Here is a 57,671-nt window from a genome sequence, read left to right as displayed (position 1 = left end):
ATTGACGCAATCCTGATCGATACCACCATGACCAGCCGGGGCGGGTTCGCTGAGTTCAGGAAGTTGCGCTGGGTCAGTTATCTTGGTCACGCAGCAGGAGACGTGCTCAGCGATCAAACACTTCCCGCCGGTGTCATCGTTACCCACCTCAAGGATCAACAATTGGCTGACAGTCTGAAGTTGTCGGCGCTCCAGTCCGTTCTTTCGCATCAGCAGCGGATTCTCGATTATAGAGCCCGGCGGCATCGCGCGAATGGTCGCGCATCAGGACCAAGCAGCCCTCAGATTTTTCTGTTGTTGTGCTCGGCATGGGTTTCATCGGCGTCCAGATTGCCACCATGCTCAAGGAGCATGGCTTTTCGGTCTCGACATGGAGCCGCTCGAACAGGTCCGTGCTCGGGATCGCAAGCCATACGACAGCAGCCAAGCTTGACGAGCTCCTCTCAAGGGCCGATTTCGTGTTGTCCATATTGCCGGAAATGCCCTCGACACGGCAATTGTTCGACGCCTCGAAGTTTAAGCTGTTCAGGCAAGACTGCGCATTCGCGAACAGTGCAGTCAACCAGGACGATCTCCTTCAGGCGATCGCGAGGGGGCGGCTACACTCCGCCTATCTTAATGTCTTCGAGACCGAGCCCCTGCCTTGGTTCAGTCCGCTTTGGTCTAATCAGAAGGTCGTTATAACGCCGCACGCCGGCGGCGGCCTCGGAACCAGCGAGGACAGCCTCGTCCAGGTGCCATCAATTATGGGCGTTTCCTCAGGAACGAGCCCCTGGAAAACACGGTGAGCAACGAGCGCGGGTACTGACCAGCAGCCTGTTCGGACCTTCTGGCCGACGTCGGCCGCACCCGCATCAACAACGCACCGCGGTGGTACGTCAAACCACGCTGCTTTGCGAGGCTCAGCACAGCTGCGATGAAGGCCTCTCAGGTATGGGAAGCTATCGCTGAGCGGTATGCCAGCCGCATCGCGATTTGGCCCGGGACCAAGTGCGCACCTGGCCACATCGCAGGCCGGATGTATCCGGAAAAATGACCTGCCAGATTGTTTTGCACTCGAAACCAGTGAGTGCCGCCCGCAATGCCCTTTTCGGCTTTGCGAAACGAGCCGCCATATTGGAGGATGAAACTTCCGCCATGCAGTGGCTCGCCACCTGCAAATCGGGCGCGGGGAAAAGTGCAAGCGTTAGTTGGGCGCTTCTGCTATTGGTCTGTCGAGTCGAAATTTCACCAGACCGAAAATAGAAACGGTTTCTTCAAGATGCGGCAGACTCCGTCGGCCGGGCAACGAAGTGCTATCAGCGCAATTGCCGCTTCCATGGCCTTTTTGGGATGAAATGACGGGCTTGAACAGATTTGAAAGAGCAGTCGTTGTGCAAGCTAGCCGCCATAGCTCAGAGCGGGTCGTGTTCGATGTCAACGACGCTGCCGCTATCTTGCTTCGCGATCTTGATCGCGAGACCTCAAATGAAAAGCCGCGATGGTCGCCTGTCTTCAGGCGTTGCGCGGTCAGGCCCATCCACCAGCTGCTCGAAGAGCTTTCGTGGCAGCCGCGCTCGAAGCAAAGATTCTGCGCAGCGATTAGAAGGCAATCCCCAGCAGTAGATCCAGCCGCGTGATGGAAGCCAAACGCTGTCCGCGGGAGGGCTCCGAGACTTGGCGCTAGTTTGCTGCCAGGCGCGCCCTGCCTTCGGCCGGAATCGGAAATATGATCAACACTTCCTCTCCCGCCTGCCAGCTTCACTGCTCCCGGGACGCCTGACTGTGGTATGTATTGGGACGTTAGCCGAGCTCTTCCCAAGAACGATGCACAGATCAAAGACTGTGGTGGTTTAGCCGGTATGGAATTTTGGCGCGACGACAGCAGCAATCGCCGTGCGCGAAGCGCTCCGCCGAGATCAATGCGCTTCCGTGAACTAGATTGCCGGGAGCCAGGCCCAGACCGCGATTTAATCGCGCCGGAGCTGAGCTCTCAAGTGCCCAGGCGCGAAACGAAAGTGCCGGCCATTGATTGGCGGACGCTTCACGCTTGCTCGTTCCCGCCATGCTGGTCGGGACCGAGTATCCATCTGCAGTCAGAATGCAGGTGCTTTCGCATGCTAATAGCGCCGCGTCTCCGCAGGGTTTTCGACGGTTTGGAACCGGTTCCCCAGATAGCGCAAACCGGGAAAGGCGGAGCGCGGCTGGGAGGGAGAGGGGGGAGGAAACGTTCGCAGCGGGTTTGAAGGTTCGGAGAGAGGCTCCGGCCGGCCGGCTACGGAGAAACGACATGGCAAAGGCCATTCAGAAAATCACCCTCGACCGATCGGACGACATTCCCTTCGACAAGCTCGAACTCTCGCAGAAGAACGTTCGCAACATCAAGGCGGGCGTCTCGATCGAGGACCTCGCCGAGGACATCGCCCTTCGCGGGCTTCTCATGAGCCTGAACGTACGGCCGATCCTTGGCGAGAACGATGAGGAAACCGGCCGCTACGAAGTGCCCGCCGGCGGCCGCCGCTATCGGGCTCTCGAACTGCTGATCAAGCAGAAGCGCATGGCGAAGACCGAACCCATCCCTTGCATCGTCAAGCGCGGCGGGGCGACCTCGGTCGAGGACGATTCGCTTGCCGAAAACGTCCATCGCCTCCAGCTCCATCCGCTCGACCAGTTTCGGGCATTCCAGACCTTACATCTGCAGGGTCTCGGCGAGGAGGAGATCGCTGCGCGCTATTTCGTCTCGGCGTCGACGGTGCGCCAGCGTCTGCGGCTGGCGTCGGTCTCGCCGCGCCTGCTCGATCTCTACGCGAATGACGAGATCAAACTTGAGCAGGTGATGGCCTTTTCCATCACCAACGATCACGTTCGCCAGGAACAGGTCTGGGATACGGTCTCCCGGTCGCATGTCCGCGAGCCGTACTACATTCGCCGGCTGCTCACCGAAACAGCGGTGCGTGCCGTCGATCGCCGCGCGGTCTATATTGGGATCGAAGCGTACGAGGCCGCCGGCGGCATTGTGATGCGCGATCTCTTCGAACAGGATCAGGTTGGATGGCTCCAGGATCCGGCGCTTCTCGAACAGCTCGTGTTCGAAAAGCTGAAGGCCGACGCCGAAACGCTGAAAGCCGAGGAAGGGTGGAACTGGGTCGACGCGGCAATCGACTTTCCCTATGGCCATGCTTCCGGCCTGCGCCGCTTTTACGGCGAGCGCTCAGAATTGAGCGCCGACGAGCTCGCCCGCTACGACGAGCTAAAGGCGGAATATGACAAGCTCGACGCGGAATACGCCGAGGCGACCGACTATTCCGAGGAAACGGAAACCCGGCTTGAGGAACTCGGCAACGAGTTGGACCGGATGAATGACCGGCCCCATGTCTTCGATCCGGAAGAGGTTGCGCGCGGCGGCGCCTTCATCTCGCTCGGCGCCGGCGGCGAGCTGAAGATCGAGCGCGGCTTCGTTCGACCGGAGGACGAGCCGGTCGTCGAGGCCGATGGCACCGGTGCCGGCAATCACGATGGCGATGATGCAGTTACAGCTTCCGCAACCGGCGGGATCTCGGTCAATGGCAAGCCCGTTGCCCTCGAGCCGCCGGAGGAAGAGGACGACCGCATTCGTCCGCTCTCGGATCGCGTCGTCGAGGACCTGACGGCAGCCCGCACGATCGCGCTCAGGAACGCTCTCGCAAACGATCCGGTCATGGCCTTTGTCGCCGCGCTGCACGTCTTTGTTCTCAAGAGCTTTTTCGTCTACGGCTCGGACTCTTGCCTCGAGGTCACGATGCAGAGCGCGAAGTTCGGCCAGACGCAAGGGTTGGGCGACACGGTTTGGGCGAAGGAGATCGAACAGCGTCATGAAGCATGGGGACACGATCTGCCGAAGACCCCCGCGGAGCTTTGGAACTACCTGGTCGCTCTCGACGAGGCCAGCCGGCAGGCGCTGTTTGCGCATTGCGTCTCGCTATCGCTCAATGCCGTTGTGCAGCCGTGGAACCGGCGACCCGGGGCGCTCGCCCATGCTGATGAACTCGCCCGCTCGATCGGCTTCGATATGGTCGAGGCAGGCTGGAAGCCGACGGTCGACAACTATCTCGGCCGCGTGACAAAGGCCCATATCCTGCAGGCGGTCCGAGAGGCGAAGGGCGAACAGTCCGCGCAGCTCATCGATCACCTCAAGAAGGCGGACATGGCTCGTGAGGCCGCCCGGCTGCTCGAAGGCAGCGGATGGCTGCCCGAACCACTGCGGCTCACCTTGGATGAGCCGCTCTCGGAACAGGGCGACGCTGCCGCGGACGAAGTCACTGAGGACACTGCAGTAGAAGGCGCCGACGCCGATCTGCCGGTTTACCTGACCACGGGCGCCAAAGGTGAGGATGCGGCTCTTCAGGATGCCGATGTCGAAGAGAACCGTCGTCTCGACGCTGCGGAATAGCCCTCTTCAAACCGCCTGACCCAAGGCTTGGCGTCTACGCCGGGCCTTCCTCCATCATCCACCTCGCCAGCCCGGCCGTCGCAAAGCGACAGCCGGGCTCTTCGTTTTAGGAGCTTCCAACATGAACACCATGATCACCAGCCCGCGGCCTGTATCGTCCGGCTTCAAGGTCGACATTTCGCGTGGTCAACGCATCGGCCGCGTCTCGTCCGAATGGTTTTCGCGCCCGGATGATGAGCGCTATCTGTCACTTTGCGACCTCCATCGCGCCGTCAGCGCCAGAACAGAGCGTGCTCGGGTTCGAACTGTCGAAAGTACAGAAATCCGCGTCGAGGCGACCCGTGACAATGCCCAGCGCCTTTCCCTGGTCGTTCCCGGCGGTCGTGAGCCGCTGGCGCCCACACACTGGAGCTATGGTCAGCTTTGCAGCCTGGTCGGAGCTCCGGCGAGCTATATGCGCCAGTTGCCCGCGCCGCTGGCGGCAATCAACCTTCAGCATGGCCTGCTCAACCAAAATGCGGAAATGGTCAAGACACTGGAGATGGATAACGGCCGCGTGGAACTGCGGGCAGTGACCGGCCCTGACTATGGCCGCATCTGGGACAAAGATCTTGTCGAGGCGGTGATGAGGATTGCCGGCAACGGCACCGGCGACACGATCTGGAAGGTGCCGGGTGTGCTCGACTGGTCGACCATGGCTCACAACCCCTTCGTCGATGTCACCAAGGATACCACGACGCTCTACGCCAGCGATCGCGACGTCTTTCTCTTCCTGGTCGACGACACCCATCCGATCGAGGCCGGCCGCCTGCCGAACGGCAAGCCCGACTGGTATTTTCGCGGGTTCTACGCCTGGAACAGCGAAGTCGGATCGAAGACGCTCGGCATTGCCTCCTTCTATCTACGCGCAGTTTGTGCCAACAGGAATCTTTGGGGCACAGAAAATTTCGAGGAAATCACCATCCGGCACTCGAAGTTCGCAGCACAGCGTTTCGCCCACGAGGCGGCCCCGGCGCTGACGAACTTCGCCAATTCCTCACCCGCGCCCTTCGTCGCCGGCATCCGCGCCGCCCGTGAACGGGTCGTTGCGCGAAACGATGAAGATCGCTCGGATTTCTTGCGCAAGCGCGGCTTCTCCAAGGCCGAAACCGGAAAGATCATCGAGACAGTACTTTCCGAAGAGGGCAGGCCGCCTGAGTCAATTTTCGACTTTGTGCAGGGTATCACCGCTCTTGCGCGCGGGAAGGCGCATCAGGACACGCGGCTCGAACTCGAGGGCAAGGCCCGGAAGCTGCTGGAAGCCGCAGCCTGATCTTAATCCATCCAGTAGTATCCTCCTATCGATCCCTTTCATCGCCCGGCTATCGCGCCGGGCGTTTGTCTTTTTGGAGCGCCCGTGACATCCGTTTTTCGTTTCCTGCTCAGGTCGCGGCGGACCCATCGAGAAGGTCGGCCACCTGTTCAACTTCTCCGTCGGCGACATTCCGACCCAACTGGCGCAAATTGCGCAACGCGCCGGGCCCCAAAGGTCGCGGTCGCGGCAGGCCCGCTGGAATTGACTGAGGGCACGGAGTGATCGACTATTCCCGGACGCGCTTCAATCGGCTCGGCGCCAACAAGGGAACAGGACGCCTATATCGCCCGTCTCAAGGCGAAGCGGCATTTCTATGTCAACGGATGGGGGTTTCTAAGCTGGTATACGACGCGATCAGGTGTTGATGTCGCGGGCGTTCTTCGCCGTCCCCGCACCAGACCGCCGCGGAACAATTGCCGCACCGTTCTCGTCTCCCGTCTGCTCGGCGGCGACCTGATCGCCTGCCGCCTTCAGGTCGATCTCTCCCCAGATCGAGTGCTCTCGGCGGGCCAGGCGTCGCCGATTCTTGATCTCGATGACAAAGGGCTTTTCTCAGGTTTCATACCAATCCGATGAGATAGATGGCTTCGGCGAGAGGCTGGAGGTGTTGTTATTCGCCTCGTTCTGTCAATGTCCGGCGCGGCCCTATGTTCCCGGATCAAGGAAATCGCGGTATTTCGCCTTCCGCGACCCGCCAGACCCAGGGTGTGATCTCTGGCCTCGCATTGATCATGTCGGTTAGAGCTTGTTCGTATTCCTCTCCGGCGCTCGCCGGGACGATGAACATCGCGACGGGGGCGGGCTTCTGTTCCGGCAATGTCACCGACACGACAGGCGCATCGCGGGGCAGGTTGAAACGCAACCCCTTGACGGTCCTCCGCTTCAGGTGGCTCAGCATTTCCAGAAGCCGCAGCTCGTGAATGTCCTCGAAGGGCAGCCAGTGTTCATTGACCACCATCAGCGCGACCTCCTCGACCGACGCGATGCCGGCGGTTGAGACGCCGAAAGTCGCGATGACGATCAGGTGGAAGGCTTCGCTCGAGCGCCAGAGTTCGAGCTCCGTCTCGTAGCGTGCTGCCAGCCGCCGCCATGCGCCGTCCTCGATCATCAGCGGAAACGGCATGTGCCGCACGACGATCTTCTGGCCCGCTCTAGCCGCGGAAAACTCCTTCACCTCGGCCACGATCATCATCAGCTTGCGAGGACCCGAGCCGGACGGCTGTATGCCCTTGAGCGCGGCCGCACGCCGCGCGGCGATCCCATCCTTATCCTCTGGATGGAACACTTCCGGCACGAAAAGCACATCGCTCAAGGGGCTACACCGAGCCGTCATTTGGGAGGCGGCATTGATGAGGCTGGTTCGCACCCGGCCCCAGCCACGCCGGCCTGCCCAGGTCGACCGCCATTTGGTCAATTCGCCTGCCTCCCACAGATAATGCAGCATTGCCCTGAGCGACAGCTTTCTGGGCTCGCTGCGAATGCCCCGCTCCGACGGCTCAGCCGACGCGGTGGCTCCGGATCTGGCCCCACGTTTCGTCAGCGAGAAATCCAGCTTCAGGTCGGCCTTGCCGCTGGCGTCGATCTGGATCGCGTTGCCGATCAGCGGGCCGAGGCCGGAAAGCTCGTAGGGCGGCTCATAGGAGGGGCAACCAGGATGGTGATCGCGCCCCGAAAGCGGCATGCGCTTGATGAGATACTGGTCCTCCAGATGCGCGATATACATGGGGATCGGCGGCTCCTTGCACATGCACATCGGGCGAAGCCGCTGCTCGTAGGCCTGCGGAAGAAGCGTCCGAAACTCCGGCGAGGATTCCTCCATCACCCGTTCGCCGATCGTGAATGTTCGCACGGCCGTTCCCTCCTTGCCTCGGTCGAAGCTACACGGGACAGTGCTCATTTTACTATCGAAAAATAGCTAGTAAACCTCCAGGCCGGGCGCTGGCGCCTCATCTCCCGAGAGAGGGGGGCCGGAAGGGGCGGCCTGCCGGGTTTGGAGAGCGTCCGGCTGGCCGCTCTTTTCCCGCTCTCGGCAGGATTTCCCATGAAGATGATCACATCCGGTGCCGCGAACGCGGCCGCCACCTCTCTTGCGCCAGCCGATCGCGCAGGTCGAGCGGGCAAGATCCTCCACGCCGGCCATGGCTTTTTGCCGTTTCTTGAGCGCGGCCAGGCCATCGGCGCAGCCGATCTCCGAACCGTCTTGACGAACGCCTTCGGCGGCTCGGACGCCGAAGGTTTCTGGGCCTGGAAGGATGCCTATGAGGCGACCGAGGTCGCGCAGGTGTTGTTCCTGCGCAAGTTCGGCGCGGCGATTTCCGCTCGCGCGGCGCAGACCACGCTTGCGATGCTGACCAAGGTTGCGGGCCTGGTCCCGACCCACACGCGGCGCTCCGAGGAAAGCCAACAGCTCCAGCAATTTTCGACGCCGATGCCGCTTGGCTTTGTCGCGGCCCGCGCCGCCGGGGTCATGGCCGACGACACGGTGCTCGAACCGTCCGCCGGAACCGGCCTCATGGCGATCTTCGCCGAACTCGCGCAGGCGCGCCTCTCCCTCAACGAATATGCACCGGTTCGCTATACGCTTCTCGAGCAGCTCTTCCCGGGATCGATGGTGTCGCAGCATGATGCCGCCCACATCGATGACTATCTCGACCGCTCGGTCCGTCCGACCGTCGTCTTGATGAACCCGCCGTTTTCCGCCGGCCTTCACGTCGAAGGCCGCATGGGCGATGCCGCATGGCGTCATCTCGCCTCCGCCTTCGCCCGGCTCGCCCTCGGCGGTCGGCTGGTGTCGATCACCGGCTCCAGCCTTTCCCCCGACAATCTCAAATGGCGCGACGCCTTCGTCCGCCTGCAGGAGCGCGGCACGGTCCTGTTCAGCGCCGCGATCGATGGCTCTGTCTATGCCCGACATGGCACGACGATGGAAACGCGGCTGACGGTGATCGATAAGATCGCCGCTCCCAATCCTGCGAAGTTGGTCTCCTCTCACGGCGTCGCTTCCGATCTGGAGATACTGCTTTCATGGATCTCGGATCTTCCGCCCCGCTCGCCCGCGACCGCGCCGAACTCCATCGGCGCGCTATCGAACGGCGTCCTGCGCGCCTGCGTGACGAAGATGGCCGGCCGCAAGGCCGCCGGCACCGTGCGTCCTGCGGCAGAATCCGCTTCCGCAACGCGCCCTTCGCCCGCCGTCCGCGCACCGCGACCCGTGTCTCTGCCGCCCGCTCATTTCAACGACGAAGTCATCGAACTCTCGTACGAACTGCGCGACGCGGCGCCGAAAGCGCGTGTCGATGTCGCCGACGGCATCTACGAACCGTACCGGCTGCAGGCGATCCACATTCCCGGCGCCAAGCCACACCCGGACAAGCTGGTCGAATCTGTCGCCATGGCATCGGTCGCGCCGCCCAAGCCGACCTATCGTCCGCATCTTCCGAAGCGTGTCGTGAGCAGCGGCGATCTTTCCGATGCCCAGCTTGAAAGCGTGATCTATGCCGGCGAAGCGCACGGCGGCTATCTCGCTGGCCACTGGTCCGTCGATGCGACCTTCGACAATCTGAAAGCCGTTACGCCTGAGACCGAGGGCGCTGTCCGTTTTCGTCGCGGCTGGTTTCTCGGTGATGGCACGGGCGCCGGCAAAGGCCGCCAGGCTGCCGGGATAATTCTGGACAACTGGCTCAAGGGCCGCCGCCGCCATCTGTGGATTTCAAAGTCAGAGACCCTAATCGAGGACGCCCAGCGCGATTGGGCCGCACTGGGACAGGAGAAGCTGCTGGTCACGCCCCTGTCGCGCTTCCGGCAGGGCAAGCCGATCAACCTCGAAGAAGGGATCCTCTTCGTCACCTTTGCCACACTGCGTACCGATGAGCGCGAAGGCAAACGCTCGCGTGTCCAGCAGATCGTCGATTGGCTCGGTCAAGAGGCGGGGAACGCAATGACTTTCGATGGCGTCGTCATCTTCGATGAAGGCCACGCCATGGCCAATGCCGCCGGCGGCAAGTCCGAGCGCGGCGAGAAGACCGCCTCGCAACAAGGCCGCGCCGGCCTGCGCCTGCAACGTGCGCTGCCCGATGCCCGCGTCGTCTATGTCTCGGCGACCCGCGCGTCCGACGTCGAATCCCTCGCCTATGCCGAACGCCTCGGCCTGTGGGGCAGCACCGACTTCCCGTTCTCGACCCGATCCGAGTTTGTCGCGGCGATCGAGGACGGCGGCGTCGCGACGATGGAAGTGCTGGCGCGCGACCTCAAGGCTATGGGTCTCTACGCCTCGCGGTCCTTGTCATTCGAGGGTGTCGAGTACGAAATCATTGAGCACGAACTGACCGAGGAGCAGGTCCGCATCTACGATTCCTATGCCGAGGCCTATCAGGTCATCCATAACAATCTCAACGCGGCGCTCGAAGCCACCGGCATCACCAGTGCGACCGGCAATGGCACGCTCAACAAAAATGCCAAGGCAGCCGCCCGCTCTGCCTTCGAAAGTTCGAAGCAGCGCTTCTTCAATCACCTGCTGACCTCGATGAAGACGCCGGCGCTGATCGGCGCGATCGACAAGGATGTGCAGGAGAGGCATGCGGCAATCGTCCAGATCATCTCCACCGGACAGTCTCTCACCGAACGCCGGCTGGCGGAGATCCCGACCGAGGAGCGGGGCGATATCCAGGTCGACATCACGCCACGCGAGATCGTTGCGGAATTCTTGCACCACTCCTTTCCGATCCAGCTCTTCGAGGAATATTCCGACGCCGAAGGTAATCTCCTGTCGCGGCCGGTCTATGATGCCGACGGTAATCCGGTTCTGTGCCGTGAAGCGGTCGCACGCCGTGACGCATTGCTCGAGCGGCTCGGCAGCCTGCCCGCGATCCCGACCGCGCTCGACCAGGTCGTCCAGAGGTTCGGCACGGATCGCGTTGCCGAGATCACTGGGCGAACGCGCCGCATCGTGCGCCGCGACGATGGCGGCACGATCGACCGCTTCGCCGTCGAAAGCCGACCGGGCAGCGCCAATCTGGACGAAACGCGTGCTTTCATGGACGACGAGAAGCCGATCCTGATCTTCTCCGAAGCTGGCGGCACCGGACGGTCTTATCATGCGGATCTCGGCGCGAAGAACCAGCGCCTGCGTCTGCACAATCTCCTCGAAGCCGGCTGGCGGGCCGACATAGCGATCCAGGGACTTGGGCGCAGCCATCGCACCAACCAGGCGCAGCCGCCGCGCTTCCGCATGGTCGCCACGAACGTCAAGGCGGAGCGCCGCTTCCTGTCGACCATCGCCCGGCGTCTCGACACGCTGGGCGCAATCACGCGCGGGCAACGCCAGACCGGCGGACAGGGGATGTTCCGCTCTGAGGACAATCTCGAATCCCAATATGCCCGCGATGCGCTGCGACAATTTTACAAGCTCATCCATTGCGGCGACATCGCAGGCTGCTCGCTGGATAAATTCGAGACGATTACCGGCCTGTCGCTGACCGCGGAGGAGGGCGGGCTCAAGGACGAGCTGCCGCCGATCCATACCTTCCTCAACCGCATGCTGGCGCTGACCATTGCCATGCAAAACCTGTTGTTCGACGCCTTCGAGCAACTGCTGGCCGCCCGCATCGAGGGGGCGATCGCGGCGGGTGTCTATGACAAGGGCCTGGAGACGCTTGTAGCGGACCGCATGACGGTGAAGGAGCGCAAGCTGGTCTACACCCACCCGGTCACCGGCGCGCAGTCGCATCTGCTGACGATCGAACGCATGGATCGCAACAGGCCGATGCTGCTCTCCGATGCCTTGCAACTTGCCGCTTGTGATTGCCAGGCCAAGCTCATGGTCAACGGCAAGTCCGGCCGCTCGGCCGTGCAGGTTCCGACACGCTCGGTCATGCTCGACGACGGCTCGGTCCAGCCGCGCGTCACGCTCATCCGGCCGACGGTCGAAATCCGCTTCGAGCTGCGTCAGCTTGAAGAAACGAACTGGCAGGAAGCGGACGAGCAGGTCTTTGCCGACGCCTGGAACACCGAGGTTGCCAGTCTGCCAGAGTTTGCCATCTCGACCATGCACATGGTTTCCGGCCTGCTGTTGCCGATCTGGAAATTGCTGCCGCAGGATTTTTGCCGTGTCTATCGGCTTGAGACCGATAAGGGCGAACGCATCGTCGGCCGTCTGATCTCCTCGGAAGGTCTCGCCCGGCTGTGCCAGAATTTCGGGCTTGATCGGACCGAGGTCATAAGCGCCGGCGAGGTGTGGCAATCGCTGCTCAGCGGCTCTGCGGTCATTGGGCTGGCCGGCAACATGACGCTGCGGCGTGTGCGGGTGATGAATGACTATCGCGTCGAACTCACAGGCTTCAGCGACGGGATGCGCGATAGGCTGAGAGCAATAGGCCTGTTCTCCGAAATGATCGCCTGGAAGGTCAGGTTCTTCGTCCCGACCACGGATGACGGACCAGTGATCCTGTCGCGTCTCATGGAGCGGCACCGCATCGTCGACGTTGCCGGCCGTGCGTGACCGCTATGCTGTCCGCCTCGCAACTGGCGGATCGTCTCGCGCGCGACGTCGAGGCGGTCTGCCGCCATTACCTCTCCGCCGGCCGTCGGGGCGGCAACTACTGGATCGTCGGCGACGTCGCCAACAACAAGGGCCGGTCGCTCTATGTGCATCTCGCTGGTCCCCGCAAAGGCCGGTGGACAGATGCCGCGGCCGGGCAATTCGGCGACCTGCTCGACCTTGTTCGCGAAACCTGCGGACTTGTGGATTTCCGCGACGTTGCCGATGAGGCTCGACGTTTTCTGAATGAGCCTAAGCCCGGTTCGTCGTATCGCGGGGACGAGGCCGGCGATGCCCCGCCGGTCGAACGACCGGCTGCCGAACGTGCGCGACGGCTGTTCCGCATGGCGCAGCCGCTTGCCGGCACTTTGGCCGACACCTATCTGCGCCAGCGCGGCATCCTGCGGGCGTCTTTGCATCCGGCGCTGCGCTTCCACCCGTCCTGCTACTACCGGGATCTCGTGACCGGCAGGACGAGCCGCTATCCGGCGCTGATCGCAGCCGTGACCGACCGCTCCGGCGCAATCACCGGCGTGCACCGCACATGGCTCGACCCGCAGGGCGAGGGCAAAGCGAAGGTCGACGATCCGCGCCGCGCGCTCGGCGGGCTGCTTAGGAACGCCGTGCGCTTCCACTTTCCCCTCCATGGCCCTGTGCCGGTCATGGCCGCCGGCGAGGGGCTCGAAAGCATCTTGTCGCTCTCGCACGTGATGCCTGGCATGGCGATGGTGTCAGCGCTGACCGCCAATCACCTCGCCGCTTTCCGGCTCCCGGCAGGATGCGTGCGCCTCTACATCGCCGCCGACGCCGATGCCGCCGGCCGGCACGGCATCGAGGGATTGAGCCGCCGCGCGCGGGCGCTCGGGATCATGCCGCTCGTGCTCGCCCCGGAACTCGGCGACTTCAACGAGGACCTGCGCCGGCTCGGTCCGGCTCGGCTTACCGCGCACCTTCGAAGCCAGCTTGCCACGGAAGACGCTCAGGCCTTTCTGCCCGCGTGAGACGGCCATGAGGCTGGGCGACGGTAGGGCGCGGCGTGGCGGGAGAAGGTCGCTCTCTGCCGGTCGCCGTTCGGTGGGCGCGCGCTCGCCGGCCTGCCGAGAGGCGACCCTTACCATCCGGCGTTCAGGCCTTCAGCGGGTCAGTCAGGTTTCTTCCCTGCCGGGCCGGAGGCGGCCCGGCATTCCTCGCGGCCCAAGAAACCTTCTTGTCCCCGCCCGGCGCTGCGCTGGGCCGCGGCGCGGGCGCCGCGGTTCCGGCCCGCCCGCCGCATGGAAGGGGATCGCCGTCAGGCCGCGAGAGGCGCGGCCCAAACCGACGGAGACCCAGCATGAACCTTACCCTTCCCCTCGACGACGCCTTCGAGCCCAACCACGCCTCGTCCCCGACCGACCGCTTCATCTACGAGATGCAGATCCACGGCCATCGCCCCTTCCAGGACGAGCCGGATTCACGCCCGTTGCCTGAGGAGCCAATGGTCCAGTCGGCGCTGACCGCAGTCTTTGACGCCATGTTCGAAATGCTCGGCGATACACGGCTGGAGCCGGATCTCGAGGACCTTCTCTGGTCGACGGTCAACCTCTTCCATCGCGCCGGCGAGCGCATCCAGCGCGAGCTTCAGCGCAACCAAGACGCGCAGCGCACCGGCCAGCGCGAGCAGGACGGTTCGGAGGTCAAGAGCGTCGAGCTCGAGCGCCACATCGCCGAAGGCATCACGCTTCTCGAGCGCCGCAACGCCTTCGAGTTCATGCGCGATTATGCGGCCGACCTCTTCGAGGCGCAGACCGGATCGGCATGGCGGCCGCGCACCGGCTCGAAGGTGAGCCACGCCAACATGACGGCGGCAATGATCGACTCCAGAGATTTCCTCTCTGCCCGCCGTCGCGCCGAAACCGAGGTGCTGTTGCCTGCCGGCACCAAGATCGTCTTCGGCGGCGGCATGGACTACAACGATCATGAGCGCATCTGGGCCGCGCTGGACAAGGCCTACGCGAAGCACCCGGACATGATCCTGCTGCATGGCGGATCGCCCAAAGGCGCCGAACGCATCGCCGCCTGCTGGGCGGAAGCACGCAAGGTGACGCAGATCGCCTTCAAGCCGAACTGGACGAAGCATGCCAAGGCCGCACCCTTCCGCCGCAACGACGAGATGCTCTCCGTGATGCCCGCAGGCGTCGTCATTTTTCCGGGATCCGGCATCACCGAAAACCTTCGCGACAAGGCCCGCCGCTTCGGCATCAATGTTTGGGAACTTAGAGGAGACGGCGCGTGAGCGCCGTTTTCCTCCTCCGGAGAATCCATCTAGCATGCCGCTTATGCGGACATTCACGATAGACGATTCAGGCAGGCACACTGGCGACGTCCTGGACGCCGCCAGTGCCGAGCCGGTTGTTCTCATCTCGGATGAAAAGCTCCGGTACGCTCTGATGAGCATCGAACGCTACGAACGGATGCGCTCCGTGGGGGATCTACGTCGTGTCGGCCGAACCGCCTAAATGCCGGAGAAACACAAAGAACTGTTCGCGGCGAAGATCGATCGGCTGGCATGCGGCGAAGGTTACGACGGTGAGTCGTAACTGCGACCATGGAGAGAAGTATTGCAAAATACAATCGCATCACAGGAGCGCGACATGGCCACCACAGCCCCGAGAAAGGAAACATCCGTCTCGATGCGATTCCGCGACGACGATCTGACGATCATCGATCGTGGCGCGGAACTGCTCGGCTTGTCGCGCACCGAATTCATGCGCCGCGCCGCATTGCACGAGGCGCAGGTGGCGATCCTCAACGAGACCGTCACCCGCCTCTCGCCCGACGCCTATGATGCCTTCATGCAGGCGATTTCCGCCCCGGCGGCCGCTCCGCCGCCGAAGGCGGCCGAACGGTTGCGACGGATAGCACCCTGGGAAGGCTAGATGGCCCTTCCCGGTATTGAACTGCTCGACGACACGCATCGGCTTGGCGCTTTCGACTCCGGCAGGATGAGAACGCGAGGAGCGACTAGCGCAGTTCTCCATCCAGTTCCGAATCGATCTCATCCAGAGCCGTAAGGGGCAGCATCTCTCCGCGTCGGAATTCTTCTTCAGCTTTCAGCAGCGAACGAAGCGCATGACGGCGATCTTGGTCGCGCGTCATGTTTCCGCGGTTGAGGGCGTGCCGATGTTTTCCTGGCGCCATGTATTGGTTTTCCCGTTGGCGCGCATGTCCGTTCACTCACATCGTCCAATCTTCCACGCGCAGGCCCTCAACCCGTGCAAACTCGCCAGTATTGTTGGTGATGACAGCGAGTTCACGGGCCTTGGCCTGACCGGCGATCAAGGCGTCGTACGGGCCGATGGGTGTTCCCTTCGCAGCAAGGGCCGCCCGGATTTCTCCAGCGACGAAAGCGTCATGCAGGTCGAAATCGAGGATTGGAAAATCGGCGATCATCAGACGTAAGGTTTCGAGATTATGCTGCACCTTGGCGCTCTTGTGTGCACCGAAGTAAAGCTCATGAACGACGATCGAGGACAGGCCAATGCTGCCTTGCGGGCTGTCGAGAACGCGCCTGACCAGCTGATCCGATTTACGCCCGATCAATGCGATGACCGCGTTCGTGTCGAGGACATAGGAAATCACGAAAATACCGCGTCAAGCTCCGGCCGATCCTGCTCTTCCGGCTGCTGCCGGCCATCCGCCATAAAATCGGGGCTTGTTCCGCGGGCCAACGCCGCCTTCAGCGATGTCCATGCCTCCTCGGTCTCGATATGCGGGCGAAGGATTAGCGCATCGCCTTCCTGCGTGATTTCCACGCGCTCCACATTGAAACGAAATTCCTTCGGCAGGCGAACGGCTTGCGAATTGCCAGTCTGAAAAACTCGGGCGAGATGAGGCATGACTATTCTTCCGACGTATATACGATCACGTATATACGTCATTGCGGCCTTTGCTTCAAGACGCGAGATCCGGGCGCATCCAGTGCGGCCGACCCGATCTCTATTCCGCCACCAGGCAGCCTGCAAAGCCAGCATTCGCGACCGAAGGCATGGCGATCCCCTTGCGAGGGGACCGCGCGGAAACGCGCCCTGCGAACCGATCCCGACAGCGCGAGACCGCTAGCTCGCCGACCATTGGTGTGCCTGACTCCACCGACGGTCGGGTGTCCGGACGTTGGCAGGGCGGGGTCTCCCAAAGATCGCCCCTGCGACGGCGGCATGGATACCTCCACCAAGATATTGCAGCGCGGCTTGAATGCGGCGATACGGCTCCAGTCCGGACCGACCTCGCGGACCGTTTAAGGGGATGATGCGGAAGGGGCCGTCATGCGCTTAAAGCGGCCGGGAACGGGCGAGTGCAGGGTGTGGATCGACATGGTGATGGAGCGTTCAGAAGCGCGCGACCGATATCCGCAGCGCTGGACCGGACGGCCATAATGGGTATTCGCTCCCTTCGGCTGCCCCGAACCATTCCCGTTATGTCGCTCGTATAGACGACCGTCTGCTTTTGCGGCCAACCCCTGACGGGGTAAGACTCGCCCGAAATTTTTGCAAAATTCGATTTCGGTTTCTTTGTCCTGGCGGAAAATAGAATTTTGCAAAATTTTCGGCCGAGCTGACCGCAGCAGATCGGCCGTCTCTTCGTGCGCCATCGGGAATGGTCCCGAGCAACCGAAGGAGACAGAACCATGGCCACCACGATCGCAACCCTGACGCAGAAGACCGACGGCTCTCTCGAAGGCGTCTTCGCCACTATCCGGGTCAACGCCCCGATCGCCATCGTCCCGAACGGCCAGAAGGCAAGCGACGAAGCCCCCGACTTCCGCGTCATCCACCGCCGGACCGGCTTCGAGATCGGCGCGGGGTGGAACCGCATCGCCCGCCAGACCGGCGAGGAATACCTTTCGGTGAAGCTGGAAGCCCCGGAGATCGGCGTGATCTTCGGCAACCTCGCTCCCGCCCCAGGCGGCGATCCGAGCAAGAAGGTGATCCTCTGGAACAACCCGAACTGAACGGCAAGCAACCGGCCCCGAGCAATCGGGGCCGGTTTCGCCGCTCAATGTCAGGGTCGTTCCGCGGTCGTTGGAGCGAAAGCGGGCATCGAGCCCGATTTCGCTCCTTCTCGTTGCCACACGGGCGAGGACCTTTCTGCTCAGAACGCCAAGTCTGCCATGAGGCACTCGTGCCGCGTCAAGGACGAGCGGTCCCCCCAAAATTCTACGAATTTCGGCTCCCCCGCTCGCCGCCTCCGGCGGTCGCTACGCGATCCTTGACCCGACCCGATCCTCACGGCCCGCGCGCGTCATCTTTCACATCAACAAAGGAGATGACGACCATGACGATTTCCATCGAACAGCACATCGAGGAACTGCGGGCCGAGCTGCGCAATGCCGTCTACCGCGACGAGCGTCGCTGGATGGAGGCGGAACTGGCGCAGGCCCAAGCGGAACTGGAGGCGGCGATCACCGCACAGGACGCCGGGATCGAGGCCGAGCCTCCCCACTGAGGGAGGCTTTTGCCTGAACGCCCGGTTTGCCACCCCCGGATCGACCGGGGTGGCAAACCAGAAGCTTCGCTTCGCCAGGCATCGCTCTCCTGCGCCCATCAGGCGCGGACGGTCTGGTCTTGTATCCACGCGCCCTCTTTGCCCGCAGCAGCTCGAGAAACATCGACACGGCCTCTTCCTCCCGGTCGAAGTGATGAACCATCGACTGTCCGCCGCAGCCGATGCGCCCCCAACGGCGTGTCAGGCAGGGAGTGCCGAACAAGGTCGTTTCGATGGCAAGCGCATAGAAGCGCGCCATGTTTCGAGCGGCGTCCGTGCGTTCGACATAAAGCCGATAGGGCTGAGCGAGCATGGGACAAGAATCGCTGATCGGCAAATGCCCGTCCAACGACACTTATGAATCGTTTGTCGCGCAGCGATTCGTTTTCGTGATGGATTGCCCGTCCTCTCAAAGCCGGTTTCGGCGAACCGCCTCCGGCGGCCGGGCTCTATTCGCTCGGCTTCGCGTCGCTCACGGAGCCCGCTGCGCGGTCTCCGCCTCCGGTTACGATCCCTTTCGCTGGCGAGCGCGGGCCGGCGTCGACCGGCCGCTTCGCTTCGCTATAAGGGCTCCCGCGCCCCCGAGTCCTGGCAGATCCCACGTGCGACCTGTTCTTGCTTTGATCTCTCTTGCGATTTAGACTCTCGCATTCTCGATAGTTTGGCTCAGTCGGCCAACCGACAGGACCAGCGCAAGCGATCAAGCGAGGTGGCACGATGAGCGAAATTCAGCCTGCTGCCGGCAAGGACCTTCGGGTTGGACGAACAAACCCGGGTCTTTGCTTGCTACGGCTTTTCGCCCGCCTGCTTGGCACCATCGTCGTCGGAAGCGTGGTGACCGTATTTTACTGCGCGTGGCATCTGTCCTTTCTTGCGCTCTGCATGTTCCGCCCTGTCGTCAATCTGCTTGTCCCTGCCGGGCTCGTCATGGTTCCGCTCTCGATCGCGGCCTTCGTGAAACCCGAAGCCGCGAACGGGATCCCGTTCTGGGCCATTCTCCTGATGGCGATCGGCGTCGTCGGCATTGCCACGGGCTATGCGAAATTGTCGACTGGTGCACGCCACCGGGTGAGACCGATCCGTTCGAACGCCATCGCCGTCGCCACTGGCGCTGACGTTTTCCGCGACCTTGATGGTGCTCACGGCTTGACGAAGCGATTGGCCTTGGCCGCCTCGTTCATCTCCTTGCGCCGGAAATAGATCGCACGGCCGCAGCGGATCGGACTGTGGCCCTGCACGATGATGATCTGCTCGTCCTTGCGCATGGATTGGGTGATCTCGTGCGGCATGATCAGCGGCCGACGCTGGAAGTTCACACTCTCGGATTTGCGCGAGCTGGCGTTTTTCACGTCCCAGCCGATGTTGCGCGAGCTCCCCTTCACCTCGACCGTCATTTCCCCGCATTGCGCCGAGACGTTGCGCGCCGTGTCGAGCGCCTTGATCGCGGCGTAGCTTGCGAAGGCGCATCCGTCGATCCACGACGTCGCGCCGTCTTTGCCAAAATGCCGCTCCATCTGCCCGACGGACTGGTACATCAGCATCATGCTGATGCCGTATTTGCGGCCACGGTCGCGGGCCTCCTCCAGCACGCGCATGTATCCGAGCAGATCGACCTCATCGAGCATGAACAGCGCCCGGCGCCTGAAGCCACCGTCGGCCTGGATCATGGCGTTGACCAGCGAGCCGATGATCACACGGCCAATGCCGGGATAGGAGCGCAGGATCGATGCCGGGATATTGAGGAAAACGTCCTTTTTGCCCGATACGATGTCGCTCGACCGGAACGCGTTGCCGCAGACAAGCGCCGCGTAGCTGTCAAGCGACAACCATTGCGTATCCTTCGATGCGGTTGAATACACGCCCGAGAACGTCTGCTCGGTCATGTTGGTGAAGACGCCGAGGGTCTCGCGAATGAAGGCGGACGCGGAATGCTCCTGGATGTCGCGCAGCATTGCCAGCACCGAGGGCTCCGGCTCGGAAACGATCTGCCTCAGGCTGCGCAAATTGCGCCGGCCGGCATAGTCGGGCGACAGCATCACATGGGCGAGAAACCCGGTCAGGAGATTATGCGCCTGGTTCTGGAAGTAGGAGCCGGTTGAATTTTCGAAGCGTACGCTTTCCGACAGCAGCATATGCGCGACGCCGACAATATCTTCTTCCTTCTGACGCGAGGTCCCAATCGCGTCGAGCACGTTGAAGCCCATGACCGGGTTCGTCGGATCGAGCACCATCACCTCGCGGCCGAGCGCGCGGGTTCTGTGCTCGGCCACCATCGGCGCGACCTCGGTGGAGGGGTCGAGGCAGATCAGCGGCCCGGTGTAGCGCAGCGCCGTCGGCACGACATTGCTTGTGGTCTTGTAGCCGCCCGACCCGGCGAAGAAGAGCATATGGGTGGAATCGAAATTCTGCTTGTAGGTGAGCAGTGGCGCCTTGCCGCCTTGCCCCCATGTCGCCGGGTCGTTCGGATCGAACGGCAGCTCATGGACGATTTCCTTGTCGACACGGTAGCGCTCGCCGACGACGATCTCGCCATCAGGCGGAAACAGTTTTGCCGCCGCTGGCATCGGCAGCCAGTCCGCGTCTCCGAAGGTGCCGCGCCTGGCGCGTTTCACCGGTTCGGGAACGACGGTGGAAATGCGTGCGGCAACCGCCACCGCCATGAAGCCGGCGATCGCGCCGATGACGGCAACCATGTCGAGATAGGACAGCGCCTGGTCCCACGACACCGCGCCGCCTTCTACCGACGGGGCCAGCCTGCCGAATTCGCGCAGCGCGTAAAAGCCGGCCACCATCAGAAAGCAGACGAGGCTCGCCATCGCGACCGGCCTGCGCCGGTGCAATGGCAACGCCCAAACGGCCAACAGGCCGGCAAGCGGCCCGAACAAAAGCGCCGGCACGGGCGACGCCCGCAGGAACCAATACTCGGTCTTGCCTGACATGCCCGCTGCCAGTTCCGGCCAGCGCCACCCAACCACATAAACGGCGAAAGCGCTGATGGCGATCGGCACGAGGACGAGCAACAGGCTCGGATGCGGTTTTGCCTCCACGGTCATGCCGGAGTCTCCATGCTCAGCCGGAAACCAGCATCAGGTGCAGGAACCTTGAAAGCAACCTCGCCGAGATCGCGCAGCCGTCGATGCTCGGCCGAACCCGGCGTGACGCCTGCCAGCTCAAGAAGACCTCCGAGCAGAAATGCCCGGTCCGCCTTCGACAGGCCCGCCCTGACGACGATGCCGCCGAGCAGGAATTTTTCGCGGGCCTCGCGCTTGCGGTCAACCGTCATGAGAAACCTCCGCCGCCGTTCCAGACCCGCTAACTGCTGATCGACGCGGCGAAGCAGTTGGACCGGTAGCCCCTTTCTTCTCCGCTTTGCGAAATCGGGCAGTGATCTCCTCGAAGACCGCGTCGAGCTCCTCGTCGGAGATCTCCATTTCCGCCAGACCCGATTTTGTCGCGGCACGCGCAAAGCGCTCGGCGGATTTGGCGATCACTGTTCGCCTGCGCTCGCGCAGTTTCTCGATCTGGGCGTCGATGTCGGAAATCGATGATTTTGCAGCCATGCCGGTGTCCTTGTCGGTTCGAGCAATCTGAACGACGGTGACTATACTATCTAGAAACTGATAGTAAGATAGGCAAGTTTGCCTCATCCCGAAAACGTCGCAGCCGGAATCCGGCGATCGGCCGCCTTCTGGAAAAGCGGCATCGACCCTGCGGTTCGATTGGTTTGAGGGCGCAATATACGTCGCTGGCGCGACGTGCCCGGAAGGTCTGGAGACGACAGTGGCGATCATGTTCGTCAGAGCGCAGGTGATCGGCAGGGGAGCGGGACGCAGCATCGTCTCGGCCGCCGCCTATCGCCATCGCGCCCGGATGATGGACGAACAGGCAGGCACGTCCTTCAGCTATCGCGGCGGCGCGTCCGAGCTGGTGCATGAAGAGCTGGCGCTGCCGGACGACATTCCCGCCTGGCTGAAGACCGCCATAGACGGGAAGACCGTTGCGGCCGCCAGCGAAGCGTTCTGGAATGCGGTCGATGCCTTCGAGACCCGAGCGGACGCGCAGCTTGCCCGCGAACTGATCATCGCCTTGCCGGAGGAATTGACCCGGGCCGAAAACATCGCCTTGGTGCGCGAGTTTGTCCGGGACAATTTTACGGCCAAGGGCATGGTCGCCGACTGGGTGTTTCACGACAAGGACGGCAATCCGCACATCCACCTGATGACCGCCTTGCGGCCGATAACGGCCGAGGGCTTCGGGCCGAAGAAGGTGCCGGTGCTCGGCGAAGAAGGCGAGCCGCTGCGCGTCGTCACGCCCGGCCGGCCGAACGGCAAGATCGTCTACAAGCTCTGGGCCGGCGACAAGGAGACCATGAAGGCGTGGAAGATCGCCTGGGCCGAAACCGCCAGCCGGCATCTGGCGATTGCCGGCCACGAGATCCGCCTCGACGGACGCTCCTATGCCGAGCAGGGTCTCGACGGCATTGCGCAGAAACACCTTGGCCCGGAGAAGGCGGCGCTCGCCCGCAGGGGCATCGAGATGTATTTCGCGCCGGCCGATCTGGCACGCCGGCAAGAAATGGCCGACCGGCTGCTTGCCGATCCTGAGCTTCTTTTGAAGCAGCTCGCCAATGAACGCTCCACCTTTGATGAGAGGGATATCGCCAAGGCGCTGCATCGCTACGTCGACGATCCGGCGGATTTCGCCAATATCCGTGCCCGGCTGATGGCCTCGGACGATCTGGTGCTGCTTAAGCCGCAGCAGGTCGATAGCGAGACCGGCAAGGTTTCCGAACCGGCCGTCTTCACCACAAGAGATATCCTGCGCATCGAATATGACATGGCGCAGTCGGCGCAGGTTTTGTCCGAACGGCGGGGCTTCGCTGTCCCTGATCTTGCTGTCGCGGCAGCGATCGAAAAGGTCGAAACACAGGATTCGCAGAAACCGTTTCGCCTCGATCCCGAGCAAGTCGATGCCGTTCGCCATGTGACCCGCGACAACGCCATCGGAGCCGTCGTAGGTCTTGCCGGCGCGGGCAAGTCGACGCTTCTCGCGGCGGCGCGGGTCGCCTGGGAAGGGGAGGGACGCCGGGTGATCGGTGCAGCCCTTGCCGGCAAGGCGGCGGAGGCACTGGAGGACAGTTCCGGCATCAGGTCGCGCACGCTGGCATCCTGGGAACTGGCATGGGCTAGTGGGCATGGACAGCTCAAACGCGGCGATGTGCTTGTCATCGACGAGGCCGGCATGATCTCCTCGCAGCAGATGGCGCGCGTGCTCAAGGCCGTTGAGGACGCCGGTGCGAAGGCCATTTTGGTCGGTGACGCCATGCAGCTTCAGCCGATCCAGGCAGGCGCAGCGTTCCGGGCGATCAGCGAGCGGATCGGTTTCGCCGAACTTGCCGGCGTGCGCCGCCAGCGCGAACAATGGGCGCGCGAGGCCTCGCGTCTCTTCGCCCGTGGCAAGGTCGAAGAGGGCCTTGATGCCTATGCACAGCAGGGCCGCCTGGTCGAGGCCGAAACCCGTGCCGACCTCGTCGAGCGTATCGTCGCCGATTGGATCGACGCGCGCCGCGACCTGCTTCAGAAATCTGCCGATGGCGAGGATGCGCCCCGTCTTCGTGGCGACGAACTGCTTGTATTGGCGCACACCAACGAGGATGTAAGACGTCTCAACGAATCCCTGCGCAAGGTGATGATGGAGGAGGGCGCCCTGACGGAGGCGCGCGAATTCCAGACGGCGCGCGGGCTTCGTGAATTCGCCACGGGCGATCGGATCCTCTTCCTGGAAAATGCCCGTTTCCTCGAACCCAGGGCAAAACGGCTTGGGCCGCAATATGTGAAAAACGGCATGCTCGGCACAGTCGTTTCCACCGGCGACAAGCGCGGCGATACGCTGTTGACCGTCCGTCTCGACAACGGCCGCGACCTCGTCATCAGCCAGCATAGCTATCGCAACATCGATCACGGCTATGCCACGACCATCCACAAGTCCCAAGGCGCGACCGTCGGCCGGACCTTCGTGCTGGCCACCGGCATGATGGACCAGCATCTGACCTATGTGTCGATGACCCGCCATCGCGATCGCGCCGACCTCTACGCGGCGCGGGAAGATTTTGCGCCGAAGCAGGAATGGGGAGGAAAGGCGCGTGTCGATCACGCCGCCGGCGTCACTGGCGAGCTGGTCGAGACCGGTCAGGCGAAGTTCCGACCGCAGGTTGAGGACTCCAAGGAGAGCCCTTATGCCGATGTGGGGGTCGATGACGGAGCCATCTATCGCGTCTGGGGCGTCAGCCTGCCGAAGGCGCTCGCCGAGGCTGGCGCCTCGACCGGTGACACCGTCACGCTCCGCAAGGACGTTGTCGAAACCGTCAAGGTGAAAGTGCCCGTCATCGATGAAAAGGCGGGCGAGAAGCGCTTCGAGGAACGCGAGGTCGAGCGCAACGTCTGGACCGCGGAACAGGTCGAAGCCGCCGACGTACGGCGGGAGAGGATCGAGCGGGAAAGTCGTCGGCCGGACCTCTTCAGACAACTGGTCGAGCGCCTTGGCCGGTCCGGCGCCAAGACGACGACGCTCGATTTCGAAAGCGAGGAAGGCTACCGGGCGCATGCGCGGGATTTTGCGCGGCGACGCGGCATCGACACGCTCGCCGGCGTCGTGGCCGGGATGGAGGAGCGAGTTTCCCGGCGGCTGGCATGGATTGCGGAACGGCGCGGGCAGGTGGCAAAGCTTTGGGAGCGTGCGAGCGTCGCGCTGGGCTTCGCGATCGAGCGGGAACGGAGTGTTTCCTACAACGAGGCACGCAGCGAATCGCTCACGGCAGAAGTTCCGTCGGCTGGACAATATCTGATTGCGCCGACCGTCGCGTTCGCCCGCAGCGTCGACGAAGATTCGCGCCGCGCGCAGCTTGTCTCGGAACGGTGGAAGGAGCGGGAAGCCATCCTGCGGCCGCTGCTGGAGAAGATCTATCGCGATCCCGATCATGCCCTTTCGGCGCTGGCCGCGCTGGCATCAGACGCGACAATCGAGCCACGCAGACTTGCTGATCATCTGGCAAGCGTGCCCGAGAAGCTCGGCCGCCTGCTGGGGTCCGATCGGATCGTCGATGGCCGTGCTGCTCGCGATGAGCGGAACGCAGCCAAGGCCGCCCTGTCGGAATTGTTGCCGCTCGCTCGCGCCCATGCCACCGAGTTCCGCCGGCAGGCGGAGCGCTTCGGCATCCGCGAGGAGCAGCGCCGCGCGCATATGTCCTTGTCGATCCCGGCACTCTCGAAGCCGGCCATGGCGCGTCTGGTCGAAATCGAGGCGATCCGCGAGCGCGGTGGGGACGACGCCTACAAGGCGGCCTTCGCCTATGCCGTCGAGGATCGCCTTCTAGTCCAGGAGGTCAAAGTTCTCAACGATGCGCTGACGGCACGCTTCGGCTGGAGCGCTTTCACCGCGAAGGCGGATGCTGCTGCTGATCGCAACATGGTCGAGCGTATGCCGGAAGATCTTACTCCCGATCGCCGCGAGAAGCTCGCCCGGCTCTTCGCCGTCGTTCGGCGGTTTGCCGAGGAGCAGCATGTGGCCGAACGGCAGGATCGCTCCAGGATTGTCGCCGGCGCCAGCGTCGCACCGGGCAAGGAGGCGATTGCCCTCTTGCCGATTCTGGCCGCCGTCACGGAGTTCAAGACGCCGGTGGAAGAGGAGGCGCGGGGCAGGGCGCTCGCAGCCCCGCATTATCTTCATCATCGCGCCGCGCTCGCCGAAACGGCGACGCGCATCTGGCGTAATACCGCCGGCGCGGTCGGCAAGATCGAGGAGCTTGTCGTGAAAGGCTTTGCCGGCGAGCGGATCGCGGCGGCCGTCAGCAACGATCCCGCCGCCTACGGCGCGCTGCGCGGAACCGATCGGATGATGGATCGCCTGCTCGCCGTCGGCCGGGAACGCAAGCAAGCGCTCCAGGCCGTGCCGGAAGCGGCGAGCCGTGTGCGTTCGCTCGGCGCCTCCTATGCCTCCGCTTTCGATAGCGAAATCCAGGCCATCACCGAAGAGCGCCGGCGCATGGCGGTCGCCATTCCCGGCCTGTCGCAAGCGGCGGAGGACGCGCTCAGGCAACTGGTGGCGGCGAGGAAGCAGAATGTCGCCCAGCAAGACGTCGCCGCAGGTTCGATCGATCGGCGCGTTGTCCAGGAATTCGCCATGGTCAGTCGGGCGCTCGACGAGCGCTTTGGTCTTAATGCGATCCTGCGCGGCGAAAAGGACGCCATCAATCGCGTGGCGCCGGCGCAGCGCAGCGCATTTCAGGCCATGCGGGATCGGCTGCAGGTCCTGCAGCAGACGGTTCGCACGCAAAGCAGCCAGGAAATTATTTCCGAGCGGCAGCGGCGCGTTATCGACCGCGCCCACGGCGTCACCCGATGAGCATCTTGGAGAAAAGAGAAGTCTAAGTTTGTGGGGCGGGCGAGACCCCTTGCTCACACTAGCCCTCTTCCGGTAAAGCTCCGCGCCCGCAATGGAAGCGCCTGAGACGCCAATCATATTCAGCAAGTGGCTTCTATTGCAGCTCGTATAAATAAGGAAGGACTTATGAGGCGTCAGCCCAGACCGTTCATTGTCGAAGTCAGACAGAAGCGCAGCCATCAAAAAGGCAGTCATTCCATTTGGGCTGGTGTCGATCTGTCAACAGCTTTCGCCGAGACAGCAAGGAAACTCGAGGAGATCAATGAGCCGAGCCGAGAGCTTATTGACTCCAATTTCGTGGCCGTTAATGCTGAACCGGTTCAAAAAGAAGAGGCGGAGCGTCACATGGTAGATCCTGAACAAGCTGAATCAGTAGAGGCCGCCGCGAAAGGCGTTGCGACGCCAGGCGACAAGAAGAAAACCCGGCGCCCGCGAAACGCAAAGGCAGAAACTAGGGAAACTGCCCGTAAGAATGGCGCCACACCGTCAATCGAAGTTAAAACACCGCAACCCGTTCGACTTGCCCGTAAGGTCTATTCCGCGGAGCAGCGTGCGCAAAAACTCAGCCAGATCGAAAAGCTGATTAGTGGCGGCGCCACTCTCAGAAGCGCCGTAGAGCAGGCAGGCACATCGGAGCAGACCTATTATCAATGGAAGAAGAAAGCTGCCGCACCTGCGCAAGCCGGTGACGATCTCAAGGATCTTCTGGCGCTCGAGGAAGAAAACAAGCGGCTGAGGAATCTGCTTGCGGGACGCCTGCGCAAGGAAAACGCAGAGCTAAAGAAAAGGCTGGGGCTGCAGTAAGGTGGAGCTTTCGGGCCTAAAACGAGCGGTGCCACGCCGGGCCGGTCTTTTGGCCCATTCATAGTGATCGCGTCAAACTGGCGCTCAACGGAGCGCGGGGTAACGGCCGTCGTTCGCATTCTGCAGGAGTAGCGGGCAGAGAGAAGCAAAAGTGTCGATCGAACTGCGCCATCTTCGGGTCTTCCTTGCGGTCGCGAACGAGGGCAATTTTCGGCGTGCCCACCGCCCCTCACCCGATGCTGCTCGAGAGTGGACGTTCCGCCAGACACTTTTATGCAAAGGTTCTACCCGATAGGGCGGTCAGGTCGGACGACCATAGGATAGGAACAAAAGGGGTGACGGTTCGTTCACTTGTTTCGGTTATTTCGGATATTGCGATTGCTGATTCGCGGTGCTATATCCGTGAAACATAGGGAAGACGACCATGACTACGCTGCTCGAACGACCGATATTGCCTTCGGCCGACGATGCCGAATTGGCTGCGCAGGCCAGCCGCCAGCTTTCTAGAGCTAAACACGAAGGCGCGGAATTGCGCGTACAAGTGGATGGCGGAGAGATGCTGCGCCTGCCTAAGGCAGTGAATGATCTCCTTTATCATTTGCTGACTGAAATGGCCCAGGGTAACGCCGTTACCCTATTTCCAATCCATGCCGAACTGACCACTCAGGAAGCTGCTGACTACCTGAACGTGTCACGACCTTATCTTGTTCGTCTCCTCGAGGAGGGTAAGGTGAAGTTCCATATGGTAGGAACTCATCGACGGGTAAAATTCCGCGATTTGGAGGCCTTCCGTAAGTCAACTGAGGAGGAGCGCCAGCGCGTGATGGACGAACTCGCGGCCCAAGCGCAGGAGTTGGGGATGGGCTATTAGGAAATCCAGTTACACGGTCATTCTCGACGCTTGTGTATTGTACCCAGCCCCGCTGCGAGACTTCCTGATGGAGCTTGCAGCGGGAGGGCTGTTTCGTGCGAAATGGACTGAAAAAATCCACGACGAATGGATCCGCAACGTCCTTAAGGATCGTGAAGACCTCAAGCTGGAACAGCTTTTGCGGACAAAGCAACTGATGAACCAAGCGGTGCCTGACTGTACCGTTGAAGGCTATGAGGACTTGATTGAAGGTGTGAAGCTACCTGACGGTGATGACAGACACGTTCTTGCGGCCGCCATCCACGCGGCATGTGACGCCATCATCACGTTCAACCTAAAAGACTTTCCGCGAGACTATCTTGCCAAGTACCAGCTAGAGCTCCTGCACCCGGATGAATTTCTGTTCCACCAATTTGGCCTGAATACAGCCGCCGTTGTTGTGGCAGCACAACGGTGTCGCGCGCGCTTGAAAAATCCCCCTAGAACGGCAGAGGAATACCTCGACACCCTTGAACGGCAAGGACTCACCAAAACCGTAGCCGAACTCCGACACTACGCTTCCGTCATTTAGCCCTCCAGAAGCGAGCCCGGCGCATCTGCATAGTGTCTCGCATGCCAGCCGGCACTGCCGATCTAGCCAACTTGCGCAGAATCGAGCTCCGTTGTTGTTGGACAATTACCGAAGCGGCGCTCTCGATGCTCATGCCGGCGGATGAACTCCTGCGTCTCGTTCGCCGCCGCACGACGAAAGCGGCTTTCGATCGATCAAAGTCACTGTCAGCAATTGCGTGAATGCTCGTGCGAACGATACGGCCTGTGTTCTGCAGTCACCCGGTAGGCCGGTCAGGCGAGCTACGATTTCTGAGCGGCAGAGGCGCGTCATGGACCGCGCGCGCGGCGTCAGCCGATGAGCATCTTGGAGCAAAATTGAAAGAGCTCGTATGGAAATTCCTCACATGGGACATGTCGGGGTGGAAACAGCCTGGCTGCACGGTTTCGAGCTGTGCGATTCAGCGAGCAAGGGTTGTGTAGCTCGGCCCAAATCAGGCAACGTTCAGTGGTCAGAAATGGCCATTGCCGTTGCCCGCCACCTTCCGTTAGCACTGCAATGAAATGGATCGGGGACGCATCCCTGATCAATAAAACATTAGGATTTCAGCGTCGATGATGAAGACCAGCATCGATCATTTGCCTGAGAAGAAGCAGCGCGAACTGGGTCGCATCATGGATATCCTCCATGAGGAGTTCGAGGATGCGCTGGCGGACAGTTCGAGCGAATTCAAGAAGAAGGGTCGTATTCTCAAGACGGTCCTGTTCGGCTCGTACGCCCGTGGCGATTGGGTCGACGAGCCGCATACGATGAAAGGCTACCGCTCGGACTACGACCTGTTGATCGTCGTGAATAATCGCAAGCTGGCCGACTTCGCCTATTGGTACAAAGCAAAGGATCGCCTCGATCGCGATCGGGGCGTGAACACGCCTACAAATTTCATCGTACATTCGCGACGCGAGGTGAATACAGCACTGCGCGAGGGGCAGTATTTTTTCACTGACATCCGACGCGATGGGATCGTGCTTTACGAGCTGGACGACGAGCCGCTGGCCGATCCCCGGCCGCTCACTCCGAAGGACGCTTATGACACTGCGAAAGAGCACTTCGACGAACGACTTCAGCAAACCAAGTCATTCATGAGAGTGTTCGATTTTTGCCTTCGCGAGAAAGATTATAAGCACGCCGCTTTCGAGCTGCATCAGGCGATTGAGAACACCTACGCCGCACTTCTGTTGGTGCTGACCAACTACAGCCCGCCGTCGCACAAGTTGTCCTTCCTGCGGGCCTTGGCGGAAGAGCGGGAACGACGACTTGCCGAAGCTTGGCCGCGCGACCAGCAACGCTATCGTGCCTGGTTCAACACGCTGAACGAGGCGTATGTCAAAGCGCGGTATTCCAAGCATTACGCGATCAGCGAAGAAGCCCTCGTTTGGCTCGGCGAGCGTACCGGCGAACTCCACAGGCTTGTCGAAGAGGTCTGTCGTGCTCATCTGGCACGGTTGAAGGAAGTCGCGGATGGCTGACGCCTCAGCTCTCTGCTCTCATCCAGCGTGCGCTTCGACAGACCTGCAGTATACGACAGCCCTGATTTGAGGTTCAGGGACCTCGTGTTCAGGCCAGATCCGCGCTCTTTTCCAGTGCAGCAGCCCGGGAGTGTAGTACCCGATCCCCGGCGTCGCGACACCGAGCGGTGTCCCGATCCCGGCGAAATTCAGTTTGAAGTGATATCCAGATTTCACGACGACGAAATCCCGGCTGGCCATATCGATGCCCTGGCTCGCAAACGCCGCCGGATCATGCGTGAAGCCCGGCTTGCTCGTCAGCATGATGCTCAGCCGGTCATCGATAACCAACACCGCAGTGCGGCCGAGCGACGTTTCTTCGCCGGCACCGAACGGGCCCTTTATTACAAAGCGACCGTCGGTAATTGATGCAACCACCCCGCAAACGCTGAGAGGCGCGAAACCTGGCGTGAGCCGCCCGCCTATGTCGAGCGTAACTCGAGTGCCTGTGCCAGCCTTCGCAGCTGCTTCGACGCTTGTCGGATCCGTAACGGGAACAGCGCCACGAAGACAGCCGCCTCGATCCAGCGCGTGCTCGAGGATGGCCGTGCTGTCGCCGGGCGCCCCTGCCAGAACCCGATCGCCCATGTCAGCGAGGATGTACGGACGCCGGCCAGAGACTCGCGCAACGACATCAAGCGCCTCGTCGATCGCGGGAAGACTATCTCGGAAGCGCTCGCGCCAGGCCCAGAAACGCTGGGCGAGTTCCGCTGCCGCTGCTTGCGCAAGCTGGCTCGGACCATGCGTCAGCACGACAATCGCTTGCCCCATGTCCTCGTCATCCGAGTAGGGGTAGACATTGAACAGAGATATGTCCCAGATCTCCGGATGGGCCGCGGCGATGGCCCGCGCACGTGCGTGGAGCTCGGCGAGCGGGCCGGCGCCAGTCTCGGCGGCTCCAGGCAGGATCATGGGCACCTTGGCCATCGTGAGGACCGGTTCCAACATCCCATCCAGCACAGCCGTAAGGCATTCGACGACCCGCTCGCCACACGAAACCACATCGGAATGCGGGTTTTCCTTGCACGCAATGCAGATCTCGACCGAGCGGAGCATGGCCGGCGTAACATGGGCGTGCAGGTCAAGACCGATGCCAATCGGGACATCGGGTCCAACTGCTTCGCGCAAGCGAACAAGAAGATCGCCGTCGGCATCCGGCAGCTCGGTCGTCGCCATTGCACCATGCAATTCCAGGGCTATGGCGTCATATCGTTTCTGGCGAGCCGAAGCTATCAACGTGTCCCGGAGCTGAATGTAGAAGTGATGATCCAACAGGCCGCCAGGGGGAGCCACTGCCGAAACGGTCGGCACCACCTCGTACCCGAGTTCCGTTCCCCGCTTGACGATGCCGCCGAGCGTCGTTCCAGAGCGCCGTGCGTGTTCAAGTAATTCCTCGCCATCCTTGATTTCGAAAGCCTCACCTGCAGTGATCTGCGGGCTGAAACTGTGCGACTCATGAAACAGGCGTCCAACAAGAATGCGTCGAGGGGTCGACGCGCTCGCGTCTGGCCAGCGTTGTGCGTCGGCTCGGCGTGATGGCATTGCTGGGTGCACAATTTATCTCCTTCTCGACGCGAGAAGCCAACCGCCTAGGCCTCATCCCCGGCGATCAGGGTCGCTTCGCCGCCGCGCAATTTCGATCGTGCTCATGAGGACTAGAGAGACCAGCGTCAGAACAGTCGAAACGGCCGCGATGACTGGTGTTAGATTGAAATCAATGTCCTCGAACATTTTGCGGGTAATCGTCTTGCCCTCGACGCCCGAAATGAAGAAAGCGACGGTCGCTTCATCGAATGAGGCGAGGAAGGCGAAGACCGCGCCAGCGGCAACGCCGGGCACAATGTTCGGCAGCACGATGTGAAAGAAGGCCTGTATTCGCGTGGCGCCGCAGTTGAGCGCTGCAAGTTCGAGGTTCGCATCGAAGCGTTGCAGGGCGGCACTCACCGTGATCACCACATAGGGGACCGCGAGCATGGAATGGGCTATCACAAACCCATAGAAATTCCCCACCAGGCCGAGGGGAGCGAAGAAAAGATAGAGCGCCACGGCGATGACGATATGGGGCACAATCAGCGGAGCCAACGTCAACGCCTGCAGGAACTCTTTGCCCGGCAAGCGGCCCCGAACCAGGGCGACAGCGGCAAGCGTTCCGATCACTGTAGCCGAAATTGTAGTGGCCACGGCAATGCGAACGCTGAACCAGGTCGCCGCCATCCAGTCCGGATCGCTGAAATACGCCTCGTACCATTTATACGTCAGGCCATGTGGCGGAAATTCGATATAGGGCGAGGTTCCGATCGACATCGGGACGACGATGAGCGTGGGCAGAAGAAGGAAGAACAGGATTAGCCCGATCGCCAGCGCGGCAACAACCACGGCCGGACCGTTTCGCATGCCGCGCTTTTCTCGAACTGCGCGTTCGGCAAGAACCAAGTCTGCGTCAGCCAAGTTTGAACCCCTTGTTGAGTGCCAACGCACGCCGGAACACGACCACCAGCAAAAGTGTCGCGAGCAGCAGGACGACCGATAGCGCGCCCGCGAATGGCCAATTCAGAAGTTCCGTCGTCTGCTGACCGATCAAGGTCGACATCATCAGCGTGCTGGGCCCGCCGACGAGCGCCGGCGTGATGTAGAATCCCAGCGACAGAACAAAGGTGATGAGCACGCCAGCCGCGACCCCAGGGAGGCTCAGGGGTAGCGTGATTCGAAGGAAAGCCTGGAGACCGCCGGCGCCGAGATTGCGCGCCGCCCTGGTAAGATCGTCGGGAATGCTGCTGACCACGGAGTAGATCGGCAACACCATGAAAGGCAGCAGAACCTGCGTCATCGCCACGACCACCGCCCCTCGCGTATAAAGGAGCTGCAGTGGCGCCTCGATCAATCCAGCCTCAAGGAGGCTGCTGTTGACCACTCCGTTGCGCTGGAGCAGGACGATCCACGCATACGACCGCACGAGCACACTCGTCCACAAAGGTATGAGCACGCAGGCGCCGACCAGCGTTGCCGCGCGCCCGGAGACCCGTGCCATGGCCAGCGCAACGGGATAGCCGAGCAGAAGGGCCAGAACCGTGACGATGAATGCGATCTCGAACGTCCGCCAAAGGACGAGGAGGTATAGCGGCTCCTCGACGATGCGCAGGTAATGCTTGAGCGTGGCCTGAGGCGCAAAGATGCTGCCCCAGAACAGCTTTCCTACGGGATAGAGAAACCCGCCAGAAAGGAGCAGAAGAAGCGGCGTTACGAGAAGGAGGGATGGCGTTCGCCCATACTCTCTTGACGATGTTGGACTGCCGCGAAGAAAGGGGCGTCTCATGACCGGTGTCGCAGGCATCGTCAGCACCTCGCCTGGCCGAAAACGCGCACTGCATGGCCCGGAATGGCCAAACTGACGCGGTCGCCTTCGCCAGGATGCGAAGCGTTGTGGTCCGCATGGACCTGAACATGGACGAGTTCTCCGCCCGGAAGCCGAACCAGGAAGGTGCGGAACGAGCCGACGAAAATGACAGTCTCGACAACGCCCTCAAGCGCTGGGCCGTCTGCCTCCCCAGGGCGGAGCAAGCGTATCTGCTCCGGTCGCACAGCCAAGCGCACTCGATCGCCGGGTTTTGGCAGAACCGTGAGGGCAGGTGGGCACTGAACCAGTCGAATGAACCCGCTTTGGCCAATGCCGATCTCGAGACCAGTCCCGTTGTAACTTCGGCATTCGCCCTCCAGAAAGTTCGTCTTGCCGACGAAATCGGCGACGAACGGCGTGGCGGGCCCGTCGTAAAGTTCGGCAGGCGAGCCGATCTGCTCCAATGAGCCGTCACGCATCACCGCGATGCGGTCGGACATTGTAAGCGCTTCTTCCTGGTCATGTGTCACGTAGATGACGGTCACGCCGAGCCGCTGCTGCAGGCGTTTGATCTCGATTTGCATCTGCTCGCGGAGCTTCTTGTCCAGCGCGCCCAAAGGCTCGTCCATGAGAAGCACGGGCGGCTCGAACACAAGCGCGCGCGCCACCGCGACGCGTTGCTGTTGCCCGCCGGACAGCTCGCTCGGCAGGCGTTTTCCGTACCCCTCAAGCTGTACCAGAGCCAAGGCGTCACAAACGCGGCGCGTTGCGTCCTGCCTTGGAACTTTGCGCATGCGCAGCGGAAAGGCGATGTTGTCGGCCACCGTCATGTGGGGAAACAGCGCATACCGCTGAAACACCATGCCGACATTGCGCCGGTTGGGAACGACATAGGTCACATCCCGATCGCCGATCGAGATCTTGCCCATGCTGGGCATCTCGAAACCGGCAATCATCATCAGGAGCGTCGTCTTGCCTGATCCTGACGGACCGAGGAGTGACAGGAACTCGCCCGCGCGAACGTCCATGGAGATTTCCTCCACCGCCCGAACCGAACCATACCGCTTGCCTAGCCCCCAGACCGATACATTCATGCCATCCACCGCCCAGCTACCTCCCAGGTTCCTCGCGTTCAGCCATTTTGCCAAAACTAAAAAGTGCGAAGACCTTCGGCATTAAGGTCTTGCACTGGCAATCAGGTGCACTCAGCTCGCAAGCCACGTGCTCCAGCGTTCCAGGACCGCCTCGCGGTTCGCCGCCAGCCAGCCACGGTCGACTTGGATGATCTGAGACCAATTGGCGGGCTGAAGGACGCTCAATGCGCGTGCGTCTTCGGGCAGGAACGCGACGGCTTCGCGTTGGGCAGTCGACCCGAACGATTCAAGTGCGAATGCCGCGTGTGCCTCGGGCCGCGTATAGATGAAGTCGAGGAGCGCCAGGCCGGCATTGGGGTGCTGTGCGCCCTTGGTCACTGCCCAGAACGCAGCATCGAGCGGCGCTCCGTTCCAGCTGATTGCGAGCGGCAACTTTTCTGCGCGCAGCCGAAAGGCGCGACCAGAAAACAGCATGGCCATGACCACTTCGCCCGTGCGGAAGATCTGCTGGCTCTGGTCGCCGCTTTTCCACCATACCGTAACATGGGGTTTGATCTCATCCAGCTTTCGGAAAGCTCGATCGACGTCCAACGGGAACAGTTGACCACGGCTCACGCCATCGGCCTCAAGCGCTGCAATCAAGTTCCACCACGGATTGCCGACATTTGGCAGCGCCCTCGGCCCGGGAAATGCCTTCACATCCCAAAAGTCCGCCCAGCCCGCCGGCTGAGGCTGACCATCGGGAAAACTGCGTTTGTCGAAGGCGAGCACTCCGCCTCCGATGTCGAACAGGACACCTTTGCCCAGGCAGGAGCCGGCGACCCCTCGCGCCGCGACGTCCGGCAGGTCCGCACAATTGCCCAGGTCCTCCAGGAGATTGGTGACGTCCGGGGTGAGGGAGTCGATCGAAAGGGTGATGACGTCCCATTCCGTCCGTCCAACGGATGCCATGGCTTTTAACTTGGCCAGCTTCTCGCCATAGCCGCCCCCGGTGGCCACCACCTCGATGCCGGTGGCTTCGGTGAAGGGGCTGTAGAAGTGCTTCTTCACAAGATCGCCATACGCACCGGTGCCGCCCGCCACGACCACTTCTCGTTCCCCGCCCTTGCGGGCGCGATCCACGAGGCCATCCAGAGGGGCGGCGACGATCTGCTCGGGCGCGCCGCCGGCGCCGACGGCAAGAGCCGCTCCTGCAGAAAGCGTCAGCATTCCGCGCCTGTTCATCGACGTCGCAAGGGCCACGATGTCCTCCTTCAGCCAGCGAGCCTGCGCCTGTTGCGCATTTATGAAGTATGAAATTTGGTGTAACAAACTTTTCACATTCGCGTCAAGATAGGCAAGGCCGGTCGGGCTGTAATTTTCTGGCGGCTGTCCTGCTGCGGGAATAAGTTGAGGCCGAAAGAACATGCGATTCGATACCGCAGGCCGCCGGCTCTCCGGACGGGTAAGGGACAGGCTCACTGATGTTTGCTGCGCCAAAGCAAAGGAACGAAGCGCTCGCCAACGACTTGGCGCCCATCGACAGGCATCGCAGCCTTGGTGAGAGCGCCTATCTGAGTTTGAAGGATTCGCTGATACGCGGGGCGTTGCGGCCCGGCACCAAGCTTACGCTTCGTTCGGTCGCCGAGGTGCTTGGAGTCAGCACGACGCCTGCGCGCGATGCCATCACACGGCTGATCGGCGAGGGAGGGCTGGTCAATACCGGCCCGAAGACCGTGGTTGTGCCCAGTCTGACCCTGCCGGACCTCGATGAGATCACCGCAATACGCCTTGCCCTCGAAGGGTTGGCCGCCGAGCAGGCCGCCACCCGGGTGACCAAAGAGGAAATCGGTGACTTGGAGCGTTTGCAGGAGCGCATCAATCGTGGCCTTGACGAGGCGCGCTACAGCGAGGTGCTCGATGCCAACAAGGACTTCCATTTCCTGATCTATCGCCGCTCGGGAATGCGCCAGCTCGTCTCCATGATCGAGTCCTTGTGGCTGCGCATGGGACCGGCCTTCAATGATCTCTACCCGGAATTCGCCTTGTCGCGAGCGGGTGTTTCGAACCATCTGTGGGCTTTGCGCGGCCTACACGACCGTGACGCGGCGGCGGTCCGGGCGGCGATCGAGAACGATATTCGCAGCGGTTACCGCCGCCTCTCGTCTCTGATCACCGGGAATCGAGCGGACGCAAAAAAACAACCCGGCGGCTGAATTTTGTTGCATCAAATTTCAAAATCTGTTTTTCCTCTCTCCTGACGCAAGTGGTCGCATGGCGCGGCCGGTGATCATGGAGGTGCGGCGTGACCCCGGTCTCGACCCATTTGGAAAATTCCCAAAAAAGCGAATTCTCAGCGGGACAGCGCTCACATGCGTTGTTTGACCGCGCTCGTGCGGTCTTTCCGGATGGAACGACGCGCGTCACGGTCGAACGCGACCCGGTGCCCCGCTACATTGAGCGCGGCGAGGGGGCCTTCGTGATCGACGCGGACGGCAGGCGCTTTCTCGACCTCAACGCGAACTTCACGACGCTTATTCACGGCCACGCGTTCGAACCGGTGATCGCTGCCGTCGAAACGCAAATGAGGAATGGTACCTGCTTTGCCAACCCTACGGAGGCGGAGGTTGAACTTGCCTCGCTCCTGTGCAAGCGCGTCCCGGGGATCGACCGCATCCGCTTTGTCAACACCGGCACGGAAGCCGTCATGTTCGCCATCAAGGCGGCCCGTGCCTTCACCGGCCGGCCTTGCATCGCCAAGATAGAAGGTGCCTATCACGGCGCCTATGATTGGGTGGAAGTGGCGCAGGCAAGTACCCGTGAAAACTGGGGTCCGCCGGACCACCCGGCTGCGACTGCATACTATCACGGGATGCCGACTTCGGTGCTGGATGACGTGGTGGTGCTTCGGTTCAACGATGCGGCGGGGGCGCGTGAGCTGCTCAGCCGGCGCGCCGGCGACATCGCAGCCGTGCTCATCGACCCCATGCCCAGCCGTGCCGGCCTTGTCGCTCCGGAGCCCGAGTTCCTTTCCGCGCTTCAGGAAACGGCGCGCAAGCATGGAATTCTCATCATCAGCGACGAGGTTCTCAATTTTCGTCAGGATTATCGCGGCGCTTCGGCGCGCTACGGTCTCCAGCCGGATCTGTTTGCTTTGGGCAAGATCATCGGCGGAGGGTTTCCGATCGGCGCGGTTGGCGGCTCGGCCGAGATCATGACCGTGTTTGACGCCCGCGGCGGTCGCCCATTGCTTCCGCAGGGAGGAACCTTCTCGGCAAATCCGATCTCGATGGTGGCCGGCCACGCAGCGATGGCCGCGCTCGATCAGGCTGCGTTCGCACGACTGGAAACGCTGGGCAGCAATCTCCGCAAGAGATTCAGGGACGCGATCTCACGCGCAGAGGCACCGCTGAGCGTTACCGGGGCTGCTTCGCTGTTCCGGATCCATCCAAAGCCGATGCCTCCGCGGGAGTTTCGCGACGCCTATTGCAACCCGGCGGAAGCGAAGATCGGCCACGAGATGTCCCGGTTCTTTGCTCGCAATGGCATCATTCTGCCCAGCGGCGCCGCGGCATGTCTTTCGACACCCATGGGCGAGGCGGAGATCGATGCGATCGCCGGTGTCTTTGAAGCCTTTCTTGCTAAAAAATCCGCTCTGCTAGAGGAGATAGCGTGATGTCGGCGCCTCGCGAAACCGTCGCCGAGCGTATCGCCCGGGCGTTGCAGCGCCATGGGGTTGAGCTCATTTTCGCACAAAGCCTTCCTTCGGCGGTCATCCTTGCGGCCGAGGCGCTGGGTATTCGGCAGATCGCTTACCGCCAAGAGAATATGGGCGGCGCAATGGCCGATGGATATGCGCGCAGATCTGGCCGCGCCGCCGTCGTCGCGGCCCAGAACGGCCCCGCTGCGACATTGCTGGTTCCTCCACTTGCCGAAGCGCTGAAAGCCAGCGTGCCGGTCGTGGCGCTCGTCCAGGAGGTGGAGAGATCCCATTTCGATCGCAATGCTTTTCAGGAGCTTGACCATGTCGCCCTGTTTCAGCCCTGCGCCAAATGGGTGAGGCGTCTTCTCACGGCAGATCGGGTGGACGACTACGTCGATGCGGCCTTCACCGCGGCCGGAAGCGGCCGGCCCGGCCCTGCGGTGTTATTGCTGCCGGCGGATTTGTTGCGGGAGGTGGCGCTCGAGTGCGCGCATCCGCGCACGGCCATGCTCGGGGCCTGGCCAATTGACAGATCGCGACCAGGCGATGGGGCCATCTCTGCCGCAGCCAAATTGCTGGCGCAGGCACGCCAGCCGATCGTCATGGCCGGCGGCGGTTCTCTGACGACTGGAGGCCCACCGGCGCTTGCTCGCTTGCAGCAAGTTGCGCACTTGCCAGTGGTTACGACCCCGATGGGCAAAGGAGCGGTGAACGAAAAGCATCCGCTTTCCCTCGGCGTGCTCGGTCCGCTCACCGGCCCGGGATCCGTGGGGCGTTATTCAAGGCGGCTTCTGGCAGAGGCGGATGTGATCCTGCTGGTCGGTACCCGCACCAACCAAAACGGGACCGACAGCTGGCGTTCCATTCCGCGGTCAGCTCGGATCATCCATATCGATGTCGATCCGGCAGAAATCGGTCGCAACTACGAGGCGCTCCGCCTGGTCGGCGATGCGGCAGAAACGGTCACCGCCCTGGCTGACGCGCTCAGTCAGTGCGACTTGGCCAATCGCCTGGCCGGGCGCGATCGGTTGGAGCGCAGGATCGCGCGCATGTGGGCAGCTTTCGAGGCGGAGCGTGGAAGGACCCTGGTGCGCCAAGCGGCGTTGCTTCGGCCCGAGCACGTCATGATGGATCTTCAGCGCTGCCTGACGCCGAATACGACGGTGGTCGCCGATGCAAGTTACTCTTCCATGTGGGTGGCCGGCCAGTTGACGGCCCTTGCAGCCGGCCAGCGTTTCCTCACGCCGCGTGGCCTTGCCGGTCTCGGTTGGGGACTGCCGATGGCCATCGGCGCCAAACTGGCCGATCCCGGTGCGCCTGTTGTCGCGCTGGTGGGTGATGGCGGCTTTGCTCACGCATGGGCGGAACTGGAGACAATGGTGCGTCTCGGCATCGCCGTCACCGTGATCGTGCTGAACAACGGCGTGCTCGGATACCAAAAAGACGCCGAAACGGTGAAGTTTGGCCACTACACCAGCGCCTGCCATTTTGCGCCTGTCGATCATGCCGCCCTGGCCAGGGCTTGCGGTTGCAGTGCCTTCCGCGTCGAGAATGAGGAGGAGGTCTTGCCTGCGCTTCAAACCGCACTTGCTTCGCAGGAACCGTGGTTGATCGAGATCATTACGGATCCCGATGCGCACCCGCCGTTGTCCCTCTTTGACGGCACGCTCGACATCGCCGAACCGTCTCTGGCTCTGGCGGAGACTGTCTGATGGCCGAGCTTGGCGAGGAGACACCGGTTGCGGTGATCACTGGCGCATCGAGCGGTATCGGCCTTGCAAGTGCCGATGCGCTCCTGCGGGCAGGGTATCGTGTTGCCTTCTTCAGCCATCAGCCGGACCGGGTTGAGGCGGCGGCTCGGACCCTGGCCGGTTCCTATGGCAGGGAGCGAATAAGATCGGCTGTGGTCGACCTGCGGGACCCTGAGGCGGTGCGCCGGTTCTTTGGTGATCTCGTGGCGCATTGGCCGGCGCCATCCGTCCTCGTTTGCAATGCGGGTTTCTCCCCGAAACGCAACGGCGGGCGGATTCCGATCGAAGAAATTGACCTTGCAGAGTGGCACGAAGTGTTGGCGATCAATCTCACCGGTGCGCTGGTTTGCTGCCAGTGCGTCCTGCCAGCCATGGCCGAACGCCGATACGGGCGCATCGTTTTCATCGGCTCCCTGGCCGGTCGCACGATGCCCCGAATAGCTGGTGCAGCCTACACTGCGTCCAAGAGTGCCCTTGCCGGTCTCGCCCGTTCGATCGTCAGCGAATATTCCGGATTCGGCATCACCGCCAACACGATCACGCCCGGTCGCATCGTCACCGACATGACAGGTCCGACGGATTCGCTCGTCAACAAGGAAAGCCTCGCGCGCATCCCCATCGGGCGTCTGGGGCGACCGGAGGACATTGCCCGAGCCGTTGCCTTTTTGGTGGCGCCGGACGCCGACTTCCTGAACGGCGCGGTGATCGACATCAACGGTGGCGAATTCACGCCTCCATAGCCTCAGTGCTTTTCTGAATGTCTTCCATGTTTCGGGATCCTTGCCATGCCCCTTGCAACAACCACCCCCGAGGCTCTAGCCGGGCCAGATAGGCCGCAACATTGCGATCTCATCGTCCACAACGCCGCGATCCTCACGATGGACGACCGTGACAGCGTTGTTGCGGATGGCGCTATCGCGATACGGAACGGACGCATCGTTGCGCTCGACAGCCAAGCGAAGATCTTGGCCGGCTTTACGTCAGATCGGTCGTTCGACGCGGCCGGTGGCACCGTCCATCCGGGCTTCATCGACGCGCACATCCATGTTTCCCAATATACGGCGCGCAGCGTCTTGCCCCTAATGGAACGGACATCCGCTACCATGGGCCACTGGAAAGGCGAGCTGACCCCGGAGGACGAGCACGCAAGCGCGCTTATGGCTGCTCTTGACTATTTGAAGTGCGGTTACACGGGTTTTGTCGATCCGGGTACCGTCTTTGCGCCGGACGCGGTCGCGGCGGTGGCGGAAGAAGCCTGTATTCGCGTCTGGCTCACTGACCCTTACGTGGCCGATGGCGGCGAGGCGCTGGCCGCCAACCTGCCCGAGCTCGTCAGCGGGAGCTTTCTCGCCCGCTGGCCACAAAATACGGATGAAGCGCTCAAGAGACTGGGTTCCCAGCTGTTCCGCAACAGGAACAAGGACAGCCTGGTGAAAGGGTTTATCGGCCTCTACGGAGAGGGAACCGATTCCCCTGAACTCTTCGAAGCCGCGCTCGGCCTCGCCCGAGATCATGGTGTGCGCTTGCAGGAGCATCTGGGATATCTCCCGGCCTTTCAGCTCAAGCGGGAGGAGACGCTAGGCCAACCGTTGCTCCAATGGTTGGAGGATCGCGGCTTCCTGGATCCCCACTTGACCTTCGTTCACATGAACCTGGTGCGTGAAGGCGAGGTTTCGCTTCTCGCCAAATATGACGTGCGCGTGGTCTGGTGCCCTTGGGGTCAATTGCAGATGCTCGGTCAGGCGGGCGCGCAGGCGCGCATGGTTGAGCTCCACCGATCGGGAGTGGCTGTCGGCATCGCGAGCGACATTCCCCGCGTTGCCGATTTCGATGCCCTTGGAACACTGGCCGCGTCCGCCTCCGCGGCCTCGGGGCGGCCGGCCATGCCACGCGAACTTATGCGCATGCGCACAATCGGCGCCGCGGCAAGCATCGGCGCCGAGGGTGAGCTTGGCAGCCTCGAAATCGGCAAGCGCGCCGATTTCGTGGTGCGGGGCCCCAGCGTGTCCGTGAATTTCGGCTTCGATGCAGGTCTTGAACTGGGAGTGATCGGCGGGCGCGATACTGTCGAGGCAGTATTCGTGGCCGGCCGCCAAGTCGTCGAAAAGGGGCGGGTCCTCGGTTTGGATGAGCGCGCCGTCATTGCCGCAGCCCACCGGTCGGCACGCGCGCTTGCGTCCAGGATAGGGCTTCGCGGCTGAGCCGGGAGGTCGTGCTGCAAAGCCCGGCGAAAGGACGAACGGCATTACCTGTAGAACAGGACTTTGCCACCAGGAATGAGTTGTCCACAGAAGTCGTAGTCGGCGATGTTGCGTGTCAACAGGACAAGTCCCGATTTCAAGCCTGCAGATACAGGGTGCAGTCATGCAAGCAGCGCAGCTTCTGGTCATTCCGGTAGCCCTGCAGCCGACACAGCGCCCCGTTCAGAACAGCAGCGCGGCCAAGGACGTCTGCATCTGGCGTCAGGATCCGGTGTCCGGGCATGGATCGGATTACTTCCGAGACAGCCCTGTGCACGCCCGGGGTGCCGGGATCGTCGGGGTTCAGCACACCAAGCGTATGCGCCAGCTCCTGGATGCAGATCGCCGAATGGTTGTTGTGCTGGCCCTCCATGATCTGCGTCACCAACGCAGGGGCTTTGCCTTGGAGCCTGTCGATATACACACAGGTGTCGAGAAGAGGGCTTGCCCACCGAGCTCGCCTTCGTTCACAAACGGCAGTCGATCATCAGGTCGCCTGGCGAGGTTTTGGTTGGAAAGCCACGCAGCGAGCGAAGGGCTGCTTCAACATCGAATTCTGACACCCAAATCTCGATCAGAAGCCGAGCTTGATGTCTGGGTCAATGGTTCCGGTGAGCTTGTTCATGGTCGCCGGGAAATTGTCCTCGAGCGCCACATTCGCGAGAGCGAGCTCAAGCAACTCGGTATCTCCCTTGATGCCTGTCTGGCGCTTGGCCTGCTCAATCAGAGCACGGCTCAAACGCGCCGTGATCCGCCCGTCTTTAGAGCCGATCAGGCCTTGGCGAATGGCAGCGCGAAGCGTCTCCCGAACGATAAACGTCTGTTCGCCCGGCATATCCTTGTTGGCATCGTTACGGATCGCGTTTCGCATGCGCTTCTTTTTCGCTACGAGGCGCTGTTGCGGAGCAGTCGAGGACGACCGCGCTCTCAGCGTCTTCGTCATATGGCAATCTCCAATTCTGTTAGCCAAGTCTGGCAGTTTGTCGAACATAACGGACGGGCGCGGCATTGTCACTCGCCGGCTGCCCGGTTTTGGTGAACATCCATTCGTGAGGTCGCAAGGCGAGCGAGCGGCTCGCAAACTTGGTGTATCGAACGTGCGATCTACCTTGCCGTAGGCCAGAGTCAGGGACGGGGCAGGTTGAGGCGGGCGGCGAGGCCTCGCACCGACTGATGGGCGCGCGCGACCACGGCGGGCGCGTCGGCGTTCAGAACTTCGCCATGCTTCACTACGCATTTGCCCTCAACGAATACGGAGGCGATGGTGCTTGCATCGGCGATCACCGCGAATTCCAGCGCCGGGTCGCATCCCAGGTTTTCAGACACGTCCGGCCGCCTGACCACAAAATCGGCTCTCTTGCCGGGCTCAAGACTGCCTAGCTCCGATGCGGCCCCAACAGTAGCGGCGGCCCCGACCGTCCGCATGCGCAGGATTTCCGGACCAGACCCCGGCAGCCCTGTCGCAGCCGCCGCTACGGTGGCGAGCGTGCCGAGTGCGCTGAAATGACCTGCGCGCGGGATGTCGCTTGCGACACCTACCCGGACTCCGGCACGATGCAACTCCACCATCCGGCCTTCGGCGCCGCCGCGGCCCAGCATCTGCAACTGTCCGTAGGGGCACCATACAATGCCCACGCCGTGTGCTGCCAGGAGCGGGACGTCGCTGGGGTGGACAGCGTTCATGTGCACAAAGGTGACATGGTTGGCGAGCAAACCCTCATTGCTCATGTGCTGCATCAGGCTGGAGCCAAGCGCGGATTCCCGCTGCCGATATGGCAGGGGAGCGTAGCCCAGGTGCTCCTGCAACTGCACGCCATGCTCGCGGGCCAGCTTGAACGCGGCGCGGAACAGTTCTTCGGAATCTGTACCCTCGCCATAGAGGCCGACAAAAGCTCTGACGAGACTGTTCGGGTGCTTGTTGCGGAACAGTTGCGAGCCGAGTCGTCGGAAGGCGTCGTCCCGATCTTTTGGCCACAACGCAAGGAACGACTCGCTGACCAGCTCGGGGAAGTGTTTCTTGAGTTCGCCGCCCGCGTCGGCGACATAGGGATCGGTGAGCCAGACGCGAATGCCCAATTCGTCCGCGACCGCGGCGACCGCATCTGGCGTGAAGATCGTCCCCGGGTCGACGAAGCCCGTGTGGCCGCTCTTCAAATAATCCACCGCAGCCAGGGCCGCGCTGGCATACTCATCCTGCTCGGTCAGCGCGCTCTTCCAGTCGCCCATCGTGATGCCCGTTCCCACCATGGAGGACAGCACGCTGCGCGAGGTGTATTGGGAAATGTGCACATGAGCGTCGATGAAGCCGGGATGGACGATCCCTCCGCCAGCATCGAGGAGTTGGCGAGAATTGTAGCGGGAGAGGATCTCCCGAGTAGGCCCGACGGCAACAATCGCCCCGTCACGAACCGCCATGCCGCCGTCCGCGATCACCCTGTCTGTTGCATCGGCCGTCAAAAGCACCGCGTCATGCACGACGAGATCGCAAACTTGCCTCTCCCCGCGGGTCTCCTCAGTCAAGACGCTCATAGGTCCTCTCCACGTTGGGGGACTGAAAGAGAAAATGCGCCACCTCAGCCCGCATGGCTTCTGGGTCCGCCGCTTTGGCGGACAACGCCGTACTGGCTCGGGCGAACCTCGTAGAAGCCCTTCACGCGATCGCCGTATTGTCTGTCTTCGATGTGCGTGAATCCGATCTTTTCAGCGGCGCGAACGGCACGTTCGTTGTCCGGCCGGACCAGCGCGACCACGCGTTCCAGGCCGAGTTCTTCGAAGGCATAGCGCAGGATCGCGGCGCCGAGTTCCGGACCGAGCCCCCGGCCAGCAACATGCCCGAACAGGCAAAGGCCATACTCGACGTCTACCGTATCCTCGAAGTAGCGCAAGCCGGCGCGGCCCGCGAATTCGCCTTCTGTCACGGAATTTCCCTTGAGGAATACGCCGAAAAAACCGAAGCCGTTCTGCCGCCAGGCCTGAACATACTGGTCCATCTTTTCTTGCGTATTTTGGCGCGACGGAGGCTCACCGAAGAACAGCGACTGAACGACAAGCGGATCGGTGTGCAGGCGATGGACATCGTCGAGGTTCGACATGACCAGCGGCCGAATGAAAAGCCGCGGCGTCTCGAGAGCAACCATGATCCTTCTCCATAAAGAGGTGTCAGAGCTTCCGGGATATCAACCCGCGAGCCATGAAAATGCTGGCGACTATCGGCGTCATGAGCATCATCTGGCCCAAATCCAGTCTTTCCCCCGAAAAGACCGCGCCGAGCGCAATGCTCAGAACCGGGACGATGTAATGATGCATGCTGGCAAAGGTCGGCCCGCTCAATTTTATCAGGCGATAGTAGACGACATAGACCAACGCCGTGGACATGACGCCGAGGAGCAGGAGGGCCGCGAGAGCCTGCGCGGTCGGGGCGATCGTCCAAGGTCGCTCGAAGGCAAGACTTAGCGGAAGCAACATTGGAACTGCGCAGATCATCACCGCCGTTCCAGTCACGAGGGCATTTGCATCCTGCAGCCGGGCCACGGCTCGGCCGGAGAGCGCATAGCTGGCGGCTGCTCCGAGCAGAGCCAGGAGCGGTGCAGCACTGCTGCTCGAATGCAAGGTGGACATTACGGAATGGCCCAGGAATGCGGCGAGGCCAACGAAGCCCATCAAAAGACCGAAGGTCGTCCCCCTTGATGGCCATTCGCGCCGGACAAGATGAGCGAAGAGCATCGCAAAGAGAGGGGTTGTGGCGACCAGGATCGCCATTTCGCTTACCGGCACACTGATCGATGCCCATGCGATCAGATAAAGCGGCAGGGCATGGCCGAACAGCGCGACCTGGCCGTGCCGAGCCCATGAACCGAGATCTGCGGGAACGGACCGTGCATCGGTGAGCCTAAGCCAGGCGAGCAGAACGGTGGCGGCGATGACGAGCCTCGCCGTGGCGAGGGTCGCCGGCGGCACGCCAACAACCGCGATCTTGATGAGAAGGTAGGAGCCCGCCCACCAGATGGAGACCACCGCAAGCAGGAGGTAGGCCAGCAGCGACAGCTGGTCGGCCGCAACAGCAAAGGTGCTCTTCATGGCGATCATTCCTGTTCACGCGCCGGCGGATGGGGTCGTTTCTGCAATCTGAAGCTTGGTCCAGCTCATAGGCCTATACGAGAGCCGACTTGGCTGCGCCGGCAACGATGCCATTCGTGGTTCAGGCTGGAGTAAGTGCCTGTTTGTAGCTGGCAATCCTGGTGCAGAGCCGCTCCAGGTCCGAACGTTCGTGACTTGCAGTCAGGCAGATGCGTATGCCGGCGCGGCCCCGCGCAACTGTGGGGAAGAACGTCACCGACGTGTAAAAGCCGGCATCCAGCAGGCGTTCTGCAAAATCGATGGCCGCGAATTCGTCACCCACAGTGATCATGCGAATTGGCAGCGGGGCGCCCCGTTGTTCTGTCTGGACGCGCTTATCGAAGAAAGCGATCTGCTCGGCTAACCGCTCCTGGCGAAGTCTGAGTTCGCTCGTTTGGTGAATGCCTGCCGAGGCGAACGCGGCGCCAATGGCTGCGATGTTTGGCGAAGCAGAGAACGCATGAGGAATGGAGTAGCAGCGAAACAACTCTTCCTGATGCGCCGTTCCAAGCATGAGCATGCCACCGGACGCGCCGAAGCCTTTGCCGAGCGAGGCCGCCACAATCGTGCGCTCGCCCAGTTCACGGGGCAATTGCGAGCGGACGAAGCCTTCACCGTTGCCGCCAAAGAGCGAGATTCCGTGCGCGTCGTCGATGTAGAGAAAGAGGCCGTACTTCTCCTGCAGTTGCAAGAGTCCTTGGATCGGCGCGAAACCTCCCATGGAATAGACGCCATCGCACACATATGCGACGACCGGATGCCTGCGGCAGATCTGCTCCAGGGCATCCAGGTCATTGTGGGGGATTGTCTCGACTGCCGTTTCCTGCGCCACCACCGGCTTGTGAAAGGCGAGCGAGGCGTGGGCGAGACGGTCGAAAACAATCACCGGTCTCTGCCCTTCCGTCAGATGCCCGGAGGCAATGATCGGCAGCGCCCCCATGTTGGCGACCATGACCGTTGAATACGCGATGACGCGTGCCCCGAAAAGTTCTGAAAGAGTATCCTCAAGATCGCCTATGAGCCCGAAGTTCAGTCGTGTGCGGGCACATGACCAGTGAAGCGATCCGTATTCTTCCACAGCGGCAATTGCACCGGCAATGATGGCTGGATGATTGTCCAGTCCGAGGTAGGAACAACGCACGTAGTCCGTGATCGTATTGCCACGACGCTCCCCTGCCGTAAGGGATACTGCCCGTCCCTTTATGGAGCGCCCATAGACGGCCATGAGCCCGCGGCGGTGAGCCTCTTCGAAATACATCCGCGTCCAATCGATGACCGAGGCGGTGTTGCGGAAACGAGTGGCGCGCCCACCGCGGGCTGCGGAATATGCTGCCGACATCTGACCCTCCTTGTCGCAAGTAAGTCTTCAAAAAACCAAATTGGGGTCTTTCGTGTATGTGTTGCACCAGAGGGGCACATATACGGAATAATATATTTGTTGTGCGTGAAATGTTATTAATTGCTTCTGACGGACATTTAATAATCCAGTCAAACCTTCAAAATTTGGTAGCAAGCTAGAGTGAGCGGAAATCCGCAGGGCCGGTCCGGCGCCGGATGAGCAAGGTCCTGCGCTGGTTGACCTCACAGTACGCCGCCGCACAGCCGCCACTTGTGTGAGGCGTCTAATGTGACACGGTTCTGCCGCTCAGAAACCGTTCTTGTCATCAAGCATGTAGCCGGCAGACCGGATCGTTCGGATGGAGACGTCAGGCCCGAGCTTCTGCAGCGACTTGCGTAGCCGGCTCATGTGAACGTCTACCGTGCGGGTATCGACGTGGATGTTGTTTGGCCACGCGACCGCAATAAGCTCCTCGCGGCTGAAAACTTGACGTGGATTTTCGAGCAGATGTCGCAACAAGCGGAATTCGATCGCCCCAAGCTGGATCTCGCTTTCGCCACGCCTCACGCGAAAGCTGTCGGGTCGCATTTCCATGTCGCCAATAGTTAGAACATGGTGGCCGTAAACATTGGTGCGAGCCCCCGTCGTTCGCGTTGACCGCAACGAAAAAAGCAGCTTCGCCGGCACCAGAGGCCGCGCCAGGCTGTCGTCCACACCTGCCTTCAAAAGCGCGATATGCTGGTCTTCGGCGCCGGGTGCGATCAGGGCGACGAGCAGGATGGGGCGGGTCGTCGGGTCCTGCTTCAGCCGGGCACAGAGCGCGGCGGCAGGAAGGCCGCCGGGACGACAGTCCAGGATCACGGCCGCGGGAAATGTCTCCCTCGTCCGTTCCGCCGCCTCCTCGACGTTGCCAGCGAGAACGGTTTTGTATCCGTCCACACCGAGGATGTATTCAAGGATCATGTAGAGTTCTGCGTCTTGTGAGCAGATAATTGCCACTGGCTCCATCGGCAGCCCTGCTCCTGTCGAAGGCGAGCGGGCCCTTGACATGCGAGAGCGCGCGGTGGTTCTCCTCAGCTGGAACTCTAGCACCCGCAGGTTTCCGAGCTCAAAGGACAGTCAACGCTCACCGTTAGCGCAACCGATGACAGCGGCATAGGTAGTAGAATTACCACCGTCCCGGGGTGCCGTTCCCATGTAGGGCCGCTCCCCGCGATTTGCCTTTTGCATCGATCTGAAATAGTTTTGCCTCATGCCAGGAGGCGCTCAACGGCATTGATACCGCGCGCCTTCGACCGCAAGGCCAGGGACGACACGACTGCGTCCGGGCAGATGCCCGAGACGGTGGCTCACTTCTGTGGGTGATCAACGTCCGGCCTGATGGCTTCTTCAGCCCGCGCCGGACGCAACCGCGGGAGATTTTGGCGTGGCACAAAACGATAGCGAAGACATACTGGCCGGCGGCAATCCGCTGGCACTGTGGCATTTTGCCAAACCTTCTGAGGCCGTCGACGCAGCAATTGCCCTTTATGGTTCAAGGGCATCGCTCGCGGCGGCATCCGCGGCCTTCACAGCGCGCTATGCCGGTCGCGAAGATGATTTCCGCTTCTGGTTCGCCGTCTTTTCGCAATTAAGACGCAGGGATGGGAAGGAGCCCGTAGACGCAGAAAATCTCCCGCTGACCAATGTGGGGCCACTGACGTCCTAACAAGATACAGAAGGTAGAACTGATGGTGCTGCTCTCCTGATCTTGAGGCAGTGCTAATGCTGCCCGGCTTCAGCTTGCGTTGTAGCTGTCAGTGGCTGAAATCACTTTCAACGGGCCTTGGACATCTGTAAGATGCGGTCGTTTCCGTGGCGTTCATGCAAGGGAGCGGCAATGAATACCACGCACGTGCTTCAGAGCGCATTGCAGTTGGCTAACGCTACCACCGTTGAGGCGCTCGTCGCCCTCTATCGCGCGGCTATCCACCAGTTCGGATTTAGCCACTTCATTGTGACGGGATTGCCGAGCCAGGGGCAGCGTTTCGAACATCTGGTTCTTGAACGCTTCTGGCCTGAAGACTGGATGTCTCACTATGTGTCGCGCGATTATATCAGGCGCGATCCGGTCGCGACTGCCTCCGTTGTCTGTAAGGCGCCCTTCACCTGGAAGGAGGCGAGGGTCCGCGCCAGGGAGCTGGGCTCTGCCGGCGATCGCATCATGATGGAAGCGGCCGATGCCGGCCTGAAGGACGGCGTGTGTGTGCCCATTCCCGTTCGCAACGCTGTGGCCGGCTGCATATCTCTGGCAGGGGAGGCGCCGATAACCGAAAAGGCGGCCCTCGAACCCGTCAACATTCTTTCTCTTACCTTCGCGAGCAGGCTTCAGCTGCTGGTCGACCACGGGCGCCCCAAAGGTCTGACGCTCTCAGCGCGCGAACGCGAAGTGTTGACCTGGGTGGCCGACGGCAAGACGGCCTGGGAGATCTCCAGGATCCTCGGCATATCAGACTCGACGGTGAACAAGCACATCGCCGGCGCGATGCGGAAGACGGGTTCTGTCACGCGTGCGCAGGCGGTCGCCAAAGCTTTGACCGCAATGGAGATTGCCGGCTAAACCGAAGTTCGGCGTCAATGGCCAAAGCTGGCCATAGCCGGTGCGGGCGTGCCCGAAGAATGTCGCTCCGAACAGGAGTGGCTGCAGTCATGATTCGCCTCATCACAGGGAGCGCCGACCCTCGCCACCAGGATCTCCTGGAGGAACATTACAGGTTGCGTCACGAGATTTTTGTCGGCGAACGTGGCTGGACCGCTCTTGCCCGACCCGACGGGCGTGAGGTCGACGCCTATGATACGCCGCAAACGGTTTACGTGCTCGCCATCGACGATGGTCATGTTGTCGGTGGATATAGGTTTTTGCCGACGAGCACGCCCCATCTTCTCCAGGATCGCTATTCGCACCTCGTCGAGGGGCCGGTACCCTGTGGCCGTGAGATACACGAATGGTCGCGGTTTTTCATAAGAAAGGATCGTCGCGGAGGGAGGCTCTTCCGGCAACTGATCGGCTCCGTTCCCGGGGCGTGCAAGCTCCTCGGCATTGCTAGCCTAACCAGTGTGATCGAGCCTGATTGGCTGTCGCGGTTCGATGCCGCTAGCTTTCGCTACCGACTGCTCGGGCCGTTCATCGAGGCCGCCAACATGCAGTTGGCCGCGGTGCAGATCGACATTCAACAGGCCTCGGCGTCGGGCGAGGCGCAATCGGCTGGGACACTGACATTGGCTCCCGGGATGGGCGAGGCACATGATTAGGCGTTCCACCCGTTCCCGCCAATTCGCGGTTATTTCTCCAAGACTCCGAAAGGTCCCTTCAATCGCGTCGTGTCACTAGAACCCGCGGCTTGCGGTCGCCCGGGATCGCCCTGAATCTCAGGTTCGTACCGAAGGCATTTCCGCGGCTAGCAATCTGAGCCGGCCATCTCGACGTCATCTCCGGGCAGGGGCCAGGTCAGGAGGTTTAGATGTACAAGTACGCCGCGGAAGCATTCTTGCCGATCCCGGATGCAGACAGGGTCCGAGAGAAGGTCTGCGCGCGATCCCGCGACTATTGCCAGCATATCGGAGCCATGGGTGCCGATACTCTGCTCGAGTTCGACGATGGCCGCGCAACCCTGAGACCGACAGATGAGGGCCTGCAGTTCCGGGTCGAGGCAACGAACCTCGTCACCTTCTACGCCATTCGAACGTTGCTACAAGGGAGCGTCTCCGCCAATATAACGGCTTCCGGAGAGTCCGTCGAATGGCGCCGAGCAGGTTTACCGCTGCAACGGTCCTCATTCTCCGCTCAATGACGTACGACAGGACCTCGAATGCGGTGCAACTCGCGTTCGCGGGCAGATGGGCAAGTCAGGAGCGACATTCCTAGTTTGCCAGATCCGGACATTTTAACTTTGCGGCGACAGATGATGTGGCGGCGATGTAGAAATGTCGCCGGCTCTGCAAAGTAGAAATGTCGCATTGGCCGTTCCAAAGGGCAGGGTGCAGCAAGTTAGAAATGCGACAGTGACGCGCTTCTTGGCACGGACCAGAGCGCCCGATCGGGCGTAAGCTGGTCCGGGTTGCGCAGCCCGATCGGGGGCGTTCCAGCCTGGCTCCCTGGCTTTAGCTTTGAGTGCCGACTTCATTCGGCAGCAGCCAACCCAGCCAAGGCCTGTTCTCGCCGCGCAATCACCGCTGGATCCTTCGTGAAATCAGTCCTTCTTCCCGCCTTCGTCCCGCGCTTCCTGTAGGCGGTCTGCTCACTGTTGGTCTTGATCTTCGGCGGAGGCCGCGCCTCGTCCTGCTGAGACTTGATCCAGGTCAGCACTTCGCCGAGGCGTTTATTCTCGGTGACCGCCGTGTGCGTGACGCGCTGCTCCTTATCGAAGACGGTGTAAGGCAAGGAACACGCTCTCCATCGAACGTCCAGCCGACCGTCGGCGAACTCGTAGATATCGACGTATTTGCCGACCAGCCCGCACGAAAGCTCGTTCTTCTCAAGCATGATTTGCCTGCGTTCGTAGGAGAACGACAATTGCTGGCCGACATAACGCTGCTCACGCTTGCACAGCACGTCACGCAGCCGATCCGTCGGCATGTTCAAGGCGCGATGCAGATTGTCCGGTCGGGCAGGGACCTTGGCGAACCTTTCGTTAAAGTCAGCCATGAATATCGGCAAGAACGCGTTGGCCGCCTCGATGTCCGATATGCCAGCGAGGCGCAATTCCTTCACGAGCCGGTCCTGCAGCGTCCGATTGACCCGTTCGACCCGGCCCTTGGCCTGACTGGAATTGGCGCACAGGATCTCGATGTTGAGTTCCGACAAGGCGCGACCAAACTGGGTCATGCCGCGACCTGCCTTGGCATCCGTCTTGGCGACACGGAACACCGTATGCTTGTCGGAATAGAATGCGACTGGGCAACCGTGTGCCTTCAGATAGAGCTCGAGCGTCTCGAAGTAGCTGAAGGTGCTCTCCGACTTCACAAAGCGAAGCTGCTGGAGCTTGCTCGTGGCATCGTCGATGAAGACGAGCAGGGTGCATGGATCGCCCCGCTCCTCGAACCAACGGTGATCGCTGCCGTCGATCTGCACCAGCTCGCCATACGACTCCCGACGTAATCTGGGCTGATGGAACGTCCTGCGCTGCTTTCGGGACAGCCAGATTCCAGCTTCCGCCATCCATTTGCGCAACGTCTCTCGGGACACGACCAGGCCGTGGTTCGCCGCCAACTTCTCGGCCGCCAAGGCGAGCCTTGTGCCGAAGTGCTGCGGCGCCTTCGGCTCTGAACGCCTTCAGCAGACGCTGGACCTGGCGGGTCGTCATATCCAGCACATGCGCCGCAGAGACAACCGTCATGCGCCGCTCCAAAACCTTCGACAGCACCTGGATGCGTTGCAGCTCGCGCTCACTCATTAAAATCAGTCCCAACCCGCCGTCTCCCTCGCTCACCAACGAGCAGGGCGACATTCCTACTTTGCGGAATCAAGACATTTCTATTTTGCGGCAATAGATGAAAGTCGCATAATCTATCTTATGGAACCAGAAAAAATACGTTTATAAACAAAATAGAGGAGGAAATCCGATCTCAAGCCGGCCTTCTTCGGTCTGAAACCGTCCGTCACTACATTTAGTAAAATCCCAGAGGCGAAGGGTGCCCAGATTGTTCTGATTTCCTTCCTCCTTGGCATCGTACTCTCTGTAAATATCGTGGGGATGGCGGAACTTGACGGTGTCGTCTGCTAGGTAGCGCTGGAACCGACGGCTGCCCGGCCGAAAGGTCGTGGGGTTCGCTCCGAAGAACCGGCTCAATCGTTCTTTCCAGAACGCTTCGGTAAGCGGTCCATCTACGATTTCACGCGCAACGTTTCCGAACGTTTCCCTCTGCTTTTGAGGACTAGAAACGAGGCAATGAACTCATCCGCACTCAGGACCTTGGCACGTTCGCTGCCTTCGATGCCGGAGCGATCGGCTGAACCGGTTAGAACGACCAGACCTTGAACGTTGGGAGCCGGCACGCCCTTAGTAGACGGATGCTTCTTGAGCGTATCCGTGAGGAGCTTCCAGACGTCACGGACGATGTCATTGATCTTCGCGACAGGAGAGGAGTCTATGCCCACGCCGTCTGAAACCATCGGCCGTCGCGTGCTTCAATACGACCGTGCCAATCCTTGATGTCCACTAGGAAAATTCGATGATCGGCAACCACGATCAGGTCGACCTCGCGAGACTTTCCTGCACCCAGCACCACATCGAGGTTGGTAAAGCCATACCATTGTGGTGGAAGGTCTTTCTTGAACCGGTCGATGCCTTTTATTTCGCGCTTGTGAACGCCCCTGCCGCAATTCGTAATCTGCATTTTTCCCTCGCCTGCCGTACTATACGGGTCACAGCGAATCGCCTGAAGCCCTTTCTTTATTGGCTCGTGGTTTTTAACGCATACGGCAACCCGCAACTTGCCAAATGACTGGATCGCCGGCTCGGTTCTCGAATCCTTCCCCACCGTCGGAACTGCACTGCAATTCGTGACGCGTTGGTTGCACATCTCGGGATTGGACGATATGAGCGTATTAGTTTTCAAATTAGGAGCATTACGGTGTCTGAAGAAGCAAACAATCTCATCGAGCTTACTGCGGATATCGTTTCCGCCTATGTCCAGAAGAATGCAGTTCCAGTGTCTGGCTTGCCCGATCTGATTGCCGGTGTGAATTCGGCATTGTCTAATATCGGCCAGGCAGCTCAGGTAGAAGCACCGGCCCAGAAGCCGGCAGTAAATCCCAAAAGGTCCGTGTTCCCGGATTACATCATCAGCCTTGAAGACGGACAGAAATACAAGTCGCTGAAGCGCCATCTGGCGACCCGGCACGGGATGACGCCCGACGAATACCGGGCGAAGTGGGGCCTGGCGAAGGACTATCCCATGGTTGCCCCAAACTATTCGGCCGCCCGATCAGCGCTTGCGAAATCGTTGGGCTTGGGAAGGAAGGCCGCTCCGGTCAAGAAGCCCGCTTCGAAGCGTAAGGCGAAAGCCTAACCTATATTCTGACGGACCGATCGCAGGGGCTGAAGGCAGCGTGGGCTGCCCTCCTCGGCATATCCCGCGCTACGCATTATCTGCTGATTGCCGTTGCTGTTTTTCCGAAGCGCCGGCGGCCGGCAAACCTTCCTTTCTGGCCTTGGTAAACGCTCGGTCGCCCTCCAAGAATTCGGCCAGCATGAATGGAATGAGCTCAGCCACGGTCTCAGACTCACCATAGGTCTGACGATAAAGCGCCGCATATTCGCTCAGGGCCTGGTTTAGGTCAGCGCTAACGGTGATCGTGATCTTCGAAGGTGTCCGATCGGGAAGCTTTCCCTATTTCAGGTTTGCCATGGGTCCTCCTTTTCAACCGGTATATGGCCGCAGCAAGAGGTCCTTGTGAACATGTATCGGGATCGTGAAACCGTGGCGAATGCCGAACTGGACGGCCTCATCCATCAATTTTTGCCCAGCCGCCGACAGCTTGACGTCGCTGCCGTCCGTACCCCAGTGGAACGTCTCCTTGTAGTGACGCGCCTGTTGGATCACCGGGTCCACTTCTTCATAGCGGTTATGGAGATAATGGGATGTCCAAGGCGGGGGGTAAGTGGAGATCAGGTCCGTAGCGCGGCGCGGCCGGGGCCAGGGAAAGATGTAAGCGAATAATGGCACGTCGAGCGAAGACGCAGTCTCGGCCAAGGCGTCGCGCAGATCGGTCGCGTCGACGCTTTCTGTCAGCTGTTCGATGAATTTGTGGAATACGTTATCCATACATAACACTGCGAGACGAAGACGGTGACTACCGCGCCCGCTGCGTAGCTGTGCGATCAGAGATTCTCTGCCATCGCTCTGCTATTCTAGATCTACGCGAGCTTAAAATCGCATGCACAGTCGGTGCGGCGGAAACTTCTCGTCCGGGAGACGAACCGTTCGCAATGGCCAGAACGGGACGACTGGGCCTCTGGCGTGCTAAAGCTGGTAGAGATCATCTAACGTCCGTGCTGCCGGCGATGGGTTCAGCTACGATACGCCGTTGGATTTGCTCCGAAGGCCTGGCGGAAGCATTTCGAAAAATGCGATGCAGACGCGAAGCCGCAAGCTATTGCGATCTCAACGACAGGCAATTCTGTTTGTTCAATTAGCTGCTTGGCGCGGACAAGCCTCAGTTGGAGATAATACCGCATCGGAGATGACGAAAGAGATCGCGCGAACAGCCGCTCGATCTGTCGCGGTGATCGCCCGACGCACTTTGCAATGTCACGAAGGGGAAGTGGGTCTTCGATATGGTCCTCCATGATGTCGATGACCTCGGCAAGAGGTTTACAGAGGCGTGCTTCGTCTGCGTCGACTTGCCGATCGGACGCAGAGCGCCAGTGCCCGGCGGTGGTATGTCGGCAAACAGCCAGCGCCGTTTCTTTGCCAAGATGCTCAGTGATCAACTGCATAACTAGGTCGAACGAGGCGAACTCGCCCGCGCAAGTTACGAGATGAGAATCTCTGACGAATAATTTATCGGTTACGCGAAGGCTGGCAAAGGTTTCAGCAAGGGCAGCCCGCTTGTCCCAATGGATTGTGCACGTGGCATTTTCCAGCATTCCGCTTTCCGCCAGTAGCCAGGTTGCAGTGCCCAATGCTGCGATCGGCACCGCCTGCCGCCTGCAAATGCGAAGAACACTAACCAAGCTGGCTGACGTCTGTCGCTCAACCCGCTCACCAGCGCAGACGATCACCATGTTGGGGCTTTTGCCAGCCTGAACGCTTTGGCCGACCCGGATGAAATCTCCACTGACGATCAAGCCAAGGCCGCTAGCGGACACGACCGGCTCGCCGTCTAAGCTCGCAACCGTCCATTGAAAGAAGGGGCGCCCGGAAACGGAATTCGCAAGGCGAAGTGGGTCCACAAAGGATGCAAGGCTAAGCTGCGAAAATCCGGGAAGCGCCAAAATGACAAGTCGAAAAACATCGTCATGGGCACGAACTTCCTGGCCCCTCAGATCCCACTCAACGGTGCGCGAGCGGGCCGCAGTTGAGAATGGCGCATTCATAAGGTCAATTCCTCTAAGGCGGTTTTTAATCCGGGTCGGGCGCAGAAGCGCACACGATCGTCCTCAGCTGCGCGTATTGTGTCTGCGCTTCATGAAATCCTTGGCGGTCTCGACCGCCACAGCGGCGTCCCGGCAATAAGCGTCGGCGCCGACGGCCTTGCCGAATTCCTCGTTGAGTGGCGCGCCGCCAACCAGCACGACATAATCGTCGCGGATGCCCTTTTCCTTCATCGTGTCGATGACGACCTTCATATAGGGCATGGTGGTGGTGAGCAGCGCCGACATGCCGATGATGTCGGGCTGGTGCTGCTCGATGGCGTCCAGATATTTCTCGACCGCATTGTTGATGCCGAGGTCGATGATTTCGAAGCCGGCGCCTTCCATCATCATGCCGACGAGATTCTTGCCGATGTCATGAATGTCGCCCTTGACGGTGCCGATGACCATCTTGCCCTGCTTCGGCGCGCCGGTGGCGGCGAGGAGCGGACGCAGGATGGCCATGCCGGCCTTCATGGCGTTGGCCGACAGCAGCACTTCCGGCACGAAGAGAATACCATCGCGGAAATCTTCGCCGACGATTCGCATGCCTTCGACGAGCGCTTCGGTCAGCACGGTATAAGGCTGCCAGCCGCGCTCCAGAAGGATGTTGGTACCTGTCTCGATTTCTTCCTTCAGACCGTCATAGAGGTCGTCGTGCATCTGCTGCACAAGCTCCTCGTCGGACAGCTCGGAAAGAACGATCTCTTCATCCGACATGATCATCCCGCTGTTGCTGTTGAAAATGTTGGGTGGGCTAAATCTGGATCGGCTGGGTAACACCCAACGAAATCTTCCTGTAATGGAAGATGCCGTGGATTGTTCCTATCACTCGAAGCACTCTCGGTATCGCGCAAAAAGCTCATGAGGGCTTGAGTTTCCGGCCAGGCGTTTGCAGGATCGCTGCGCTTTTCTCACGCCTCTCTGAGAGGAAGAGGCACGGAAGATCGAGC

The 57,671-nt window shown here is 61.3% G+C and carries 51 protein-coding genes and 4 pseudogenes; 28 read left to right on the top strand and 27 right to left on the bottom strand.

The window, feature by feature from the left end; translation table 11 throughout:
* Positions 1-308: 308 nt before the first annotated feature.
* From LB528_RS30560 to LB528_RS13765, 4 genes are all read left to right on the top strand, one after another.
* Positions 309-788 carry an NAD(P)-dependent oxidoreductase gene (locus tag LB528_RS30560; RefSeq protein ID WP_411962166.1) on the top strand — a complete coding sequence of 160 codons (480 nt, stop codon included), beginning with the start codon at positions 309-311 and terminating at the stop codon, positions 786-788.
* Between the two features lie 692 nt (positions 789-1,480).
* Positions 1,481-1,585, top strand: a complete 105-nt coding sequence (locus LB528_RS30555; protein WP_224513611.1) for a DUF982 domain-containing protein — start codon at positions 1,481-1,483, stop codon at positions 1,583-1,585.
* 684 nt (positions 1,586-2,269) lie between these two features.
* Positions 2,270-4,408 carry a ParB/RepB/Spo0J family partition protein gene (locus LB528_RS13770; RefSeq protein ID WP_224513613.1) on the top strand — a complete coding sequence of 713 codons (2,139 nt, stop codon included), beginning with the start codon at positions 2,270-2,272 and terminating at the stop codon, positions 4,406-4,408.
* A gap of 121 nt (positions 4,409-4,529) precedes the next feature.
* Entirely contained in the window at positions 4,530-5,720 is a 1,191-nt protein-coding gene (locus tag LB528_RS13765) for a DUF932 domain-containing protein (RefSeq protein WP_224513616.1), read from the top strand.
* 700 nt (positions 5,721-6,420) lie between these two features.
* On the opposite strand, the gene LB528_RS13760 is transcribed toward LB528_RS13765, so the two are convergent.
* Positions 6,421-7,611 carry a DUF1173 domain-containing protein gene (locus tag LB528_RS13760; RefSeq protein ID WP_224513618.1) on the bottom strand — a complete coding sequence of 397 codons (1,191 nt, stop codon included), beginning with the start codon at positions 7,609-7,611 and terminating at the stop codon, positions 6,421-6,423.
* Positions 7,612-7,803: 192 nt separating this feature from the next.
* On the opposite strand from LB528_RS13760, the gene LB528_RS13755 reads away from it, so the two are divergent.
* From LB528_RS13755 to LB528_RS13735, 5 genes and pseudogenes are all read left to right on the top strand, one after another.
* Positions 7,804-12,258: a strawberry notch family protein gene (locus LB528_RS13755; protein WP_224513619.1), complete on the top strand. Its 4,455-nt coding sequence runs from the start codon at positions 7,804-7,806 to the stop codon at positions 12,256-12,258.
* A gap of 5 nt (positions 12,259-12,263) precedes the next feature.
* Positions 12,264-13,298 (top strand): toprim domain-containing protein, encoded by a 1,035-nt coding sequence (locus tag LB528_RS13750; protein ID WP_224513745.1) that lies wholly within the window; start codon positions 12,264-12,266, stop codon positions 13,296-13,298.
* A gap of 329 nt (positions 13,299-13,627) precedes the next feature.
* On the top strand, positions 13,628-14,569 hold the full coding sequence (locus tag LB528_RS13745) for a DUF2493 domain-containing protein (protein WP_224513621.1): 942 nt from the start codon (positions 13,628-13,630) through the stop codon (positions 14,567-14,569).
* A gap of 43 nt (positions 14,570-14,612) precedes the next feature.
* Positions 14,613-14,873, top strand: a pseudogene (locus tag LB528_RS13740) (type II toxin-antitoxin system prevent-host-death family antitoxin).
* A 54-nt stretch (positions 14,874-14,927) separates the two neighbouring features.
* Positions 14,928-15,212, top strand: a complete 285-nt coding sequence (locus LB528_RS13735) for a DUF1778 domain-containing protein (RefSeq protein ID WP_224513624.1) — start codon at positions 14,928-14,930, stop codon at positions 15,210-15,212.
* 85 nt (positions 15,213-15,297) lie between these two features.
* Here LB528_RS13735 and LB528_RS13730 read toward each other — a convergent pair whose 3' ends face one another.
* Genes LB528_RS13730 through LB528_RS13720 form a run of 3 tightly spaced genes read right to left on the bottom strand, consistent with a single transcriptional unit; the run spans position 15,298 to position 16,172 of the window.
* Entirely contained in the window at positions 15,298-15,510 is a 213-nt protein-coding gene (locus LB528_RS13730; RefSeq protein WP_224513626.1) for a CopG family transcriptional regulator, read from the bottom strand.
* Positions 15,511-15,915, bottom strand: a complete 405-nt coding sequence (locus tag LB528_RS13725) for a type II toxin-antitoxin system VapC family toxin (protein ID WP_224513627.1) — start codon at positions 15,913-15,915, stop codon at positions 15,511-15,513. It lies immediately after the preceding gene.
* Positions 15,912-16,172 (bottom strand): antitoxin, encoded by a 261-nt coding sequence (locus LB528_RS13720; protein ID WP_224513628.1) that lies wholly within the window; start codon positions 16,170-16,172, stop codon positions 15,912-15,914. Before LB528_RS13720 ends, LB528_RS13725 begins: the two co-directional genes overlap by 4 nt.
* Positions 16,173-16,960: 788 nt before the next feature.
* On the opposite strand from LB528_RS13720, the gene LB528_RS13715 reads away from it, so the two are divergent.
* Together LB528_RS13715 and LB528_RS13710 are read left to right on the top strand one after the other, a co-directional pair.
* Positions 16,961-17,284: a DUF736 domain-containing protein gene (locus tag LB528_RS13715; RefSeq protein ID WP_224513630.1), complete on the top strand. Its 324-nt coding sequence runs from the start codon at positions 16,961-16,963 to the stop codon at positions 17,282-17,284.
* A 323-nt stretch (positions 17,285-17,607) separates the two neighbouring features.
* Complete coding sequence (locus tag LB528_RS13710) at positions 17,608-17,778, top strand: hypothetical protein (protein WP_224513631.1); 171 nt, start codon at positions 17,608-17,610, stop codon at positions 17,776-17,778.
* A 94-nt stretch (positions 17,779-17,872) separates the two neighbouring features.
* On the opposite strand, the pseudogene LB528_RS13705 reads toward LB528_RS13710, so the two are convergent.
* Positions 17,873-18,130 (bottom strand): annotated as a pseudogene (locus tag LB528_RS13705) (WGR domain-containing protein); the annotation flags it as partial.
* 404 nt (positions 18,131-18,534) lie between these two features.
* Here LB528_RS13705 and LB528_RS13700 point away from each other — a divergent pair.
* Entirely contained in the window at positions 18,535-19,017 is a 483-nt protein-coding gene (locus LB528_RS13700) for a hypothetical protein (RefSeq protein WP_224513632.1), read from the top strand.
* Here LB528_RS13700 and traG read toward each other — a convergent pair.
* The 3 genes from traG to LB528_RS13685 are packed head-to-tail and all read right to left on the bottom strand — an operon-like array spanning position 18,957 to position 21,377.
* Positions 18,957-20,870 (bottom strand): Ti-type conjugative transfer system protein TraG, encoded by a 1,914-nt coding sequence (traG, locus tag LB528_RS13695; RefSeq protein WP_224513633.1) that lies wholly within the window; start codon positions 20,868-20,870, stop codon positions 18,957-18,959. The two genes, LB528_RS13700 and traG, sit on opposite strands and share 61 nt — an antisense overlap.
* A complete protein-coding gene (locus LB528_RS13690) occupies positions 20,867-21,100 on the bottom strand; it encodes a conjugal transfer protein TraD (RefSeq protein ID WP_224513634.1) in 234 nt (77 codons plus the stop codon). Before LB528_RS13690 ends, traG begins: the two co-directional genes overlap by 4 nt.
* Positions 21,090-21,377, bottom strand: a complete 288-nt coding sequence (locus LB528_RS13685; RefSeq protein ID WP_224513747.1) for a TraC family protein — start codon at positions 21,375-21,377, stop codon at positions 21,090-21,092. Before LB528_RS13685 ends, LB528_RS13690 begins: the two co-directional genes overlap by 11 nt.
* A gap of 220 nt (positions 21,378-21,597) precedes the next feature.
* Here LB528_RS13685 and traA point away from each other — a divergent pair, with 220 nt between their 5' ends.
* The 5 genes from traA to LB528_RS13660 all read left to right on the top strand — a co-directional run bounded on the left by traA (position 21,598) and on the right by LB528_RS13660 (position 30,007).
* Positions 21,598-26,217, top strand: coding sequence for a Ti-type conjugative transfer relaxase TraA (traA, locus tag LB528_RS13680; RefSeq protein WP_224513635.1), 4,620 nt, complete (start codon positions 21,598-21,600; stop codon positions 26,215-26,217).
* A 165-nt stretch (positions 26,218-26,382) separates the two neighbouring features.
* Complete coding sequence (locus LB528_RS13675) at positions 26,383-27,060, top strand: transposase (protein ID WP_224513637.1); 678 nt, start codon at positions 26,383-26,385, stop codon at positions 27,058-27,060.
* Positions 27,061-27,484: 424 nt separating this feature from the next.
* A complete protein-coding gene (locus tag LB528_RS13670) occupies positions 27,485-27,931 on the top strand; it encodes a helix-turn-helix domain-containing protein (protein ID WP_224513639.1) in 447 nt (148 codons plus the stop codon).
* Entirely contained in the window at positions 27,927-28,502 is a 576-nt protein-coding gene (locus tag LB528_RS13665; protein WP_224715259.1) for a PIN domain-containing protein, read from the top strand. Before LB528_RS13670 ends, LB528_RS13665 begins: the two co-directional genes overlap by 5 nt.
* Before the next feature lie 596 nt (positions 28,503-29,098).
* Positions 29,099-30,007, top strand: coding sequence for a nucleotidyltransferase and HEPN domain-containing protein (locus LB528_RS13660; RefSeq protein ID WP_224513749.1), 909 nt, complete (start codon positions 29,099-29,101; stop codon positions 30,005-30,007).
* Between the two features lie 18 nt (positions 30,008-30,025).
* On the opposite strand, the gene LB528_RS13655 is transcribed toward LB528_RS13660, so the two are convergent.
* The 5 genes from LB528_RS13655 to LB528_RS13635 form a co-directional block, all read right to left on the bottom strand.
* A complete protein-coding gene (locus LB528_RS13655; RefSeq protein ID WP_224513641.1) occupies positions 30,026-31,600 on the bottom strand; it encodes a M81 family metallopeptidase in 1,575 nt (524 codons plus the stop codon).
* A 42-nt stretch (positions 31,601-31,642) separates the two neighbouring features.
* Complete coding sequence (locus tag LB528_RS13650) at positions 31,643-32,440, bottom strand: ABC transporter permease (RefSeq protein ID WP_224513750.1); 798 nt, start codon at positions 32,438-32,440, stop codon at positions 31,643-31,645.
* 46 nt (positions 32,441-32,486) lie between these two features.
* Positions 32,487-33,359: an ABC transporter permease gene (locus LB528_RS13645; protein WP_224513643.1), complete on the bottom strand. Its 873-nt coding sequence runs from the start codon at positions 33,357-33,359 to the stop codon at positions 32,487-32,489.
* A 20-nt stretch (positions 33,360-33,379) separates the two neighbouring features.
* Positions 33,380-34,483 (bottom strand): ABC transporter ATP-binding protein, encoded by a 1,104-nt coding sequence (locus tag LB528_RS13640; protein WP_411962170.1) that lies wholly within the window; start codon positions 34,481-34,483, stop codon positions 33,380-33,382.
* A 102-nt stretch (positions 34,484-34,585) separates the two neighbouring features.
* Positions 34,586-35,935: an ABC transporter substrate-binding protein gene (locus LB528_RS13635; protein ID WP_224715254.1), complete on the bottom strand. Its 1,350-nt coding sequence runs from the start codon at positions 35,933-35,935 to the stop codon at positions 34,586-34,588.
* Positions 35,936-35,937: 2 nt separating this feature from the next.
* Here LB528_RS13635 and LB528_RS13630 point away from each other — a divergent pair, with 2 nt between their 5' ends.
* The 5 genes from LB528_RS13630 (at position 35,938) to LB528_RS13610 (ending at position 42,108) form a co-directional block, all read left to right on the top strand.
* A complete protein-coding gene (locus LB528_RS13630) occupies positions 35,938-36,669 on the top strand; it encodes a GntR family transcriptional regulator (protein ID WP_224513648.1) in 732 nt (243 codons plus the stop codon).
* A gap of 89 nt (positions 36,670-36,758) precedes the next feature.
* Positions 36,759-38,129 (top strand): aspartate aminotransferase family protein, encoded by a 1,371-nt coding sequence (locus LB528_RS13625; protein WP_411962162.1) that lies wholly within the window; start codon positions 36,759-36,761, stop codon positions 38,127-38,129.
* Complete coding sequence (locus tag LB528_RS13620; RefSeq protein ID WP_224513650.1) at positions 38,129-39,868, top strand: acetolactate synthase catalytic subunit; 1,740 nt, start codon at positions 38,129-38,131, stop codon at positions 39,866-39,868. Before LB528_RS13625 ends, LB528_RS13620 begins: the two co-directional genes overlap by 1 nt.
* On the top strand, positions 39,868-40,647 hold the full coding sequence (locus LB528_RS13615; RefSeq protein WP_224513652.1) for an SDR family NAD(P)-dependent oxidoreductase: 780 nt from the start codon (positions 39,868-39,870) through the stop codon (positions 40,645-40,647). Before LB528_RS13620 ends, LB528_RS13615 begins: the two co-directional genes overlap by 1 nt.
* 45 nt (positions 40,648-40,692) lie before the next feature.
* Positions 40,693-42,108, top strand: coding sequence for an amidohydrolase family protein (locus tag LB528_RS13610; protein WP_224513654.1), 1,416 nt, complete (start codon positions 40,693-40,695; stop codon positions 42,106-42,108).
* A 136-nt stretch (positions 42,109-42,244) separates the two neighbouring features.
* On the opposite strand, the gene LB528_RS13605 is transcribed toward LB528_RS13610, so the two are convergent.
* The 7 genes from LB528_RS13605 to LB528_RS13575 form a co-directional block, all read right to left on the bottom strand.
* Positions 42,245-42,535 carry a hypothetical protein gene (locus LB528_RS13605; protein WP_224513656.1) on the bottom strand — a complete coding sequence of 97 codons (291 nt, stop codon included), beginning with the start codon at positions 42,533-42,535 and terminating at the stop codon, positions 42,245-42,247.
* A 186-nt stretch (positions 42,536-42,721) separates the two neighbouring features.
* Positions 42,722-43,090: a hypothetical protein gene (locus LB528_RS13600; RefSeq protein ID WP_224513658.1), complete on the bottom strand. Its 369-nt coding sequence runs from the start codon at positions 43,088-43,090 to the stop codon at positions 42,722-42,724.
* A 182-nt stretch (positions 43,091-43,272) separates the two neighbouring features.
* Positions 43,273-44,676: an amidohydrolase family protein gene (locus tag LB528_RS13595; protein WP_224513660.1), complete on the bottom strand. Its 1,404-nt coding sequence runs from the start codon at positions 44,674-44,676 to the stop codon at positions 43,273-43,275.
* A gap of 44 nt (positions 44,677-44,720) precedes the next feature.
* A complete protein-coding gene (locus LB528_RS13590) occupies positions 44,721-45,284 on the bottom strand; it encodes a GNAT family N-acetyltransferase (RefSeq protein WP_224513663.1) in 564 nt (187 codons plus the stop codon).
* A gap of 22 nt (positions 45,285-45,306) precedes the next feature.
* A complete protein-coding gene (locus LB528_RS13585; RefSeq protein ID WP_224513665.1) occupies positions 45,307-46,224 on the bottom strand; it encodes a DMT family transporter in 918 nt (305 codons plus the stop codon).
* 121 nt (positions 46,225-46,345) lie between these two features.
* Positions 46,346-47,602: an aminotransferase class I/II-fold pyridoxal phosphate-dependent enzyme gene (locus tag LB528_RS13580; RefSeq protein WP_224513667.1), complete on the bottom strand. Its 1,257-nt coding sequence runs from the start codon at positions 47,600-47,602 to the stop codon at positions 46,346-46,348.
* 306 nt (positions 47,603-47,908) lie between these two features.
* Positions 47,909-48,565, bottom strand: a complete 657-nt coding sequence (locus LB528_RS13575) for a response regulator transcription factor (protein WP_224513669.1) — start codon at positions 48,563-48,565, stop codon at positions 47,909-47,911.
* 463 nt (positions 48,566-49,028) lie between these two features.
* Between LB528_RS13575 and LB528_RS13570 the strand changes: the two genes are divergently transcribed.
* The 4 genes from LB528_RS13570 (at position 49,029) to LB528_RS13555 (ending at position 51,432) form a co-directional block, all read left to right on the top strand.
* Positions 49,029-49,310 carry a hypothetical protein gene (locus LB528_RS13570; protein ID WP_224513671.1) on the top strand — a complete coding sequence of 94 codons (282 nt, stop codon included), beginning with the start codon at positions 49,029-49,031 and terminating at the stop codon, positions 49,308-49,310.
* Positions 49,311-49,481: 171 nt separating this feature from the next.
* The gene (locus tag LB528_RS13565; protein ID WP_224513673.1) at positions 49,482-50,201 is read left to right on the top strand and encodes a LuxR family transcriptional regulator; all 720 of its coding nucleotides are present in this window, start codon (positions 49,482-49,484) and stop codon (positions 50,199-50,201) included.
* An 89-nt stretch (positions 50,202-50,290) separates the two neighbouring features.
* Positions 50,291-50,893: an acyl-homoserine-lactone synthase gene (locus tag LB528_RS13560; protein WP_224513675.1), complete on the top strand. Its 603-nt coding sequence runs from the start codon at positions 50,291-50,293 to the stop codon at positions 50,891-50,893.
* Between the two features lie 209 nt (positions 50,894-51,102).
* Positions 51,103-51,432 (top strand): hypothetical protein, encoded by a 330-nt coding sequence (locus LB528_RS13555; RefSeq protein WP_224513677.1) that lies wholly within the window; start codon positions 51,103-51,105, stop codon positions 51,430-51,432.
* 329 nt (positions 51,433-51,761) lie between these two features.
* Here the strand turns inward: LB528_RS13555 and LB528_RS13550 are convergent.
* From LB528_RS13550 to LB528_RS30550, 3 genes and pseudogenes are all read right to left on the bottom strand, one after another.
* A pseudogene (locus LB528_RS13550) lies at positions 51,762-53,049 on the bottom strand (ISNCY family transposase).
* Between the two features lie 416 nt (positions 53,050-53,465).
* The gene (locus LB528_RS13545; protein ID WP_224715253.1) at positions 53,466-53,753 is read right to left on the bottom strand and encodes a hypothetical protein; all 288 of its coding nucleotides are present in this window, start codon (positions 53,751-53,753) and stop codon (positions 53,466-53,468) included.
* The gene (locus tag LB528_RS30550) at positions 53,729-53,866 is read right to left on the bottom strand and encodes a nuclease-related domain-containing protein (protein WP_411962169.1); all 138 of its coding nucleotides are present in this window, start codon (positions 53,864-53,866) and stop codon (positions 53,729-53,731) included. Before LB528_RS30550 ends, LB528_RS13545 begins: the two co-directional genes overlap by 25 nt.
* Here LB528_RS30550 and LB528_RS13535 point away from each other — a divergent pair.
* A complete protein-coding gene (locus LB528_RS13535) occupies positions 53,813-54,085 on the top strand; it encodes a hypothetical protein (RefSeq protein ID WP_224513764.1) in 273 nt (90 codons plus the stop codon). The genes LB528_RS30550 and LB528_RS13535 overlap by 54 nt on opposite strands.
* 129 nt (positions 54,086-54,214) lie before the next feature.
* Positions 54,215-54,652, top strand: a complete 438-nt coding sequence (locus LB528_RS13530; RefSeq protein WP_224513678.1) for a MucR family transcriptional regulator — start codon at positions 54,215-54,217, stop codon at positions 54,650-54,652.
* A 69-nt stretch (positions 54,653-54,721) separates the two neighbouring features.
* Here the strand turns inward: LB528_RS13530 and LB528_RS13525 are convergent.
* The 4 genes and pseudogenes from LB528_RS13525 to LB528_RS13510 form a co-directional block, all read right to left on the bottom strand.
* Positions 54,722-54,961, bottom strand: a pseudogene (locus tag LB528_RS13525) (DUF2274 domain-containing protein); the annotation flags it as partial.
* Between the two features lie 42 nt (positions 54,962-55,003).
* Complete coding sequence (locus tag LB528_RS13520) at positions 55,004-55,408, bottom strand: autoinducer binding domain-containing protein (RefSeq protein ID WP_224513680.1); 405 nt, start codon at positions 55,406-55,408, stop codon at positions 55,004-55,006.
* Between the two features lie 245 nt (positions 55,409-55,653).
* Complete coding sequence (locus LB528_RS13515) at positions 55,654-56,682, bottom strand: GlxA family transcriptional regulator (protein WP_224513682.1); 1,029 nt, start codon at positions 56,680-56,682, stop codon at positions 55,654-55,656.
* A gap of 63 nt (positions 56,683-56,745) precedes the next feature.
* On the bottom strand, positions 56,746-57,438 hold the full coding sequence (locus LB528_RS13510) for a corrinoid protein (protein WP_224513684.1): 693 nt from the start codon (positions 57,436-57,438) through the stop codon (positions 56,746-56,748).
* Positions 57,439-57,671 lie beyond the last annotated feature (233 nt).

This window comes from Mesorhizobium sp. CA4, from assembly GCF_020165075.1.
In the GTDB taxonomy this organism is placed as follows: domain Bacteria; phylum Pseudomonadota; class Alphaproteobacteria; order Rhizobiales; family Rhizobiaceae; genus Mesorhizobium.
The sequence above is the reverse complement of the archived record's forward strand: the minus strand, read 5'-3'. Positions and strand labels throughout refer to the sequence as shown.

Bases quoted from the DNA above. Each gene is read 5' to 3' on its own strand.
- LB528_RS30560 (WP_411962166.1), top strand. From the start codon at position 309: ATGGGTTTCATCGGCGTCCAGATTGCCACCATGCTCAAGGAGCATGGC.
- LB528_RS30555 (WP_224513611.1), top strand. From the start codon at position 1,481: ATGGTCGCCTGTCTTCAGGCGTTGCGCGGTCAGGCCCATCCACCAGCT.
- LB528_RS13770 (WP_224513613.1), top strand. From the start codon at position 2,270: ATGGCAAAGGCCATTCAGAAAATCACCCTCGACCGATCGGACGACATT.
- LB528_RS13765 (WP_224513616.1), top strand. From the start codon at position 4,530: ATGAACACCATGATCACCAGCCCGCGGCCTGTATCGTCCGGCTTCAAG.
- LB528_RS13755 (WP_224513619.1), top strand. From the start codon at position 7,804: ATGAAGATGATCACATCCGGTGCCGCGAACGCGGCCGCCACCTCTCTT.
- LB528_RS13750 (WP_224513745.1), top strand. From the start codon at position 12,264: ATGCTGTCCGCCTCGCAACTGGCGGATCGTCTCGCGCGCGACGTCGAG.
- LB528_RS13745 (WP_224513621.1), top strand. From the start codon at position 13,628: ATGAACCTTACCCTTCCCCTCGACGACGCCTTCGAGCCCAACCACGCC.
- LB528_RS13735 (WP_224513624.1), top strand. From the start codon at position 14,928: ATGGCCACCACAGCCCCGAGAAAGGAAACATCCGTCTCGATGCGATTC.
- LB528_RS13720 (WP_224513628.1), bottom strand. From the start codon at position 16,172: ATGCCTCATCTCGCCCGAGTTTTTCAGACTGGCAATTCGCAAGCCGTT.
- LB528_RS13715 (WP_224513630.1), top strand. From the start codon at position 16,961: ATGGCCACCACGATCGCAACCCTGACGCAGAAGACCGACGGCTCTCTC.
- LB528_RS13710 (WP_224513631.1), top strand. From the start codon at position 17,608: ATGACGATTTCCATCGAACAGCACATCGAGGAACTGCGGGCCGAGCTG.
- LB528_RS13700 (WP_224513632.1), top strand. From the start codon at position 18,535: ATGAGCGAAATTCAGCCTGCTGCCGGCAAGGACCTTCGGGTTGGACGA.
- traG (WP_224513633.1), bottom strand. From the start codon at position 20,870: ATGACCGTGGAGGCAAAACCGCATCCGAGCCTGTTGCTCGTCCTCGTG.
- LB528_RS13690 (WP_224513634.1), bottom strand. From the start codon at position 21,100: ATGACGGTTGACCGCAAGCGCGAGGCCCGCGAAAAATTCCTGCTCGGC.
- LB528_RS13685 (WP_224513747.1), bottom strand. From the start codon at position 21,377: ATGGCTGCAAAATCATCGATTTCCGACATCGACGCCCAGATCGAGAAA.
- LB528_RS13675 (WP_224513637.1), top strand. From the start codon at position 26,383: ATGAGGCGTCAGCCCAGACCGTTCATTGTCGAAGTCAGACAGAAGCGC.
- LB528_RS13670 (WP_224513639.1), top strand. From the start codon at position 27,485: ATGACTACGCTGCTCGAACGACCGATATTGCCTTCGGCCGACGATGCC.
- LB528_RS13660 (WP_224513749.1), top strand. From the start codon at position 29,099: ATGAAGACCAGCATCGATCATTTGCCTGAGAAGAAGCAGCGCGAACTG.
- LB528_RS13650 (WP_224513750.1), bottom strand. From the start codon at position 32,440: ATGCGAAACGGTCCGGCCGTGGTTGTTGCCGCGCTGGCGATCGGGCTA.
- LB528_RS13645 (WP_224513643.1), bottom strand. From the start codon at position 33,359: ATGAGACGCCCCTTTCTTCGCGGCAGTCCAACATCGTCAAGAGAGTAT.
- LB528_RS13630 (WP_224513648.1), top strand. From the start codon at position 35,938: ATGTTTGCTGCGCCAAAGCAAAGGAACGAAGCGCTCGCCAACGACTTG.
- LB528_RS13620 (WP_224513650.1), top strand. From the start codon at position 38,129: ATGTCGGCGCCTCGCGAAACCGTCGCCGAGCGTATCGCCCGGGCGTTG.
- LB528_RS13615 (WP_224513652.1), top strand. From the start codon at position 39,868: ATGGCCGAGCTTGGCGAGGAGACACCGGTTGCGGTGATCACTGGCGCA.
- LB528_RS13610 (WP_224513654.1), top strand. From the start codon at position 40,693: ATGCCCCTTGCAACAACCACCCCCGAGGCTCTAGCCGGGCCAGATAGG.
- LB528_RS13600 (WP_224513658.1), bottom strand. From the start codon at position 43,090: ATGACGAAGACGCTGAGAGCGCGGTCGTCCTCGACTGCTCCGCAACAG.
- LB528_RS13595 (WP_224513660.1), bottom strand. From the start codon at position 44,676: ATGAGCGTCTTGACTGAGGAGACCCGCGGGGAGAGGCAAGTTTGCGAT.
- LB528_RS13590 (WP_224513663.1), bottom strand. From the start codon at position 45,284: ATGGTTGCTCTCGAGACGCCGCGGCTTTTCATTCGGCCGCTGGTCATG.
- LB528_RS13585 (WP_224513665.1), bottom strand. From the start codon at position 46,224: ATGAAGAGCACCTTTGCTGTTGCGGCCGACCAGCTGTCGCTGCTGGCC.
- LB528_RS13580 (WP_224513667.1), bottom strand. From the start codon at position 47,602: ATGTCGGCAGCATATTCCGCAGCCCGCGGTGGGCGCGCCACTCGTTTC.
- LB528_RS13575 (WP_224513669.1), bottom strand. From the start codon at position 48,565: ATGATCCTTGAATACATCCTCGGTGTGGACGGATACAAAACCGTTCTC.
- LB528_RS13565 (WP_224513673.1), top strand. From the start codon at position 49,482: ATGAATACCACGCACGTGCTTCAGAGCGCATTGCAGTTGGCTAACGCT.
- LB528_RS13560 (WP_224513675.1), top strand. From the start codon at position 50,291: ATGATTCGCCTCATCACAGGGAGCGCCGACCCTCGCCACCAGGATCTC.
- LB528_RS13555 (WP_224513677.1), top strand. From the start codon at position 51,103: ATGTACAAGTACGCCGCGGAAGCATTCTTGCCGATCCCGGATGCAGAC.
- LB528_RS13545 (WP_224715253.1), bottom strand. From the start codon at position 53,753: ATGGTTTCAGACGGCGTGGGCATAGACTCCTCTCCTGTCGCGAAGATC.
- LB528_RS13535 (WP_224513764.1), top strand. From the start codon at position 53,813: ATGATCGGCAACCACGATCAGGTCGACCTCGCGAGACTTTCCTGCACC.
- LB528_RS13520 (WP_224513680.1), bottom strand. From the start codon at position 55,408: ATGGATAACGTATTCCACAAATTCATCGAACAGCTGACAGAAAGCGTC.
- LB528_RS13515 (WP_224513682.1), bottom strand. From the start codon at position 56,682: ATGAATGCGCCATTCTCAACTGCGGCCCGCTCGCGCACCGTTGAGTGG.
- LB528_RS13510 (WP_224513684.1), bottom strand. From the start codon at position 57,438: ATGTCGGATGAAGAGATCGTTCTTTCCGAGCTGTCCGACGAGGAGCTT.